Source organism: Brevundimonas sp. RM1 (genome assembly GCF_052907225.1).
This window is the reverse complement of record NZ_JBRERY010000005.1, coordinates 1-56,676: the sequence shown is the minus strand read 5'-3', so window position 1 is coordinate 56,676 and position 56,676 is coordinate 1. Positions and strand designations below refer to the sequence as shown.

At 68.3% G+C, this 56,676-nt stretch carries 52 protein-coding genes and 1 riboswitch (1 of these 53 only partly in view); of the genes, 31 read left to right on the top strand and 21 right to left on the bottom strand.

The window, feature by feature from the left end; genetic code table 11:
• From ACU5AP_RS06950 to ACU5AP_RS06915, 8 genes are all read right to left on the bottom strand, one after another.
• Positions 1–777 carry the 5' portion of a dihydrodipicolinate synthase family protein gene (locus ACU5AP_RS06950; protein ID WP_128719900.1) on the bottom strand. 153 nt of this gene lie to the left of the window's left edge, so 777 of the gene's 930 nt are visible here — the first part of the coding sequence; the start codon lies at positions 775–777; the stop codon falls past the left edge of the window.
• 73 nt (positions 778–850) lie between these two features.
• The gene (locus ACU5AP_RS06945) at positions 851–2,290 is read right to left on the bottom strand and encodes an aldehyde dehydrogenase family protein (RefSeq protein WP_128719899.1); all 1,440 of its coding nucleotides are present in this window, start codon (positions 2,288–2,290) and stop codon (positions 851–853) included.
• A gap of 49 nt (positions 2,291–2,339) precedes the next feature.
• A complete protein-coding gene (locus tag ACU5AP_RS06940) occupies positions 2,340–3,368 on the bottom strand; it encodes an Ldh family oxidoreductase (RefSeq protein WP_446680994.1) in 1,029 nt (342 codons plus the stop codon).
• Positions 3,369–3,628: 260 nt separating this feature from the next.
• Complete coding sequence (locus ACU5AP_RS06935; RefSeq protein ID WP_128719897.1) at positions 3,629–4,345, bottom strand: DUF6683 family protein; 717 nt, start codon at positions 4,343–4,345, stop codon at positions 3,629–3,631.
• 169 nt (positions 4,346–4,514) lie between these two features.
• The gene (locus tag ACU5AP_RS06930) at positions 4,515–5,249 is read right to left on the bottom strand and encodes a DUF6683 family protein (protein ID WP_128719896.1); all 735 of its coding nucleotides are present in this window, start codon (positions 5,247–5,249) and stop codon (positions 4,515–4,517) included.
• A gap of 94 nt (positions 5,250–5,343) precedes the next feature.
• Entirely contained in the window at positions 5,344–6,015 is a 672-nt protein-coding gene (locus tag ACU5AP_RS06925; RefSeq protein ID WP_003164562.1) for a hypothetical protein, read from the bottom strand.
• Positions 6,016–6,103: 88 nt separating this feature from the next.
• Positions 6,104–6,502 (bottom strand): flagellar biosynthetic protein FliO, encoded by a 399-nt coding sequence (locus ACU5AP_RS06920; RefSeq protein ID WP_052748058.1) that lies wholly within the window; start codon positions 6,500–6,502, stop codon positions 6,104–6,106.
• Positions 6,499–7,707 carry an EscU/YscU/HrcU family type III secretion system export apparatus switch protein gene (locus ACU5AP_RS06915; RefSeq protein WP_446680993.1) on the bottom strand — a complete coding sequence of 403 codons (1,209 nt, stop codon included), beginning with the start codon at positions 7,705–7,707 and terminating at the stop codon, positions 6,499–6,501. The genes ACU5AP_RS06920 and ACU5AP_RS06915 overlap by 4 nt, the downstream gene beginning before the upstream one ends.
• Positions 7,708–8,198: 491 nt before the next feature.
• Between ACU5AP_RS06915 and ACU5AP_RS06910 the strand changes: the two genes are divergently transcribed.
• The 12 genes from ACU5AP_RS06910 to ACU5AP_RS06855 are packed head-to-tail and all read left to right on the top strand — an operon-like array spanning position 8,199 to position 18,956.
• The gene (locus tag ACU5AP_RS06910; RefSeq protein WP_164918016.1) at positions 8,199–8,693 is read left to right on the top strand and encodes a lytic transglycosylase domain-containing protein; all 495 of its coding nucleotides are present in this window, start codon (positions 8,199–8,201) and stop codon (positions 8,691–8,693) included.
• Positions 8,694–8,745: 52 nt separating this feature from the next.
• Positions 8,746–10,770 carry a flagellar biosynthesis protein FlhA gene (locus ACU5AP_RS06905; RefSeq protein ID WP_128719893.1) on the top strand — a complete coding sequence of 675 codons (2,025 nt, stop codon included), beginning with the start codon at positions 8,746–8,748 and terminating at the stop codon, positions 10,768–10,770.
• A 15-nt stretch (positions 10,771–10,785) separates the two neighbouring features.
• Complete coding sequence (gene sctC / locus ACU5AP_RS06900; protein WP_446680992.1) at positions 10,786–12,705, top strand: type III secretion system outer membrane ring subunit SctC; 1,920 nt, start codon at positions 10,786–10,788, stop codon at positions 12,703–12,705.
• A 6-nt stretch (positions 12,706–12,711) separates the two neighbouring features.
• A complete protein-coding gene (locus tag ACU5AP_RS06895) occupies positions 12,712–13,869 on the top strand; it encodes a SctD/MshK family protein (RefSeq protein WP_446680991.1) in 1,158 nt (385 codons plus the stop codon).
• A 24-nt stretch (positions 13,870–13,893) separates the two neighbouring features.
• The gene (locus ACU5AP_RS06890; RefSeq protein WP_112999251.1) at positions 13,894–14,202 is read left to right on the top strand and encodes a hypothetical protein; all 309 of its coding nucleotides are present in this window, start codon (positions 13,894–13,896) and stop codon (positions 14,200–14,202) included.
• A 26-nt stretch (positions 14,203–14,228) separates the two neighbouring features.
• Entirely contained in the window at positions 14,229–14,627 is a 399-nt protein-coding gene (locus ACU5AP_RS06885) for a hypothetical protein (protein WP_088411497.1), read from the top strand.
• Between the two features lie 11 nt (positions 14,628–14,638).
• Positions 14,639–15,361 carry a type III secretion system inner membrane ring lipoprotein SctJ gene (gene sctJ, locus ACU5AP_RS06880; protein WP_003164555.1) on the top strand — a complete coding sequence of 241 codons (723 nt, stop codon included), beginning with the start codon at positions 14,639–14,641 and terminating at the stop codon, positions 15,359–15,361.
• Entirely contained in the window at positions 15,358–15,894 is a 537-nt protein-coding gene (locus ACU5AP_RS06875) for a hypothetical protein (RefSeq protein WP_446680990.1), read from the top strand. Before sctJ ends, ACU5AP_RS06875 begins: the two co-directional genes overlap by 4 nt.
• A complete protein-coding gene (locus tag ACU5AP_RS06870; RefSeq protein WP_446680989.1) occupies positions 15,891–16,502 on the top strand; it encodes a FliH/SctL family protein in 612 nt (203 codons plus the stop codon). Before ACU5AP_RS06875 ends, ACU5AP_RS06870 begins: the two co-directional genes overlap by 4 nt.
• Positions 16,499–17,818, top strand: a complete 1,320-nt coding sequence (locus ACU5AP_RS06865) for a FliI/YscN family ATPase (protein WP_446680988.1) — start codon at positions 16,499–16,501, stop codon at positions 17,816–17,818. Before ACU5AP_RS06870 ends, ACU5AP_RS06865 begins: the two co-directional genes overlap by 4 nt.
• Positions 17,815–18,312, top strand: coding sequence for a hypothetical protein (locus tag ACU5AP_RS06860; RefSeq protein WP_278449123.1), 498 nt, complete (start codon positions 17,815–17,817; stop codon positions 18,310–18,312). Before ACU5AP_RS06865 ends, ACU5AP_RS06860 begins: the two co-directional genes overlap by 4 nt.
• A complete protein-coding gene (locus ACU5AP_RS06855; RefSeq protein WP_446680987.1) occupies positions 18,312–18,956 on the top strand; it encodes a hypothetical protein in 645 nt (214 codons plus the stop codon). The genes ACU5AP_RS06860 and ACU5AP_RS06855 overlap by 1 nt, the downstream gene beginning before the upstream one ends.
• 9 nt (positions 18,957–18,965) lie before the next feature.
• On the opposite strand, the gene ACU5AP_RS06850 is transcribed toward ACU5AP_RS06855, so the two are convergent.
• The gene (locus ACU5AP_RS06850; RefSeq protein WP_446680986.1) at positions 18,966–19,628 is read right to left on the bottom strand and encodes a hypothetical protein; all 663 of its coding nucleotides are present in this window, start codon (positions 19,626–19,628) and stop codon (positions 18,966–18,968) included.
• A gap of 18 nt (positions 19,629–19,646) precedes the next feature.
• Positions 19,647–19,889, bottom strand: coding sequence for a hypothetical protein (locus ACU5AP_RS06845; RefSeq protein ID WP_125901643.1), 243 nt, complete (start codon positions 19,887–19,889; stop codon positions 19,647–19,649).
• A 110-nt stretch (positions 19,890–19,999) separates the two neighbouring features.
• On the opposite strand from ACU5AP_RS06845, the gene ACU5AP_RS06840 reads away from it, so the two are divergent.
• From ACU5AP_RS06840 to ACU5AP_RS06810, 7 genes are all read left to right on the top strand, one after another.
• Positions 20,000–21,100 (top strand): sensor histidine kinase, encoded by a 1,101-nt coding sequence (locus tag ACU5AP_RS06840; protein WP_164918015.1) that lies wholly within the window; start codon positions 20,000–20,002, stop codon positions 21,098–21,100.
• On the top strand, positions 21,097–21,756 hold the full coding sequence (locus tag ACU5AP_RS06835; RefSeq protein ID WP_128719884.1) for a response regulator transcription factor: 660 nt from the start codon (positions 21,097–21,099) through the stop codon (positions 21,754–21,756). Before ACU5AP_RS06840 ends, ACU5AP_RS06835 begins: the two co-directional genes overlap by 4 nt.
• Positions 21,753–22,730 carry a FliM/FliN family flagellar motor switch protein gene (locus ACU5AP_RS06830; RefSeq protein ID WP_433942644.1) on the top strand — a complete coding sequence of 326 codons (978 nt, stop codon included), beginning with the start codon at positions 21,753–21,755 and terminating at the stop codon, positions 22,728–22,730. Before ACU5AP_RS06835 ends, ACU5AP_RS06830 begins: the two co-directional genes overlap by 4 nt.
• A 1-nt stretch (position 22,731) precedes the next feature.
• The gene (gene sctR / locus ACU5AP_RS06825; RefSeq protein ID WP_128719882.1) at positions 22,732–23,391 is read left to right on the top strand and encodes a type III secretion system export apparatus subunit SctR; all 660 of its coding nucleotides are present in this window, start codon (positions 22,732–22,734) and stop codon (positions 23,389–23,391) included.
• 11 nt (positions 23,392–23,402) lie between these two features.
• Positions 23,403–23,675 carry a type III secretion system export apparatus subunit SctS gene (sctS, locus tag ACU5AP_RS06820; RefSeq protein WP_003164547.1) on the top strand — a complete coding sequence of 91 codons (273 nt, stop codon included), beginning with the start codon at positions 23,403–23,405 and terminating at the stop codon, positions 23,673–23,675.
• Positions 23,676–24,473, top strand: coding sequence for a type III secretion system export apparatus subunit SctT (sctT, locus tag ACU5AP_RS06815; RefSeq protein WP_046653644.1), 798 nt, complete (start codon positions 23,676–23,678; stop codon positions 24,471–24,473).
• Between the two features lie 98 nt (positions 24,474–24,571).
• Positions 24,572–25,390, top strand: coding sequence for a DUF1521 domain-containing protein (locus tag ACU5AP_RS06810; protein WP_046653646.1), 819 nt, complete (start codon positions 24,572–24,574; stop codon positions 25,388–25,390).
• Positions 25,391–25,468: 78 nt separating this feature from the next.
• Here the strand turns inward: ACU5AP_RS06810 and ACU5AP_RS06805 are convergent, their stop codons facing one another.
• Positions 25,469–25,987: a hypothetical protein gene (locus tag ACU5AP_RS06805; RefSeq protein ID WP_128719881.1), complete on the bottom strand. Its 519-nt coding sequence runs from the start codon at positions 25,985–25,987 to the stop codon at positions 25,469–25,471.
• 4 nt (positions 25,988–25,991) lie between these two features.
• Complete coding sequence (locus ACU5AP_RS06800; RefSeq protein WP_164918014.1) at positions 25,992–27,101, bottom strand: LysM peptidoglycan-binding domain-containing protein; 1,110 nt, start codon at positions 27,099–27,101, stop codon at positions 25,992–25,994.
• Positions 27,102–27,307: 206 nt separating this feature from the next.
• Here ACU5AP_RS06800 and ACU5AP_RS06795 point away from each other — a divergent pair, with 206 nt between their 5' ends.
• The 7 genes from ACU5AP_RS06795 (at position 27,308) to ACU5AP_RS06765 (ending at position 38,929) form a co-directional block, all read left to right on the top strand.
• Complete coding sequence (locus ACU5AP_RS06795; RefSeq protein WP_128719879.1) at positions 27,308–28,759, top strand: hypothetical protein; 1,452 nt, start codon at positions 27,308–27,310, stop codon at positions 28,757–28,759.
• A 41-nt stretch (positions 28,760–28,800) separates the two neighbouring features.
• The gene (locus ACU5AP_RS06790) at positions 28,801–29,379 is read left to right on the top strand and encodes a hypothetical protein (RefSeq protein ID WP_128719878.1); all 579 of its coding nucleotides are present in this window, start codon (positions 28,801–28,803) and stop codon (positions 29,377–29,379) included.
• Between the two features lie 79 nt (positions 29,380–29,458).
• Positions 29,459–30,364, top strand: coding sequence for a DUF2974 domain-containing protein (locus ACU5AP_RS06785; protein WP_052748067.1), 906 nt, complete (start codon positions 29,459–29,461; stop codon positions 30,362–30,364).
• A gap of 87 nt (positions 30,365–30,451) precedes the next feature.
• The gene (locus ACU5AP_RS06780; RefSeq protein WP_446680985.1) at positions 30,452–31,276 is read left to right on the top strand and encodes an ankyrin repeat domain-containing protein; all 825 of its coding nucleotides are present in this window, start codon (positions 30,452–30,454) and stop codon (positions 31,274–31,276) included.
• 326 nt (positions 31,277–31,602) lie between these two features.
• On the top strand, positions 31,603–33,036 hold the full coding sequence (locus ACU5AP_RS06775; protein WP_446680984.1) for an NAD(P)-dependent oxidoreductase: 1,434 nt from the start codon (positions 31,603–31,605) through the stop codon (positions 33,034–33,036).
• Positions 33,033–37,559 carry a glutamate synthase large subunit gene (gene gltB, locus ACU5AP_RS06770; protein WP_446680983.1) on the top strand — a complete coding sequence of 1,509 codons (4,527 nt, stop codon included), beginning with the start codon at positions 33,033–33,035 and terminating at the stop codon, positions 37,557–37,559. The genes ACU5AP_RS06775 and gltB overlap by 4 nt, the downstream gene beginning before the upstream one ends.
• A gap of 38 nt (positions 37,560–37,597) precedes the next feature.
• Positions 37,598–38,929: an ammonium transporter gene (locus tag ACU5AP_RS06765; protein WP_446680982.1), complete on the top strand. Its 1,332-nt coding sequence runs from the start codon at positions 37,598–37,600 to the stop codon at positions 38,927–38,929.
• Positions 38,930–39,006: 77 nt separating this feature from the next.
• Here ACU5AP_RS06765 and ACU5AP_RS06760 read toward each other — a convergent pair whose 3' ends face one another.
• Together ACU5AP_RS06760 and ACU5AP_RS06755 are read right to left on the bottom strand one after the other, a co-directional pair.
• Complete coding sequence (locus ACU5AP_RS06760; RefSeq protein WP_003164536.1) at positions 39,007–40,251, bottom strand: metal-dependent hydrolase family protein; 1,245 nt, start codon at positions 40,249–40,251, stop codon at positions 39,007–39,009.
• A gap of 190 nt (positions 40,252–40,441) precedes the next feature.
• Positions 40,442–43,378 (bottom strand): TonB-dependent receptor domain-containing protein, encoded by a 2,937-nt coding sequence (locus ACU5AP_RS06755; RefSeq protein ID WP_191001959.1) that lies wholly within the window; start codon positions 43,376–43,378, stop codon positions 40,442–40,444.
• Positions 43,379–43,960: 582 nt separating this feature from the next.
• Here ACU5AP_RS06755 and ACU5AP_RS06750 point away from each other — a divergent pair.
• Together ACU5AP_RS06750 and ACU5AP_RS06745 are read left to right on the top strand one after the other, a co-directional pair.
• Positions 43,961–46,015, top strand: coding sequence for a TonB-dependent receptor domain-containing protein (locus ACU5AP_RS06750; protein WP_446680981.1), 2,055 nt, complete (start codon positions 43,961–43,963; stop codon positions 46,013–46,015).
• An 82-nt stretch (positions 46,016–46,097) separates the two neighbouring features.
• On the top strand, positions 46,098–46,475 hold the full coding sequence (locus ACU5AP_RS06745) for a MerC domain-containing protein (RefSeq protein ID WP_128719871.1): 378 nt from the start codon (positions 46,098–46,100) through the stop codon (positions 46,473–46,475).
• A gap of 73 nt (positions 46,476–46,548) precedes the next feature.
• On the opposite strand, the gene ACU5AP_RS06740 is transcribed toward ACU5AP_RS06745, so the two are convergent.
• The 6 genes from ACU5AP_RS06740 to ACU5AP_RS06715 form a co-directional block, all read right to left on the bottom strand.
• A complete protein-coding gene (locus ACU5AP_RS06740) occupies positions 46,549–47,577 on the bottom strand; it encodes a methionine synthase (protein ID WP_446680980.1) in 1,029 nt (342 codons plus the stop codon).
• Positions 47,578–47,605: 28 nt separating this feature from the next.
• Positions 47,606–48,592: a DUF1852 domain-containing protein gene (locus tag ACU5AP_RS06735; protein WP_313428832.1), complete on the bottom strand. Its 987-nt coding sequence runs from the start codon at positions 48,590–48,592 to the stop codon at positions 47,606–47,608.
• Between the two features lie 110 nt (positions 48,593–48,702).
• A riboswitch (cobalamin riboswitch) is annotated at positions 48,703–48,918 on the bottom strand.
• Between the two features lie 113 nt (positions 48,919–49,031).
• Positions 49,032–50,255 (bottom strand): class I SAM-dependent methyltransferase, encoded by a 1,224-nt coding sequence (locus tag ACU5AP_RS06730; protein ID WP_446680979.1) that lies wholly within the window; start codon positions 50,253–50,255, stop codon positions 49,032–49,034.
• Positions 50,256–50,283: 28 nt separating this feature from the next.
• Entirely contained in the window at positions 50,284–51,747 is a 1,464-nt protein-coding gene (locus ACU5AP_RS06725; protein ID WP_128719867.1) for a cryptochrome/photolyase family protein, read from the bottom strand.
• Positions 51,737–52,540: a DUF1365 domain-containing protein gene (locus tag ACU5AP_RS06720; protein WP_313428837.1), complete on the bottom strand. Its 804-nt coding sequence runs from the start codon at positions 52,538–52,540 to the stop codon at positions 51,737–51,739. The genes ACU5AP_RS06725 and ACU5AP_RS06720 overlap by 11 nt, the downstream gene beginning before the upstream one ends.
• Positions 52,537–53,871, bottom strand: coding sequence for an NAD(P)/FAD-dependent oxidoreductase (locus ACU5AP_RS06715; RefSeq protein WP_128719865.1), 1,335 nt, complete (start codon positions 53,869–53,871; stop codon positions 52,537–52,539). Before ACU5AP_RS06715 ends, ACU5AP_RS06720 begins: the two co-directional genes overlap by 4 nt.
• A gap of 164 nt (positions 53,872–54,035) precedes the next feature.
• Here ACU5AP_RS06715 and ACU5AP_RS06710 point away from each other — a divergent pair, with 164 nt between their 5' ends.
• From ACU5AP_RS06710 to ACU5AP_RS06700, 3 genes are read left to right on the top strand one after another with little or no spacing between them, the layout of a single operon-like run.
• Entirely contained in the window at positions 54,036–54,608 is a 573-nt protein-coding gene (locus ACU5AP_RS06710; RefSeq protein ID WP_252970108.1) for a sigma-70 family RNA polymerase sigma factor, read from the top strand.
• The gene (gene chrR / locus ACU5AP_RS06705) at positions 54,605–55,246 is read left to right on the top strand and encodes a cadmium/peroxide/UV radiation responsive anti-sigma factor ChrR (protein WP_003163825.1); all 642 of its coding nucleotides are present in this window, start codon (positions 54,605–54,607) and stop codon (positions 55,244–55,246) included. The genes ACU5AP_RS06710 and chrR overlap by 4 nt, the downstream gene beginning before the upstream one ends.
• Positions 55,243–56,049: a DUF1295 domain-containing protein gene (locus ACU5AP_RS06700; RefSeq protein WP_446680978.1), complete on the top strand. Its 807-nt coding sequence runs from the start codon at positions 55,243–55,245 to the stop codon at positions 56,047–56,049. Before chrR ends, ACU5AP_RS06700 begins: the two co-directional genes overlap by 4 nt.
• Here the strand turns inward: ACU5AP_RS06700 and ACU5AP_RS06695 are convergent.
• On the bottom strand, positions 56,046–56,552 hold the full coding sequence (locus ACU5AP_RS06695) for a DUF2177 family protein (RefSeq protein WP_433942409.1): 507 nt from the start codon (positions 56,550–56,552) through the stop codon (positions 56,046–56,048). The genes ACU5AP_RS06700 and ACU5AP_RS06695 overlap by 4 nt on opposite strands.
• Between the last annotated feature and the right edge of the window lie 124 nt (positions 56,553–56,676).

Here is a 56,676-nt window from a genome sequence, read left to right as displayed (position 1 = left end):
CTTGATCGACTGGACCAGATCTGAAACCGAATCCAGGTGGAGCAGCGGCATGAACCAGCGATAGATCTCCAGCGCGCGGGCGATGTCGCCGTCCTTGACCGCCCTGACCAGAGCCACGGACTCTTCGGGGAAGGCGTTGGTCAGGCCCGACACCCAGCCCTTGGCGCCCAGGATCATGCCTTCCAGCGCCACATCGTCCAGACCGACCATGACCGCGTAACGGTCGCCCAGTTCGTTGAAGATGTCGGTGATGCGTCGCGAGTCCGGGGCGCTTTCCTTCAGGGCCACGATGTTCGGCACGTCCGACAGACGACGCAGGTCGTCGTTGTTCAGCGTCTGACGATACATCAGCGGGTTGTTGTAGAGCATGTTGGGCAGGCCGCTGGCCGCCGCCACGGCGCGGAAGTGGGCCTCCAGCTCCGCCTGGGTCGGCACATAGACCATGGCGGGCAGCACCATCAGGGCGTCCACGCCGATATCCTCGGCGTCCTTGGCGTAGCGTTCGGCCCGCGCCGTGGTCAGTTCGCTGACCCCGGTGATGATCGGCACGCGGCCGTCGGCGGCCTCGACCGCCGCCTTCAGCACGGCGCGCTTTTCCTCGGGCTCCAGCGAGTTGTTCTCGCCGACCGTGCCCATGACGATGATGGCGTCGACACCGTCCTTGATCAGGCCGTCCAGCACCGTCTGGGTGGCGTCCAGATCGACCGCCAGTCCCTCATCGAATTGCGTGGTCGCCGCCGGGATCACCCCGGTCCAGTCCAACTTCGCCCCAGCCATAAGATACGCCTCCTCAAACAGATTTAGTTTCGTATACGATATCTGATCTGGAGCGAAGTCAAGCGAAGTTCGCCTATCCGGCGCTGTAACTGGTCTTGGTCAGGGTGAAGAAATCGGCCGCCGCAAAGCCCTGCTCGCGCGGGCCGTAGGACGAGGCCTTCGTGCCGCCGAACGGCACGTGATAGTCGACGCCCGCCGTGGCCAGATTGACCATGGTCATGCCGGCCTTGGCGCGGCGCTGGAAATCGCGCGCGTGCTTCAGCGACTGGGTGACGATGCCCGCCGACAGGCCGAACTCGACGCCGTTGGCGACGGCCAGCGCCTCTTCATAGTCCTTGACCCGGATGGTCGAGGCGACCGGGCCGAACACCTCTTCATTGTTGATGCGCATGGCAGGGTCCGTGTCGGCTATCAGGGTCGGTTCGACGTACCAGCCGGGCGCCTGGCGGTTCAGGCGACCGCCGCCCGCGACGACGCGCCCGCCCTCCGACGCGGCGATGTCGATATAGCGATAGGAGGTCTCGCGCTGCGCCTCGCTGACCGCCGGACCGACCTGGGTGTCGGGATCGAGGGCATTACCGACGCGCAATGCGGCGACCTTCTCGGCCAGCGCCGCCACAAAGCGGTCGTGGATTCCATCCTGCACGATCAGTCGGCTGGAGGCCGTGCAGCGCTGCCCCGTCGCAAAGAAGCTGCCGTCCAGCGCGATGTTCACCGCCCGGTCCAGATCGGCGTCGTCCAGCACGATCAGCGGGTTCTTACCGCCCATCTCCAGCTGCACCCGCGCCTGACGCGCGGCGGCCCCGGCGGCGACGCCCGCGCCGACTCCTTGCGACCCGGTGAAGCTGACGCCCGCCACATCTTTATGGTCGACGATGGCCTGCCCCACCCGGCCGCCGCCGATGACCAGATTCAGCACGCCCTTGGGCAGACCCGCCTCATGCAGGATGGCGACCAGAGCTTCCGCCGTCGCGGGCGTATGACTGGCAGGCTTGATCACCACCGTATTGCCGAAGGCCAGCGCGGGCGCCGCCTTCCACGCAGGAATGGCGATGGGAAAGTTCCACGGCGTGATCAGGCCGAACACTCCGACCGGCTGGCGATAGGTCTGCACCTCCACCCCCGGCCGGGTCGAGGCCAGGTTCTGCCCGTGCAGGCGCAGGGCCTCTCCGGCGAAATACTTCAGGATGCGAGCGGCGCGCGCCGTCTCGCCGATGCCCTCGGCCAGGGTCTTGCCTTCTTCGCGCGACAGCAGGCGGCCGACCGCCTCGCGCCGCTCCATCAGCAGCGTCCCGGCCCGGTCCAGCACGTCCGACCGCACCTCGGGCGAGGCGCCCGCCCAGCCGTCAAACGCGGCCGAGGCCGCCGCCACCGCCTCATCGACCTCGGCCGCCCCGCCTTCGGGCGCCAGGGCCACGACCTCACGCGTGTCGGACGGGTTCAGGCTCTCGACCGTTCCCGCCCCCCGGCGCTCGCCGTTGATCCAGTGGCTCAGTTCGATGGTCGCAGTCATGGCGTATCTTTCGTCCGTGCGTCGGTATCGTCAGAAGATAGGAAAGAAGTCAGAAGCCCAGGGCCTGAATCTGATCATAGAGCACCTTGGGCGTGCGCACCCCATGCTTGAGGCTGCGCGCCCGCGCTTTATAGCGACGCTGCGACGGCAACCGCGCGCCCTGATCGGCGAAGGCGGCGAACAGGGCCTCGGCCCGTGCGGCGTTCGCCTCGGCGTCGCCCCCGCCCATGATGGCCGGATCAAAGGCCAGAATCAGCTCGCCATGCATGGGCGCCGCCTTGGCGCCGTCGTCAAAGGCCATCGACTCGCGGCTGGTCAGGTCGCCGATCAGCGGCCCTGCCATCAGCTCGATCATGGTCGACAGGGCCGAGCCCTTGTGTCCGCCGAAGGTCAGCATGGCGCCGTCCAGCGCCGCGCGGGCATTCGTCGTCGGCCGCCCCTCGGCGTCCACCCCCCAGCCCTCGGGAATCGGCTTTCCGGCGATGTCGTGCAACGCCATATCCCCTCGCGCGATGGCGCTGGTGGCGAAGTCGAAGACGTAAGGATACGGCCCCGGACGCGGCCAGCCGAAGGCGATCGGATTGGTGCCCAGCAGCCCTTTCCTGCCGCCCGCCGGCGCCACCCATGAATGGCTGGGCGTCATGGCCAGCGCCGCCACGCCCATTTCCGTCAGTTGCTCGATCTCGGGCCACAGGGCGGAAAAATGGAAGCAGTTGTTGATGACCAGCGCCGCCACCCCGACGGCCTTGGCCTTCTGCGCCAACAACGGCGCCGCCCGCTCGAACGCCAACAGGGAATAGCCATGACGCGCATCGGCCCGCACCAGAGCCGGCGACGCATCCTCGACCACAGGCTCCGCATCCAGCGACAGCTTGCCCGAGCGGATCGTCATGACACATCCCGGCAGCCGATAAAGCCCGTGCGAGGCGCACTCGTCCCGCTCGCCCGCCGTGATGGCGCGGGCCACCGCCTCGGCGTGCGGAACCGACAGCCCCGCCCCCGTCAGCACCCGCCGCGACAGGGCGAACACCTCGTCAATCGACAGGGCCACCGTCTCCTGAGCCTCAAACACGCTCACATCACTCTCCCGACGCAAAATCGTATACGAAGTTGCCGGGATACGCGGAAAACATCAAGTGCGATCAGTTCACGTCGACCGACGCCTAGGAGAGTTCGCTCATGTTATTGCCGGCCTCGCCGCCGTCCCATGGCCCACAGCGCCAAAGCGATCAGACCGGCGCCCGCCAAACCTGCGACGCCGAAAACCCGCGCGCCTACAGGCGGCGTCGCTGGCGGTTCAGTTGAAGGTTTGGCCTTCGGGCTCTCGCCCTGCCCCTTTCAAGAGGCAGACACCAGGCCCGCGTCGGTCAACTGCAATCGACGCAGATCAACACCCATCTCGTTACGGAACCGCGCAACAGCCGCATCGCCCAGACGCCGCATCATCGCCTGATCGCCCCGCTGCATCGCATCCACATAAGTCGCTTGCTGCACCAGGAAGTTCAGCATCAGCACCTCGGCCATCTCCTGACGCCCCGCATCGCCCAGTCGCGCCACGGCGGGCGACCCGCCGATGACCCCGCGCACCTGATCGCGAACGGCCAGCGCCTGGGTCCGGTTGTTGTCGCCCTGATTGGCCGTGATCCAATTGAGAATCCAATAGGCCGCCATGGCGTCGGCCAGATCACCAGTACGCAGGCCATCCTCACGCACGATGCCCGCCCAACTGGCGATCGGGTCGCCGCTCTGAAAAGCTGAACGCGTCCGTTCAGCGGCTTCGCGCCCTGCCGTGCGTTCGATGAAGTCAGCAAACTGAGACTGAACGCGCGTCGATACAGCCGGCGTCGAGCGATAGGTCGTAACCGCCGCGACACGGCTGCGCTTAGGCGGTCGCGACTCAGAGGACGGCTCCGTCATATTGTCACGCATGGCGGCGTGCATCTGGTTCATTGCGTCCGTGGTCGCAAAGCCTTGAAAGGCGTAGTCCTGGGCGCGAGCCATCGGCGCGCTTGCCGCCGCGCAAGCCATGACCCCCATGACCGCCAAATACTTCATAGCAAGCATCCTAACTCTGGCGTCGCCGACGCATCACGGCCCAGACCGCCGCAACGAACAAGGCTCCTGTCGCCAATCCGGCCGCCCCATAGGCAAGAAGGCCCGAAGACGACGGATCATGCGAAACTTCAGACGCGGAATTGGCCTTCGGGCTCTCGCCCTGCCCCTTTCAAGAGGAAAAGCCCGTCTCGGTCAGTCGGATACGTCGCAAATCGACCCCCGCCTCATTTCTGAATCGCGCGACGGCAGCGCTTTGAAGTCGACCCTTCATCGCCGCGTCATTCGCCTTCATAGCGTCTTCATAGGCAACGCTCTGAATGATGAAATTGAGGATCAGAGCCTCTGCCATTTCCTGCTTTTCAGCATCGTTCAAACGGCTGAATCCAGCGTCCGCCCCCATGCCTGCAAGAACCTGACGCTTGACCGCCAGCACCTGACTGCGGCTCACATCGGTCACATCATTGGCTATCTGCCAGTTGATCATCCAGTAAGCGGTCATGGCGTCGGCGGCATCCCCGCGACGTAAGCCATATGACGATACGTGACGCCCCCAACGTGCAAAAAAGTCCTCACGCTCCATGGCCACCGCCAGTCCGGCCGCGTCCCCGCCATTGCGTCCAACGAATTCAGTAAACTGGCGTTTCACTCGCTGAGTAACTGCGGACTGAGCACGATACGTCGTCTGCACGACAGGCTCAGCGCGGCGCGGCGCGGCAGCAGCGCCAGTTGCGCCCGAACGAGCCCCGGAGGTGTTCAGCGGAAGAGGCGTTATAGCGACCGGATAGGCGACCGCTTCAAAGCTGCCCATCGGCATATAGGATTGAGCGATCACAGGATAAGTCAGCCCCAAACTCATGACACCGATCATCGGAATCAATGACTTATAGAAACGTTCAAACTTCATCCTACACAGCCTCTGCTCTAAATCGCCAACGCAGCCACTCCTGAGAGTGGCTGCGAATTTAGCCGACAATCTGTCCCAATCAGCGCGATCGGTCTTAACCGTTCTTGCTAGCCAGGGTTTTATTTCCTTCACCAATCGCCTTCTGCGTATTGTTCAGGGCGTTGGAAACCAAGCCATACTCTTGACCAATACCTTGCATTTCACCCGTCAACCCAGCCAGCTTGGATTGATTGTTCTGATCAATCTTACCGAGCCCGGCGATTTCGCGCGAGATCGCCATCATTCGATCCATCTTCTGATCAAGCACCGAACCTAGAGCGATGCCGAGGCGGACCAGGAATGACTGGCCGTTGGCGTTGCCTACACCGCCTGCCGAAGCCGCCTTTTCATTCTCATTCTTCATGCCGTCGATGATCATGTTCGACATCTTCTGGACGAAGTCTTCGCTCGCACGATGGAATTCGCCAGCCTGATACGGTGTAGCGCCAAACAGATCAGATACGCCCTGAGTCGCTTCCTGAAGATTTGAAGCAACGCCAGCTGGATTACCCGTAGCGCCCGCGAAAGCAGCCTGAGCCAGATCAATAACCGACTGCGGCAACCCCAGTTGCTGGCCGACCTGCTGCAGGATCTGGCTGCCCACCGTTTGCATAACAGTCGAAAGAGCCGCCTGAAGCGCGACAGAAGTGCCGCCCGTGGCGACCGCCAGGGCCGCCGTGCTGACCAGGCTGCCGATGTTGAAGCCGCCGCCGCCGATGCCGAACATGATCTTTCTCCGAATAAGTGTGCGTTTCCGGTTCGCCGGCCAGGCGCCTCGCCCGGAAACCCGACGACCTCACGAAACCACCCGTCCCCTATCCTCGGTAGTCAGGCCGTTCCCCAGCTAGGGACTTCCCTAGCCAGCGGCGCAGGCGCGGCGGAACGCGGGCGGCGACGGCCGCTGTCTGGGCCCGCGCAGCCTCAGCGCGAGCGGCGTCCTCGGCGATTTCTTCGGGCGTGCGGGCGCGGCGGTCCAGAACGGTGATCCCGCCCGCCGTGACGCCCAGCAGCAGCACCTCATCGCGCCAGACCACCACCGTCGCCCGCTCGCGCGTTCCAAGCGGCAGCGAGCGAATGAAGCGGATCTCATCGCCGCTGGGGGCGCCGCTCTGAACCTTCTTCAACATGCGGATCGAGAAGAAGGCCAGCCCCAGCACCAGGGCCAGGGCGACCAGAACGGTCAGGAAGTCCATCAGCAAGGCGAGCGGCGTCATCGGGTCTCCGAGGCGGAAGCCACGCCGTCGTCCGGCATGGCGGGAAAGAGGGGCGCGCGGCGGAAAGCGTCCTCGGACCCGGCGGCGTCGCCCAGTCCTTCGCCTTCGTCCGACAGGTCGACCGGGTCGAGCGTCTCGCCCCGCGCCGCTTCATCGCGCAGGCGGCGCGCGGTCAGGATCACTTCGGCGACGGCGGCGAACATGTCCTCGGGCACCACGGCCTCGACCGGCACCTGTTCGTGCAGGGCGCGGGCCAGGGGGACGTTGCGGATGATCGGCACCCCTTCGCGCTCGGCCATGCCGCGCATGGCGCGCGCGATCAGGCCGTCGCCCTTGCCCGCCACCACCGGCACCACGTGCTCGCCGGGATCATAGGCCAGGGACACGGCGATGTGGGTCGGATTGACCACCAGGGCGGCGGCCCCGCGCACGGATCCGACGGCGCTGGACTGGGCCCATTCCTGGGCCAGTTCGCGGCGCCGCGCCTTGACCGTGGGATCGCCCTCCATGTCCTTGGCTTCCTGACGGATGTCGCGGCGGCTCATCCGCAGCCGCCTCATGAAGCTGAAGCGCTGATAGGCCGAATCCAGGATGGCGACGAAGACGAAGACCACCATGGTCCAGCCCAGCAGGTGAAACCCCGCCGCGCCGAACGCGCCCAGCACCTCGCCCGGCTGGGCCGCCGGCAAGCGCAGAATGCGATCGAACTGGCCGAACAGGATCAGCCCCGCCAGCCCCAGCAGCAGAGCCGTCTTCACCAGCGATTTCGCCACCTCGAACAGGTTGTCGGTGTTGAACATCCGCTTCAGCCCCTCGCCGGGGTTCAGGTGGTCCAGCTTGGGCGTCATCTTTTCGAGCGTGAAGACCGGCCCGGTCTGCAGGAACTCCATCAGCGACGCGAACAGGGCCACCGGCAACAGCAGCAGCGCCGTCAGATAGACGAACCGCCGCGCCGCCGACCAGGCGACCTGCTCGAAGGCGTCGCCGAAGGGCTGGTCCATCACGCGGAACACGTCGTCGAACAGGGCGGCGAAATTCTCGAACACCGCCCCCGCCAGCATCAGGCCGACCAGCAGCCAGGCCAGCAGCACGGCGGTAGAGCCGACGTCCTTGCTCTTGGCGACGTCGCCCTTCTTGCGCGCGTCCTGAAGCCGTTTCGGCGTCGGCCGCTCTGTCTTGTCGCCGCCGTCGTTCTTCTCCGCCACCTGCGCTCCGCCTCATCGAACAACTAGAAAAAACACCAGAAACAAGCCTTGCCGAATACAGAAACAGCACAGCTTATGGTCAAGCTTATTCTTTATCCGCACTCTGATCGCTTCAGATAAAAAGCAAGCTAGGGTTAACCCTACTGGCAAAAATTTTCATTACCGATTTCGTTGACAACATTCATGAGCAATAATATCGCTGTCACACAAGATCGAAATTCACATAGCTTCGGGCGAAATACGAAGTGAGACAATTTTGCTCGGTAACAGGCACAGTAATACTTATAATTACTGTATGTAATCATTCCGCAATTGCGGAAGACTGCAGCGCCACCTCATCGCAGCTGGTCGCTTCAGCCGCTTCCGTCAGCCAGTTTTCCCTGGCGCTGGGAAGCGGAGCATTCGGATCAGAGCCTTGCTCGACACACGCGCCGCGGGAGGCGCAGGCGGCCCAGCAACTGCTGATCTATGACAATCAGTCGCCGACCGAGGTGATCGGTTCCTCAGAAACCGCTGTTTTTTACACGCGCCGCTCGCCGACGATCAGCGCGGGCGCGCATCGCAGCCGGACGCCGCACGGCGAGCTGATCGTCGCGGCGGCGCGCGAGCACGACATCGATCCGGCCCTGCTGCAGGCGATCATCAGCATCGAATCCGCCGACAATCCCAACGCCCGCTCACCCGTAGGCGCGCGCGGCCTGATGCAGGTGATGCCCGCCACCGGCCGCCGCTTCGGCGTCGCCGATGAGATGCGGCTGCACGAGCCGGAAACCAACATTCGCGCCGCCTCGCGCTACCTGAAGACGCTTCAGGGCCTGTTCGGCAATGACCTGCGCCTGGTGCTGGCCGCCTACAACGCGGGCGAAGGCGCCGTGCAGCGCTACGGCCGCAACATCCCCCCCTATCGCGAGACCCAGGACTACGTCCGCAAGGTCATGGCTCGCTACGACCAGCTCCTCACCGCCCGCCGTTCCTCCTTCCGATAGCTCTCAACGATCTCCGTTCGGCCTGATCCGCCGGCAGCCACAAGGCGCGTCCATGTCCTTCGCCAGCCCGCTGAAACTGCTGGGCCTGCGCCACAACGGCGGAGGCGTCGGCCGCTATTCGGACCTGTTCCTGGTGGCGGGGGTGGCGGCGATCATCGCCATGATGATCATGCCCCTGCCTTCGCTGGCGATCGACGCCCTGGTGGCCATCAACATCAGCGCGGGCGTGGTGATGCTGCTGGTGTCGATCTACATCGCCTCGATCGTCGACATCTCGGTCTTCCCCAGCCTGCTGCTGATCACGACCCTGTTCCGGCTGGCGCTGTCGATCGCGACGACGCGGATGATCCTGCTGGAAGGCCACGCCGGGGCGATCATCAACACCTTCGGCAACATGGTGGCGGGCGGCAATCTGGTCGTCGGCCTGGTGGTCTTCCTGATCATCACCGTCGTGCAGTTCATCGTCATCGCCAAGGGCGCCGAACGGGTGGCCGAGGTCGCCGCCCGCTTCAGCCTGGACGCCATGCCGGGCAAGCAGCTGTCGATCGATTCCGACCTGCGTTCGGGCCTGATCGACAAGGACGAGGCCAAGCGCCGCCGCCGCCTGCTCGAGATGGAGAGCAAGCTGAACGGCAATCTCGACGGCGCGATGAAGTTCGTGAAGGGCGACGCCATCGCCGGGATCATCATCGTGGTGATCAACCTGCTGGGCGGCCTGGCCGTGGGCATGCTGCAGAACGGCATGGATTTCGGCGCGGCGGTCCAGAAATACTCCATCCTGACCATCGGCGACGGCATGGTGATGCAGATCCCGGCCCTGCTGGCGGCCATGTCGGCGGGCCTGCTGGTGACGCGCGGCGGCGATTCCGAGACCGACGCCCACCTGGGCGCCTCGATGCACCGTCAGTTGTCGGCCCAGCCCAAGGTCTTCCTGGTCGCGGGCGGGATGTGCTGGCTGCTGGCCCTGGTGCCAGGCTTTCCGACCGTGGTCTTCCTGCTGCTGGGCGCGGCGGCCATGACCGCCTCCATCATGATCGAGCCGCGCTGGCGCAAATCCGCCGGGCGCAAGGTCAAGGCCCTGACCGGCCGCGCCGCCGCCGAAGCCGACGGCCCCATCGCCTCGACCCAGACCCGGCCGACCGAGAGCGCCGCCATGACGCCTCTGCTGCTGGAGATCGACGGCCGCGCCCTGCGCGCGACCGATCCGGAGCGCCTGACCGCCGCCCTGGAGACCCTGCTGGACGAGTTCGAGGCGTCGCTGGGCGTGGCCCTGCCGCGCGTGACGGTGCGCTACGGCCCGGCCGAGGCGTCGGACCGCTGGCGGCTGATGGCGTTCGAGGCGCCCCTGGGCGCGGGCGATCCCGGCCCGGCCGAGGACGCGCTGGATACGACGCTGGCCGGCGTGCGCGGGCTGCTGCGTCGCAACGCGGGAATGTTCATCGGCATCCAGGAGGCCTCGACCCTGCTGAACCGCGCCGGCGAGAGCTATCCCGAGGTGGTCAAGGAGGTCGCGCGCGCCCTGCCCCTGGCCCGCATCGCCGAGATCATGCGTCGCCTGGCCGAGGAAGAGGTGCCGCTGCGCAATCTGCGCGACATCCTGGAATCCCTGGCCGACGCCGGTCAGCGCGAGAAGGATCCGCTGGCCCTGACCGAGTTCGCCCGCGTGGCCCTGCGTCGCCAGATCAGCCATCGTTACGCCCCCGACGGCGTGCTGAAGGCCGCCGTGCTGGAGCCCGCGCTGGAGAAGCACCTGCGCGAATCCATCCGCGTCGGCGGCGCCGGGCAGCAGCTGGCGCTGGAGCCGGACATGGCCCGCCAGATCATCGAGGCCGTGCAGAAGACGGTGCGCGATACGGAGGCCGACGCCGTGCTGGCCGCCATCGACCTGCGCCGTCACATCCGCAAGCTGGTCGAGCCCGAGCTGTTCGACACGCCCGCCCTGTCGTTCCACGAGCTACTGCCCAGCCTGAAGCTCGAGATTGTCGGCCGGGTCGCCCTGCCCGACCTCGACGCGGCGACGCCGGCGGCTGTTTCCGCCCCCTCCAATCCCCCCGCCTCCACGGCCGCTGCGGCCTGAAACGACGGACCCTGCATGACGATCAAGACGCCGACCGCCCGCAAAGGCTTCAAGACCGCCCTCCTGGCCATGGCCTCCTTGGCCACGCTGCTCGGCCTGTCCGCGCCCGCTGCGGCGGGCGACCCGCCCATCGGCAACCAGACCCTGCAGATCGCCCCGCGCGAACAGCCGGTGGGTCAGTTCCTGCAGAGCTTCTTCGGCCAGTTGGGCGTGCCGGTCATCATCAGCCCCAACCTGCGCGGCACGGTGAACGGCGCCTTCAGCGGCCCGGCTTCGACCATCTTCAGCCAGGTGGCCGACGCCTTCGACCTGGTGGCCTATTACGACGGCGGGGCGGTCTACATCTATCAGACCTCCGAACTGACCAGCCAGTCGATCCCCGCCTCGCCGCAGATGCTGCGCCGCGTGCGCGCCACGGCGCAGGAAATGGGCCTGCTGGACAGCCGCAACACCCTGCAGCCCGCCGGGCAGATGCTGGTCGCCAACGGCACCCGCCGCTTCATCCAGCAGATCGACGAGATCGCCCGCGCCGGGCCCGGCGCTCGGGCCGAAGCCGCCCAGCCGACCTATGAGTACCGCGTCTTCACCCTGCGCTACGCATGGGCCGATGACGTGACCTTCGAGACGGCCCAGAGCGAAGTCACCATTCCAGGCGTCGCCTCCATCCTGCGCGCCATGGTCAGCAACGACCCGAACGGCGCCGTCGCTCGGCGCATCGAGACGCGCCGCTCGCCGCGCGTCGGGGGCCTGCGCGGTCAGGGCCTGGCGTCGCAGGGCGCGGCGCAGAACGGCCTGATGGACGCCAGCTATGTCGACGGCGGCTTCACCCCCACGCCGGACACGCTCGGTCTGGCGCTGGCGGACGAACAGATGGCGGGCGGCGCGCCGGTCCAGCATGCGCGCATCCAGGCCGACACGCGGCTGAACGCCGTCATCGTGCGCGACACGGCCGACCGCATGGGCGCCTATGAGGCGCTGATCGCCGCCCTGGACAAGGAGCCGCAGCTTCTCGAGATCCAGGCCACCATCATCGACATCGACACCACCCGCGCGCGTCAGCTGGGCATCAGCTGGCGCTTCGACGACGGACGCGGCGGGATCCTGTTCGGCGACGGTACGCGCAACGACGACCGCCTGCGTCGGGGCCAGGACATCACCCCGCGCAACAACGGCCTGGCCATCTCGACCATCATCGGCAACGGCGACTACTTCGTCTCGCGCATCACGGCGATGGAGGATGAAGGCGTCGCCCGCATCGTCTCGCGGCCGCAAATCGTCACCCTGTCCAACGTCCAGGCCCTGTTCGAGAACACCCGCAGCTTCTACGTCGGCCTGGAAGGCGAGCGGGACGTCGACCTCTACAACGTCACCGCCGGGACCACGCTGAAGGTTACGCCGCACGTCCTGCGCGACCAGAACCAGACCCGCATCCGGATGCAGATCCAGATCGAGGACGGCTCCCTGACCGACGCCGACGTCGACGACATCCCGGTCGTGCAGCGCGCGGCCCTGAACACCCAGGCCATGATCCTGGAAGGCCAGAGCCTGCTGCTGGGCGGCATGGTGGTGCAGCAGGACGTCAACGCCGTGACCAAGGTGCCGGTGCTGGGCGACATACCGGCGGTGGGCCTGCTGTTCCGCCGCTCGGAGCGTTCGACGGGCCGGATCGAGCGCCTGTTCCTGATCACGCCGCGCCTGGCCTCCATCGGCGAGGAAGCGCCCGCGCCGCGTCTGGACTTCGGCGCCCTTCTCGGCTCGCCCGAGACCCAGCCCCTGCCCGCCGCCCCGGCCCTGCCCAAGGGCGGATCGCGCATGGGCTTCAATCAGGGGTCGGCGCCGAACGACCCTCTGCCCGCCCCGGCCGCCACGCCCGCCGTCGCCGTGCGCGAAGCGCCGCCGCCCGGCTTCACCCCCTATGAACCGGCCAAGGACTGATCCGCCATGCCCGCCGACGCCGTCGCCGCACCCGAGACCGAAAGCCTGGTCCTTCGCGTCCTGGCCGGGCGCGTGCGCGGCGCCTCGGCGCCGTTGGAGCGGGGCCGCGTCATCGCCGTGGGACATGACCTCGACGCCGACATCGTCCTGCGCGACGCCAGCGCCGAGGGGGTACGGCTGACGCTGAAGGCGCGAGCGGACGCCGCCGACCTGGACCTGACGTCCGGTTCCGTGACCTTGCTGGGGCATGAGCTGACCGCCCCAGCCCAGGCCATCCTGCCCCTCTATCTGCCGCTGCTGATCGGCGACAACGCCGTCGCCATCGGCGAGGCCGAGAGCCCGCGCTGGAACGAGGCTGAGCGCATCCTAGCCGCCGCCCGCCCCTTGCCGGACGACCACAGCGATGAGGACGACGCCCCGGCTGGCGACGGCCGCAACTGGCAATATCTGCTTAACAACACCAACGCCCTGGTGTCGCGCTCGGCCAAGTTCGTTCCGGTTCTGCTGATCGCCGTCATCACCGTCTCGGCCCTGTTCGCCATCAGCACGGGCGTCCCGGCCTGGCCCAAGTCGCAGCCCAAGCCCGCCAAGGTCCAGGCCGTCCTGTCGGAGGAAGGCTTCGACAAGCTGGTCGTCACCAAGACCGAGGCGGGCGATCTGCGTATCGAGGGAATGCTGGCCTCGGACGCCGAGCGCGTGCGCCTGCAACGCATCCTGGCCGCCCGCGAATGGCGCCCCCGCCTGGAGCTTCAGACCCACGACGGCATCGCCCGTCAGGTCGAGGAGCTCTACCTCGCCAACGGGGTGAAGGCGGCCGCGCGCTCGGTCGGCGCGGGCATGGTGCGGCTGGACGTCACCGGCAGCGACCCGGACGAGGCCGCCCGCCTGGAGCGTCTGGCCATGGGCGAGATCAAGGGCCTGCGCCGCATCGACGTCAGCATGCTGCCCGGCGCCGACGAAGGCGGCCGCTTCGAAGACATTCAGCAGGGCGGCGGCAAGCGGGTGGTGTCGGTGATCGGCGGCGAGCGTGGCCACGTCACCACCGCCGACGGCGCCCGCTACTTCCCCGGCGCGGTCCTGCCGACCGGCCACCGCATCGTCTCCATCGAGGACACCCGCGTCCTGGTCGAGCGCAACGGCTCCCGTTCCGAACTCAACTTCTGACCCCAGCCCAAAAGGAGAATACCCATGTCATCCCAAAGTCTGAACGGCCTCGGCATGCTGGCCGTCTCGCCCGGCCTGAACAGCGAGCGCGACAAGGCCCGCCCCGGCTCCTGGTTCGAGGCCATGGCCCATTCCTGGGGCCAAACCCTGGACGCCCAGGCCGGCCGCATCGTCGAACTGTCCGAGCAGATCGGACCGGGCGGCGAGGACAAGCCCTCGACCATGGCCATGCTGACCGCCGAGTCGATGCGCATGAACTTCATGGCCAATTCCTCCTCCACCTCGACCGACTCCGTCGGCAAGGCGCTGGAGACCATGGCTCGCAAGAACTGAGCCCTTCATTTCAACAGGAGGGGCCCATGTCCTTCGAAGCCTCGGCCGCCGCAGCGGCCATGCCGCCCGAAATGCTGCAACCCCAGACACAGCAGATCGACGTCGCCTACAACGCCACCCTCAGTCAGGCGGTGCAGTTCCAGAACCTGCTGCACGTCACGCCCCTGTCGGCCCCGGCCGCTCCGACCGAGCCCAACGGCGTCATGAAGACCATGATGGGCGCGCTGGAGCAGGTGAACGGTCAGGCCTCGGACCTCGCCGCCCTGGCCCAGGCCGCCGAAGGCAAGGCCGGCGGCATGACGCCGGGCGAGATGGTCATGATGACCGTCCGCGCGCACGAGTTCATGTTCAACTGCCAGCTCACCTCCAACATGGCCAACCGCACCTCGGACGGCCTGCAGCAGCTGTTCCGGCAACAGTCCTGAGGGAGGCGGTCATGCGAATCCGATCGCTCGCCGCCCTCGCGGGCGCAGCCCTCCTGCTCGCCGCCTGCGGCCAGCAGGAGCTTTACGGCGGCCTGACGGAACGCGACGCCAATGAGATGGTCGCCGTGCTCAAGGCTCAGGGGCTGGACGCTTCCAAGACCCGCGACGGCGACAACTGGGTGCTGAAGGCGGATCGCGGCGACTTCTCCCGCGCGGTCGCCCTGCTGCACGACCGGGGCTATCCGCGCCAGAACTTCGCCAGCATGGGCGAGGTCTTCCAGAAGGAGGGCTTCGTCTCCTCGCCGATGGAGCAGCGTATGCGCATGATGTACGCGCTGCAGCAGGAGCTGGGCCAGACCATCTCCTCCATCGACGGAGTGGTGCAGGCGCGCGTCCATATAGCCGTGCCGGAAAGCGATCCCCTGGCGCAGGAGAAGCCGCCCTCCTCCGCCTCGGTCTTCATCAAGCACCGGCCCGACTACGACATCTCGGCCCAGACCGGCTCGATCAAGGCCCTGGTGGTCAACTCGATCGAGGGCCTGCCCTACGACAAGGTCACGGTCGTCGCCTTTCCGGCGTCAGAAGTGCTGACTCAACCCCAGGCGCCGGCTGTCACCCAGCTCAGCCTGCCGCTGGGCGTGCTGATCCTGGGCGCGGCGGGACTGGGCATCTACGGCCTCTATCGGCGGCCCAAGCCGCGCGCCAAGGCCGACGCCAAGCGAGGCGAGGCTTGACGCCCAGCGCCGCCAGGACCGAACGCGCCGCCCTGTGGCGCCGGGCCCGCGCCCTCGACGGCGCGGATGACGCCGCGCGCTCGCCGCGCGCCCACGTCCTGGCCCGCCGACTGTCGCCGCCGCGCGCGCCGGTGAGCTACGCCGCCATCCTGAAGGCGCCCGCCTGGTCCGCCCTGCCGCTGAACGAGCGTCGCCGTCTGGCCGCGACCTGCGGCGCCGTGCTGCTGGCCGAGCGGCTGGCGACCAGCATCGACGGACGGATGCTCGGCGTCGTCGGACACAGCATCGGCGAGGGCGCGCTGGACGCCGTCCTGGCCCTGCCGCCCGCCCAGCGACCCGAGACGCCGCCGGTCGGCGCGCTGGACGCCGAGGCGCTGGAAGGTCTGGGCGCCGCCGCCCTGCTGGCCAGTCTGTCAGGCGAGACGGCCCGGCGGCTGGCCGACGGCCTGCCCCCGCCCCTGCTGCGCCTCGACGCCGATCAGGCGCAGGCCGCGCGCCGTCTGGCCCTGACAATCTGCGGGATCGCCGCATGAGTTTTCACCTGATCGCCGCCGCGCCCGACGCGGCCCTGCTGACCGACCGCCCCGTCATTCGCCGCGAGGAACGCGCCGCCGTCGAAACGGCCGTCGACCTTCTGGCACAGGCCCAGGCGCGGCTGGCCGAGGTCGAGACCCATCGCGCCGCCGAGGGCGAGGCGGGTCGCGCCGACGGCTACGCCGCCGGCTATGAGGCCGGGCTGACCGCCGCCGCGCGCGACGTGGCCGAACGCGCCGCCCGTCTGCACCGCGAGATGGAGGCCGAACGCGAGCGTCTGCGCGAGACCGCCGGCCGTCTGGCGCTGGACGTCGTGCGCCGCATCGCCGCCGAACTGGCGCCCGAGGCCGTGCTGGCGGCCCTGGCCGAGCGGGCGGTGAAGGACGTCCTGCCCGAGGCGCCGGTCGTGGTGCACGTCGCGCCCGACGGCGTCGGCGCCGTCTCGACCCGTCTGTGGCCCATCGGCGCGGCGATCGAGGTGCGGCCTGACGACGCCCTGGCCCCCGGCGACTGCGTCATCGAAACCGCCGCCGGACGCAGCCACGCCGGACTTGAAGTCCAGCTCGCCGCCCTAGAGCGCGCCTTTGAGCGGGGGCGCGCCGCATGAGCCACGACGCCGTCGAACTGCGCCTGCACGACGCCCTGCGCCGCGCCCGCACCCTGGACCGACGCGGGCGGGTCGTTCAGGCCTTCGGCACCACGGTGCGCGCCACGGGGCTGAACGCCCGCATCGGCCAGCAGGTCGAGATCCGCGACCCCGCCGGCGGCCCCGTAGTCAAGGCCGAGGTCGTGGGCCTGAGCGACGGCGCAGCCATACTGACGCCCCTGACCAGCCTGAACGGCCTCGGCCCCGAAGCCGAGGTCATCGCCGCCGACGACCGGACCGAAGTCCCCAGCGGCCCCGGCCTGCTGGGCCGGGTCATCGACGCCTTCGGCCGCCCGCTGGACGGCCTGGGCCCCATCGCGGGACCGGTCGCCCGGCGCGACGTCTATGCCGACGCGCCCAATCCGCTGGCCCGACCGCCGATCAGCGCCCTGTTCCCGACCGGCGTGCGCGCGGTCGATACGCTGCTGAGCGTCGGCGTGGGACAGAGGGTCGGCGTCTTCGCCATGGCGGGCGGCGGCAAGTCGACGCTGATGGGAATGTTCGCCCGCCACTGCGCCGCCGACGTCAACGTCATCGCCCTGATCGGCGAGCGGGGACGCGAGGTGCGCGAGTTTCTCGACGACAGCCTGGGGCCGGAAGGCCTGGCCCGCTCGGTCGTGGTGGTCGCCACTTCCGACCGCCCGGCGATGGAGCGCGTCCGCGCCGCCCACGCCGCCACCGCCATCGCCGAAGGTTTCCGCGCCCAGGGCCTGCGCGTCATGCTGCAGATGGACTCCGTCACCCGCTTCGCCCGCGCGCTGCGCGAGATCGGCCTGTCGGTAGGCGAACCGGCTGTGCGGCGCGGCTTTCCGCCCTCCGTCTTCGCCGAACTGCCCCGACTGTTCGAGCGGGCGGGCGCGATCGAGGGCGGCTCGATCACCGCCTTCTACACCGTGCTGATCGAGGACGAGGAAGGCGGCGACCCGATCGGCGAAGAGGTCCGCTCCATCCTCGACGGCCACGTCTATCTGTCGCGCAAGCTGGCGCAGGCGAACCACTATCCGGCCATCGACCCGCTGACGAGCCTGAGCCGCGTCTTCCCGCGCGTGACCTCGCCCGAGCATCAGGCGGCGGCAGGCAAGGTCCGCGCCTGGCTGGCCAAATACGCCGAGATCGAGTTCCTGCTGCAGATCGGCGAGTACAAGCCCGGCGGCGACCCCCTGGCCGACGAAGCCGTGCAGCGGATGCCCGCCCTTCGCGCCCTGTTGCAGCAGGGCGCCCATGAAGGCGTCGCGGCCGAAGCGGCCCTGGCCCAACTGGCTGAGGCCGCGTCATGAGCGGGCGCGACCGCATCACCCTGCTGCCACGCCTGGCCCGGCTGCGGGCGCAGAGGGTCGAGGCCGCGCGCCGCCTGGTCGCCGTCGCCCAAGACGCCCTGGCGCGGGCGCAGACGGCGTTGCAGGCGCGCGAGGAATCTATCGCCGCCCTCGGCCGCCATATTGAGACCCTGGACGAATGGTTCGCCTCGGGCGCGGGCGGCGACGCGCGCCTGATCGAAGGCGCCCTGTCGCGACGCGGCCTGATCGCCGACCGCCGCGAGGCCGAGACAGAGGCCCGCGCCGAAGATCAGCGGGCGGTCGAGGCCGCCCAGGCTGAACGGGACCAGGCTCTGCGCGCCCTGATGCGCGCCACGGCCCGCCACGACGCCGTCGACGGCCAGTTGCGCCGCGCCGTGGCCCAGCGCGCCGGGCGTCGCGAGGATCAGGAACAGCTCGATTTCGAGGAACGGGGCCGCCCGCGCCTGCAACTGCTTATGGGAGGACGCGCCTGATGGCCGACGCCGTGAACAACTCCGCCCCCGCTCGGCCCGCGCCTTCCGCGCGGTCGGCCGGCGCCGCCCCCTCCGCCTGGAGCGGCGGCGCCTTCGAGGCGGCCCTGGACCAGGCCGCTGCGCGCCGCCATGCGCTCGAAGCCGGCGAGCGTCAGCCCCGCTTCGCCCGCCGCGACGAAGACGCCGAACCCGTCCGCGACCGCCCCGACGACGCGCGGCGCGAAGAGGCCAAGGCCGACGACAAGGCGGACAAGGCCGAGGGCCAGTTGAACATCGCGGGGACGACCGGCCTGAACGCCGTCCAGGGCGGCCCCGCCGCGGCGGCGGGCTTCACCGGCGACGTCGAAGCCATGGCCTCGATGATGGAGAAGGCCTGGCTGGCGGCCCAGGCCGACGCCGCCAAGGGCATGCAGGTGCAGTTCACCGACCGGACCCTCGCCCTGGCCGGGTTCGGGGTGATGCGGCTGGCCGACGGCGGCCTGACGCTGCAACTGGCCGCCCACCAGCGGCCGACGCCCGAGCTGGAGCGCGCGCTGGAGCTGATGCGCCGTCGGCTGGAGGCGCGCGGCGTGGCCGTGTCCGAGGTGCGCGTCGCCCCCGCCGATCCCGACAGCGAGCATCGCCCGCCGGACGGGGTGCGGTGAGCCATGATCTCAGCGCGGCGTGAAATCCCAGCGACCCTGGTCGCGATCGGCGCGGGCGGCGTCCAGCACGGCGCGCGCCGTCTCGGTCGGAGCACGACCCGCCGCCAGCCCCTCGGCGGTCAGCCGCACCAGGCGGCGGCTCTGGCGATTGTGCAGCCCCTCGGTCGGGCTGTCGGCGTCGGCCGCCAGCTTTCCGGCATAGAGGCGCGCCGCCTCGGGCGAGGTCTGGATCAGGGTCATGACCAGGGCGGCCGCGCGTTCGAACGCCTCGTCCTCCAGCGGCTGGCCCACCACGTCGCGGGTCAGCCAGACGCACAGGAATTCCAGCGGCCCCACGCTGCGGGCGTTGGTCATCAGCCCCCCGCCGGGGCCGGACAGGCTCGAAAAGGCCGCCGCGCCCCAGGCCGGCAGGCGCGTGGCGGGCAGGCGATCGGTCGTCAGGGCGCGGGCCAGGGCGTCCGCGGCCAGCCTGCGCGCCTCCTCGTCGCCGAAGCGCGCTACGGCGGCCAGAAGCTTGACGAAGCCAGGATAGAGCGCCTCGCCCAGACCGTCACAGACGCGCTGCACCACGGTGACGCGCGCATCGGGCGTCGACTGGCCATTCAGCCCATCGATCAGAGCCTGGGCCGCGGCGGCCCAGTCGGGTTCAGCCTTGAGAACGAGATCGGTCACGATGACCGAGGCATAGCCTCAGCCGAAGCCGTTGTCGCGGGTTTCGGTCAGATGATCGGCGATGGCGCGGGCGGCCGCGTCCATATCCAACCGATCCGACACCCGCACGCGCACATCGTCGCCGGCGAAGGCGGTGAAGTCGCCGAAAGCCTGGCCGCCGCGACCGTGAGCCCGCGCCTCGGCGCCCAGCGGCGTCGAGGCCGACAGATCGCGCGACCAGACGCCGGACAGGGGCGCATTGTCGGTGCGGATCGTGGTCATGGCGGTCTCCTCGACGTGGAAGTGTCCACGCTAGGCCGCCAATCTAGGCGCATCGACGCGCCCTCGCCATGCGGGACTTCCCTAGCCGCCTGCGGCCCGGAGGCGCGCCGATGACCGTCGCCCTTCGCCCGCTCGACGCGCCGCAATGGACCGACGCCGCCCTGTCGGCGCTGAACATCTGCGCCGCCGCCTTTGATACGCGCGGCCTGACGTGGCGCTCTCCCGCCTTCGTCGCCGCCTTCCCCGAATGGCGCGAGGGCGAGACCCTGGCGTCCGTCGAATGCCGCCTGCCCGGCCTGAACGAGGCGATCGTGGCGGCGCGGCGCGAGGGCGCCTCGGACGCCCTGATCGTCCAGCCGGGCGGCCGCCGGGTGCATGACGTCCGTCTGGCCCTGTCCGACGGCCTGGTCTTCCTGGAGCTGTCCGACGCCGCAGAGCGTCAGGAGGCCCAGCAGCGCCACCTGGCCGACCGCGAGGAGCTGCTGACCACCTCGCGCGTGCTGTCGGTGGGCGAAATGGCCACCATGATCGCCCATGAGCTGAACCAACCGATCGGCTCCATCGCCAACATCCTGCGCGGGCTGAAGGCGCGGCTGCAACGCGGCGCCCTGACGCTCGAGACCGGCGCCGAGGCCCTGGACCGCGCGACCGAGCAGGCCCTCTACGCCTCGGGCGTGATCCAGCGCGTCCGCACCTTCGTCGATCAGCGCCAGCCCCAGGTGCAGCGGCTGGATCTGGCCCGCCTGGCCCGCAACACCCTGGATCTGCTGGACTGGGAGATCACCCGCGACCGGGTGACGGCGCGCGCCGCCACGCCGCCGGACCTGCCCGCCGTCCTGGGCGATCCGGTCATGGTCCAGCAGGTGCTGGTCAACCTGGCGCGCAACGCCCTGGACGCCATGCGCGGCGTCGACCTGCCCCGGCGCGAGCTCACCATAGAGGCGCGTCACAGCCTCGACGCGCGCCAGATCGAGCTGACCCTGACCGACACCGGGCCGGGCGTGCCGGAAGAAGCGTCCGCCCGCGTCTTCTCGCCCTTCTTCAGCACCCGCAGCGGCGGCATGGGCGTCGGCCTGGGCATCTGCCGCTCGATCATCGAACTGCACCGCGGTCGCCTGTGGTTCACGCCCGGCGAGGCGGGCGGCAGCGTCTTTCACATCGCCCTGCCGCTGGCCGCGGCCGAAATCCCGACCGAGGAGGCCCGCCCATGAGCGCCGTCGCAACGCCGGCAGAAGGACCGTCCGGCCGCATCTGCCTGGTCGACGACCACGCCGAGTTCCGCCAGTCCGCCGCCTGGTGGCTGGAAAGCCTGGGCTATGAGGTCGAGTGCTGGGAAGAGCCCGCCGCCTTCCTGGAGGCCATGACTGAGCGCCCGGCCGAACCCGCCTGCTTCCTGCTGGACGTGCGCATGCCGGGGATGTCGGGGCTGGAGCTGATGGAGGCGGCGCGCGAGCGCGGGCTGGCTCAGCCGGTGATCTTCATGACCGGCCACGGCGACGTGCCCCTGGCGGTCGAGGCCATGCGGCGCGGCGCCGTCACCTTTCTTGAGAAGCCCTTTCAGGAGAAGGCGCTGGAAGAGGCCATCACCCTGGCCTTCCGCACGACGCCATTAGAAACAAAAGACGAAACAACCGCTTCTCCGCTGTCCCTCGCCTATCAGGAAAGGTTGTCTCGCCTGACCGCGCGTGAACGCGAGGTCATGGATCTGGTCGTGGCCGGTTCCTACAACAAGGTCATCGCCTATGACCTAGGCATCAGCCCCAAGACGGTCGAGCTGCACCGCGCCCGCATCATGACCAAGATGGAGGCGCCGACCCTGACCCATCTGGTCCGCATGGCGGTGTCCGGCCAGGTCGAGGAGGCGTGAGCGTGGCCCTGGACGCCATGCCCTCCTCGCTCGCGCCCGCGCGCCCGCCCCGGCTGGACGAGCCGACCGTGCGCGCCCGCGCCGCCGCCGTCGCCGCGCTGGACGGTCTGATGCTGGACGAACTGCGCGTCAGCGTTCTGATCCCCGATCGCGACGAGGCCTTCGTCGGTGAGCAAGTCGCCTTCGCCACGCCGCACGGCCCCGTCCGTGTCGCGCCCCTGACGATCGACGGCGCGGCCTTCGAGAATGGCGACCACGCCGCCCTGCTGGCCGCCGTCTCGACGCTGGAGCCGCTGCTGGCGGCGCTAGAAGACGTAGGAGCCGAGGCGCTGACGCCTGTCGGCGTGCGTTCCGACACGTTCGATGCGGCGCACGTCGAGGTCCGCCTCAGCGACGGCGAGCGCACGCTGCACGAGGCGCGCCTGTCCCTGCCGCCCGCGTTGGCCCTGCGCCTGCGCCGTGTCGGCGATCAGGCGCCGGGGCTGAACCTGCCCCTGCCGATCCGCCTGCTCATCGAGGGGCCGCGCCTGTCGCCCGACGATCTGTCGAGCCTGCGCGCGGGCGACCTGCTGCTGATCCCCGCTCTGGCCGGGGCCTGGACCGCGCGCCTGTCGATTCCCGGCGGGGCGGCCGTCGGCCTGTTCGACCCCGCGTCCCGAAACTTCACCCATCAACGCAAGGAAAGCCGCATGACCGAGGCCGCCGCCCCGCCTGCCGAAGACGAGCACGGACTGACGCCGGGGGCCGACACGCCGATCGCCGTGACGGTCGATCTGGGCGAGACCGCCGTACCGCTGAAGACCCTGACCGAGCTGCGCCCCGGCGCCATCCTGCCCCTGACCGGACTGGACGCCGAAATGCGCGTCACCCTGCGCAGCGCCGGCCAGGCCTTCGCGCGCGGCCGCCTGGTGTCCCTGGGCGAGGCCTACGCCGTGCTGATCGACGCCGTCGCCGACCCGAAGGAGGCCGTCTGACATGGACCTGTCCCAGTTCTCGCCGGGATCGGCGCTCGTCACCGTCATCCTGCTGGCGCTCGCGCCCTTCGTGGCGGTGATGGTGACGTCCTTCACCAAGATCGTGGTGGTGCTGTCCCTGCTGCGCAACGCCCTGGGCCTGCAGCAGGTGCCGCCGAACATCGTGCTGAACGGCATGGCGCTGATCCTGACGCTCTACGTCATGTTCCCGGTCGGCCAGCGCATGGCCGAGGCCACCAACCACATGCCGCCCACCGCCGCCCTCAGCGACACCCAGCAATTGTTCGCCTATGCCGACAACGCCAAGGAGCCGCTGCGCGACTTCCTGATCAAGCACTCGTCGGAACGCGAGCGCGCCTTCTTCCTGCGCACCGCCCAGCGCATCTCCACCCCTGAAAAACGCGCCGAGATCACCGCGCGGGACTTCCTGGTCGTCGTGCCCGCCTTCACCGTGTCGGAGCTGGCGACGGCGTTTCAGATCGGCTTCCTGATCTTCCTGCCCTTCCTGATCATAGACTTGGTGGTGTCCAACATATTGCTGGCGATGGGGATGATGATGCTGTCGCCGACCACCGTCTCCCTGCCGTTCAAGCTGCTGTTGTTCGTGCTGATCGACGGGTGGGTGAAGCTGTCCCACGGCCTTGTGCTCAGTTACGTCTAGGAGAGCGCCCCATGATGAACGCCCAGGCCATCGAGCTCGTCAATCAGGCGCTCTGGCTCGTCCTGTTCCTGTCGGCCCCGCCGATCATCGCCGCCTCCATCGTCGGCCTGATCGTGGCGGTGATCCAGTCGGCGACGCAGCTTCAGGAACAGACCCTGCAGTACACGGCCAAATTCTTCGCCATCGTGCTGACCCTGTTCGCCACGGCGGCGCTGATCGGCGGCTCGCTGTATCAGTTCAGCGACCGCATCTTCACCGAGTTTCCGGCCCTGGTGCGCCGCTAGGTGTTCGAAGGTCTGGACAGTCTGTTCGACAACGCCATCCTGGTGGCGGTGTCGACCACGCGGGTGGCGACGACCTTCCTGCTGATGCCGCTGCTGTCGCCGCAGACCGTGCCGGCGATGGTCCGCAACTCCATCTTCCTGGTCTTCGGCCTGGCGGTGCTGACCATGCAGCCGCAGGTAGCCCAGATGACCCTGCCGACGGTCCAGTGGATCCTGCTGTTCGGCAAGGAGGCTCTGGTCGGAGTGGTCATCGGCTTCTTCTTCGCCACCATGCTGTGGGCGTTCGAGGCCGCCGGCCAGATCATCGACACCAAGGTCGGCGCCACCATGGCCCAGGTGGTGGACCCGCTCAGCGGGCACCAGACCTCGCTGAACGGCGAGTTCCTGGGACGACTGGCCAACTTCGTCTTCATGTTCTCGGGCGGCCTGCTGCTGTTGGTCGGCACCATACTGGACAGTTTCGTCATCTGGCCCATCGGCAGCCTGACGCCGGTGCTGACCATGAGCAGCCTCAGCCTGTTCGAGGGCGAGTTCACGCGGCTGATGACCCTGGCCGTGCTGTTCGCCTCGCCGGTTCTGGTGGTGCTGTTCGTCACCGACGGCGCCCTGGGCCTGGTCAACCGCTATGCGCCGCAGCTGAACGTCTTCTCCCTGTCGCTGTCGATCAAGGCGTGGCTGGCGACCCTGATCATCCTGATCATGATGACCGGCCTGGTGCAGACCCTGCTGAACGAGATCATGGGCCGCCACGACACGGTTCTGGAGGTGCTGAAGGCGATGGGGCGGCGCTCAAGCTAAAAAGCTAGGGTCGTCCCTGATGGGGACCGTCCCGACTGTGAAGCCAAGCCCCAGCGTGGTCCGATGCCGGTCAGCAAGATCAACCTCGGGGCTGCACGATGACCAGCATCAACACCGCCTTCTCCAACGCCGTCGGGACTCTCGTGCTCGGCGCGGTCGCCGACCGCATGGCCACGGCGGCCAACTTCGCCCAGATGGGCTTCCAGCTGGGCGTGATGCTCAACGGCGCCTTCCAGCCCGCCGCCCCCGCCTTTTCGGCCTCCATGCCCCAGGACGGCAAGGCCACGGTGGACCTGGGCGACGGCTATACGCTGGAGATCAACGAGGCCAACTCCGAGTTCGTGGTGCGCGACGCCGACGGCAACGTCACCCAGATCTGGGGCGATCCGCACTTCAACTACAACGGCCAGCACGTCGGCGACTTCTGGGACACCATGACCCTGGAACTCGAGAACGGAACCAAGATCACCGTCAACACCGAGCCCTTCGGCAACAATCCCAACGCCACCGTCACCAGCCAGCTGGTCATCACGCGCGGCGACCAGGCCATGATCATCGACGGCGTCAGCCAGAACCGGCTGGGCGACCTGAACATCAGCATGAGCAACAACGGCTACGCCATCGACGCCGCCTATCGCGACGGCCTGACCATCCGCGAGGACGACGCCGCCGGATCGGGCTGGACCAGCGGCATCACCGGCGACGCCGTCAGCCAGGAAGACTTCAACCTGACCAAGATCGGCAATGCCGGCCTGCCCGAGGCGCTTCAGGCTTTCAGCGACGCCTTGCGCGGCGTCCTGGGCGCCTGGCTGCTGACCGGCGTGTTGAGCGGATTGGCCGAAGCCCTGGGCGGCGCCTCTGAAACCAGCGAGCCCGGCAGCCCGCGCGTCGCCCTCGGCCCAACGCCGACGCGCTGAACTTACCTGCGGTTCAGCGCGGAACCCCGCGGACTTCGGTCCGCGGGGTTTGCTTTGTGTCACAGCAAGGGATCGCGCTCAGCGTCGGTCCAATGAAGCGGTCGCGGCGTCCACCATGCGGGCGAACTGCTCGACGGCGCTGTCGCGGGCGGCGGCGGGGCCTTCTTCGCGCGCCAGGCCCGCCGCCAGGGCCCGCAGCATGGGCTCGACCACGGCGGGAGCGGTCAGGTGCGGCGTCGCGCGGGCGTGATCCTGAACCGCGCGCACGAAGTCGGTCAGGGCGCGGTCGATGCGTCCCGTCTCGATCGGAGAGACGGCGCTCAGCCGCGCGGCGACCGCCTGGCCGGTCTGGGCGGCCAGCACGCGCATGTCGCCGCCGACCACCGCCCCGCCCTGCTGGCCCTGCTCGGCCCAGACCTGGGAAAGCGCCACGCCTCGGTCCAGACTGTCCGCCGGATCGGGCAGGACCGCGCCGGCCAGCTCGGCCATCGCCTGAACGGCGGCGCCGACGGCCAATGCGCGGCTCTCGAAGAACGACGCCCCGGCGGAAACCGCCGAGGCGCCGTTCGCGCCGGAGATGGCGCTGGATTCAGTCATACGATCAGCGGCCGTCCAACATGTTCAGGGCGTCGCGGCGCTCGTCCTCGAACCGCTGGGCCACGCCCGCCTGGACATCGGCGCGCGAGCTGGAGAAGTAGGCCAGTTCGCCGTTGCCGTCGCGGCGGCCCCGCTCGTCATAGACTGCGTTGATCAGCGCGCGATCATAGTCGGCGCTGGAGGCGTCGATCCCCTGGCGCTCGACCGCCGCCATGGCGCGGGTGACGACCGCCGTGTTCGGGCCGTGATGGACCGAGGTCGACCACACCACGTCCTGAAGCGCGTGCGAGCGGTTGGAGATGTCCAGGCCCGCATTCTCGATCCGGGCGGACTGCACGTCATAGTGGGTGCGTTCGATGAAGGCGTGCTGCGCGGCCTGGAAGGCTTCCGGCTCGCGCGCGGCGATGGCGCGCCAGGTGTCGGAGAAGGCGCGCGTGCCCGCCGCCGCCCCACCGAACTCATCGGCCCAGCGCGCCCCGTCGGCGGCCAGGAACTCCTGCGGCCGGTTGCGATTCACCGCCAGCTGATAGGAGCCGTAGGACACGCCGCCCGGATCGCCCGAACCGGACGACACCGTGCCGGGACCGCGCCCGCCCGTTTCATAGCGCGCCGACAGGGCGCCCAGGTCCGGATTGACGCCTTCCTGCGCCGTCGCGGGCGTCGCTTCAGCGGCGGGTTCGGAAACGGGCGTCGACTGGACCGGCGTCGCCGTCTCGGGCGCCGCGCCGTTCAGACGGATCTGCTGGCCGACCTGAATCAGCGATGGATTGGCGATGCCGTTGTCGGCCGCCAGCTCGCGCCAGCTCATCCCGTATTGCTGGGCGATGCCCGACAGGGTGTCGCCGCCGCGCACCGTATGAAAGACCGTCGCCTCGGCCGGCGTCGCGTCTCGCCCCTCCCCCGCGCCGACCGGCAGCGTTACGGTCTGGCCGGGATGGATCACGTTCGGATTGGTGATCTGGCGGTTCGCCGCCAACAGGTCGCCCACGCTGACGCCATAGCGTTCGGCGATCCCGGACAGGGTCTCGCCCGCCCGGACCGTGTGGGCGGGCGCGGCGTCGCGCGCCCCGGCGGCGGCGGATAGGCTGGTGGCGGAGGAAGCGGCGAGAGACATTGGTCGGCTCCAAAAGACGCGGTGATCCGTCCGGCCAGTTTGGCGTCTCTTCGCGCGTCTGAAATCTGGGGCTTTCCCTAGCGGCGTCGTTCGCAGGCGGCCCGGCATAGGGGATGTCCCTAGCTAAGGACGCCCCCAGCTTATGCCGCCGCTGTCCCGATCATAGGCTGGCTCCAGTATTCGTCCGTATCGTGCAGGAGCCGGTCATGACCGTCACGCCTCTTTCGCCGTCTGTCGACACCCGCGTCCTGGCCTCGCCCGTCAGCGGCCCCGTCCCCGGGTCGCCTTCGACCAGCCGGGTCGATCAGGCGCTGGACACGATCCGCGACCGCCTGGACGAAGGCTTCTTCAACGACGTCTCCCAGAGCGACCTACGAGACATCAACGCTGCGCTGAACGGCCTGACGGCGGAAGAGCGCAACGCCGTCGTCTCCGAACTGTCCGACGACGAACTGAACAAGTGGACGGACGAGCTCGACAACTCCGGCTTCCTCGGCATGGGCGGCGGGCTGAACGTGGACGAGCGCCGCGACCTGCACGCGACGCTGGGCGGCTCGCTGGACGCGACCCAGCTGGAGCGCGTCTACAACGCCTATGACAACCGCGAGCAGAAGATCGAGCTGGCGCAGGGCGTCGCCGCCCACGCGACGTCCGACGTAAAGACCGGCTTCATCGCCGCCCTGGCGCCCCAGGCGACCGAGGCCGACGGCATGGGCGGTGTGATGATCTCCGACATGGGCGACGCCGAGGGCCTGGCCGTGGCCCATGTGCTGGGCAGCCTGGGCGGCAACGCCTCGGCGCTCAGCACCGCCTATGCATCGTTGAACGACACCCAGCTGTCGGCCGTTTTCGAGGCCGGAACCCAGCAGACCATGTACGCGAACATGCAAGGCGGCGCACCGACCTACAGCTATGACGCCGGACCGCTGGCCGCAGCCGTCGACGCCGCCGCCACCAGTCCCGACGCCGAGCTAAAGGCGCGGGTGTTCGAACTGGCGGGGCGCCAGATGGCCAACGTCTCGGGTGCCAACGGCGTGCTGACGCCGTCCATCGGAACCGGCGACGCCGCCGACGAAATCCGCGCCGGCATGGAGGGCCTGCTGAAATCCGACGTCAACGGCGTCGTCGAGGCGCTGGAGCAGGACTATCAGGCCGGCAAGGGCATGACCGCCTTCCTGCAGGAGACCCTGGGTCAGGACGGCGGCGCCGACACCATCCGCGGGCTGGTCGACCAGCTGGCGCGCGGCAATGATCTGAAGGGCGACATGCTGCAACGCTTCACCGCCCCGACGCAACAGGACGGCGGCGTCTTCTATCCGGCCGCCGAGCGCATGGGTTACTTCTCCGGCGCCCTGCACCAGGCCTTCGAAGGCGTGAACAAGGGCGCGGCCGAGAACGTCGAGACGCTGAAGACCATCTTCGGCTTCGCCACCGGCAAACTGCCCGGACCGGGCGTCGGCGATGCGACCGGCTGGCTGAGCGACCAGGTCTTCGACACGGCCCTGAGCCAGTATCAGAGCGGCCAGGCGGACCTGTTCGAGAGCATCGTGGCCCTGACCACCCCGACGGGCGCGGACGGCCGCCGCCCCTATGACGGCCCGGCCGAAGTCAGCTACAACGAGGGCTGGGAGTCCGTGACTCGGATCCCGCTGAACTGATCCTCAGAGTCTGGCCGCGCCCGGACGGAAAGGACGCGGCCTTGCCTGCCCCCCGTTGGCTCCCGATCCTGGCGACCCTGACCATGCTGACCGCCTGCGACTCCTCCCCCGAGACGCCAAAAACCACGCCCTCGGCCGCCGTCACGAGCGAAAGCTTCATCGCGGCATCCGCCCGGATCGATGCAGATTCCCTGTCCGCCCTGGCCGCCGCCGTGGACGCCGACCCTGCAGGCGTGGCGAACCAGCTTCAGAGCGGTCTGGGCGGCCGCCGCGCCTTGCAGGCCTACGCCGCCGCCATGCTGGAGAACGGCGAGGCGGCGCGCCTGGGACGGCAATGGGCGACGCTGACGGCCGATGTCCCTGCCCTGTCCGCCTCCGAACAGAAGGACGGCGGCGTCTGGCGCCCTCGCGCCGAGGAGGCCGGGTTCTTCACTGGCGGGGTCGCCGCCGCGCTGTCGCAAAACCCCAAGGCCCTGCCCGACTTCGCTCAAGGCGCAGGCGTCGCCCCGCCCGCTCCCGGCCAGGACGTCGCCGAATGGCTGTCACAACGCGTCCGCGCCCTGCCTCGCCCCGCCCGCGACGCCTTCGACCAGGCTCTGCGCGCAGGCGCGGTGCGCTAGGCCTCCAGTCTAGGGAAGACCCTAGCAGCGCGGTTCGGCGAGCAGCGATAGGGTGACTGCATAGGATCGGGAGGCGACCATGCAGATCGACCGGATCGGCGCGACATCGTTCCAACCTCAGACGACGCCCGCGACGGCGCGCTTCGACGACGATCCGCGCGTCGCCCTGGACTGGGCGCCGCCGCCCGCCGCGCCGGTTCCGGCTCAGGCTGCGGCCGCCCCCGCCCGTTCGGACAATGTCGTCGATCTGGACGCCGCGCGCACGCATCTGGCGCTGTCGGCCGATGTCTACAACGACACCCCCTCGCCGCCGGACGGCTGGCGCGTGGCCGGACCGGACGACCTGGACCGGCTGCGCCTGACTCCCGACCTGCTGGAGCGCGCCGATTCCGAGTTCCGCGCCCGCGTCTATGTCAGCGACGAGGACGGCCAGACCCGCTACGTCGTCGCCTTCCGCGGCTCCCAGGCGGGCGAGGACTGGCTCAACAACGGCCAGCAGGCGCTGGGCCTGTCCTCCGAACACTATGACAAGGCCCTGCGCATCGGCCAGCGGCTGGCCGCCGTCGAGGCGGACGTCACCCTGACCGGCCATTCGCTGGGCGGCGGCATGGCCTCGGCCGCGTCCCTGGCGTCGGGCCACGACGCGGACACCTTCAACGCCTCCGGCCTGCACGCCTCGACGATCGAGGCCGCCCAGGCGGGCGGGCGCCCGACGCCCGACATCGACGCCTTCTACCTCAAGGGCGACCCGCTCAGCCTGCTGCAGGACGGCGGCGACCGCATCATCCTCGGCGGCCTGGGAGCGGTTCTGCTCGGCCCGCTCGGCGGCGTGGCCGCCGGATGGGCGGGCGACGCGCCCGGAGCTGTCGGCGACCGCATCCCCGTGTCCCCCACCCCGCCCGAGGACCAGTCCTGGTGGAATTGGACGCCCGGCGCCCTGCACGGCGTCGAATGGTTCCAGTCCAGCCTGGACGCCATGCGATAAGGAGGCGGAACGGCCTCGACCCGCCGACCGTTCAGCGCCAAGATGCCCGGACGCCTCTTCACGCCAATCCTTCTCGCCGGAGTTCTGATGAGCGGTTGCGACGCCCGCGCCGACGGTTTTGTCGTCGGCACCGTCCTGCCCTCCCCGGCCAGCGTGGCCGCGCTGGGCCGGGACGGCCATTCCACCCGCGACATGGTCGAGGCGGTCCGCGACGGCGACCTGGCGAAGGCCCGCCGCCTGCTGGACGCCGATCCCGCCCTGGTCCGCATCGGCGACGGCGAGAATCTTGACCTGCTGACCCTGGCCGTCGCGCGCGACGACCGGGCCATGGTCAGCCTGCTGCTGGAAAAGGGCGCACCGCCCGACGGCCCGAACGGCGAGACTTCGCTCAGCTTGGCCCTGCGCGCCCGCGAGCCCTGGCACGCCCAGGCCCTGCTTCAGGCAGGCGCCTCGCCTGACCCGGTCGCGCCTGACGCCTTCTGGCCGCTGGACGAGGCCATCGCCTTGAACTCGCTCGGCGCCGTGCGTCTGCTGCTGGATCACGGGGCCGACGTGAACCGGGCCGACCGCACCGGGGGCACGCCGTTGGAAGCCGCCGTCGCCATGCGCAACTACCGCATCGCCGAACTTCTGCTGGAACGCGGCGCCGATGCCTGGGCGGTCGGCGTCAACGGCGACACCATCGCCGCCGCCCTGGACGCCCCCGTCCGCCCTGCCGAGCCCGCCGAGACTCAGGCGGAAACGCGCGTCAAAGCCCGCATGACCGCCGCCGGCTGGCGCTTCCCCCCGCCCTCGGCCCAGGTCGTGCGCGCCGAAGTCCTGGCCGGCCGCTGGCCTCCCGCCGACGCCCAGGGCGGCCGCCCGCCCTCGCCCGAACTGGTGCGGCGGATGCGAGAGTTGTGGCCGCAGTAGTACGCCGCCCTCGCGGTCCGCTCAGCCCGAAAATCAATACCCCCAGGTCAATTGTACTGAGCCGAATCCGCCTCCAGCTTCTGGCGCATTCGCCCGATGACGACGCGCACTGATCAGGCGGCGCTCACAATCACGCCCCTTCGCCCGCCGCCCACGCCGCCCGACGCGACACGCGCCTGACGAAGGTTGCAGCGCACACTAAAAAACAGGTAATTTGTGCGCTATAATGCAAAATATTCGACAATAATATTTCAAATTCATGTTTTTTGAGAGCTAGTAAGAAAAATTATTTTGCACCGCGAGCCGGTAGCCCGCTTAATACGCAAATGCAAAAAGGCGGACGATCCAACCCTGGCGGTTTTCTGATCGAGCAGCGTCGGCTGGAGAAACAGCCCGCTGATCTGCGCGTGCGCGCCTTCACGGAGATCACGCTCAAACCGACCGCCGCTGGCGGGACGGCCCAGGCGTCGCGCTGCACCGACTGCGGCGTGCCCTTCTGCCAGAACGCCTGCCCGCTGCAGAACAACATCCCCGACTGGCTGGCCCTGTCGGCGGACGGCGACCTGCGCGAGGCCTGGCGCGTCGCCTCGTCCACCTCGACCATGCCGGAAATCTGCGGCCGCATCTGTCCGCAGGACCGCCTGTGCGAAGGCGCCTGCACCCTGCAGCAGTCCGGCTGGGACGGCGTCACCATCGGCTCGGTCGAGGCCTGGATCGCCGACACCGCCTTCGACAACGGCTGGGTCGAGCCCATCCGCCCCCTGGCCGAGCGCGGCCAGAGCGTCGCCATCGTCGGCTCCGGCCCCGCCGGTCTGGCCGCCGCCGACCGCCTGCGCAGCGAAGGCTACGCTGTCGTCGTCTATGACCGCCACGACCGCGCCGGCGGCCTGCTGACCTACGGCATCCCCGGCTTCAAGCTGGAGAAGCGCATCGTCCAGCGCCGCATCGACCGCCTGATCGAGGGCGGGGTGCAGTTCGTGCTGAACACCAATGTCGGCGTTGATGTGACGATGGATGAGCTGCGGTCGCGCCATGACGCCGTCCTGCTGGCCATGGGCGTCTATCAGGCCCGCACCCTGAGCGTTCCCGGTCGCGGGCCGAACGACACCGTCGCCGCGCTCGACTTCCTGATCGCCCAGAACCGCGTCGACTGCGGCGACGCCGCTGATGCGTCCGCGCCTCACGCCGCCGGTCGCGCCGTCGTCGTCGTCGGCGGCGGCGACACGGCCATGGACTGCGTCCGCACCGCCGTCCGTCAGGGCGCCGCCAGCGTCGTCTGCCTGTATCGCCGCGACCGCGACAACATGCCGGGCTCGGCCCGCGAGGTGCAGAACGCCGAGGAGGAAGGCGTCCGCTTCGAATGGCTGGGCGCGCCCAAGGCCCTGATGTCCAAGGGCGAGGCTATCGTCGCCGTCCGCGCCCACCGCATGACCCTGACCGAGGCCTCGGCCGGCGGGCGGCGCGACATCGCCCCCGTGTCCGGCTCGGACTTCGACCTGCCCGCCGACCTGGTGATCGAGGCTCTGGGCTTCGAGCCCGAGGCCTTTGGCGAACAGCTCGACGCCAACCTGGGCCTGACCAGATGGAACACCCTGCAGGTGTCGCGTAGCGGTTTCGCCACCACCCTGCCCGGCGTGTTCGCCGCCGGAGACGCCGTGCGCGGCGCCTCCCTCGTCGTCTGGGCCGTGCGCGACGGCCAGGACGCCGCGGCTGAAATCGACCGCTACCTGCGCGCGCGTACCGAGGAAGCCGCAGCATGACCAACGCATCGCAACAGAACTGGCTGGCCCAGTACGAAGAGAACCGCGCCCGCCTGATCGAGGGCGGCGCCTATGACCCGTCGTCGGAGCGTGACGCCTGCGGCGTGGGCCTGGTCTGCGCCATCGACGGCAAGCCGCGCCGTGAAATCGTCGAGATGGCCATCAAGTCGCTGAAGGCCGTGGCCCACCGCGGCGCGGTCGACGCCGATGGTCTGTCCGGCGACGGCGCCGGCGTCATGATCGAACTGCCCCAGGCCTTCTTCGCGGCCCAGGTCCGCGCCGTCGGCCAGACCCTGCGCCCCAGCCCCATCGCCGTCGGTCAGGTCTTCCTGCCGCGCACCGATCTGGGCGCCCAGGACCACGCCCGCGCCATCGTCGAGGCCGAGGCCATCCGCTCGGGCTTCTACATCTACGGCTGGCGGCAGACGCCGATGGACCTGTCGGTCGTCGGCGTGCGCGCCGACGCCACCCGGCCCGAGATTGAGCAGATCATGCTGGCCGCGCCGGAAGGCATGGAGATCGAGGCGCTGGAGCGCGAACTCTTCCTGTGTCGCCGCCGCATCGAAAAGGCGGTGCAGGCGTCGGGCCTGAACGGCTTCTACCTCTGCTCCCTGTCGGCCCGCTCCATCGTCTACAAGGGCATGGTCCGCGCCGAGCTGCTGGGTCAGCTGTATCACGACCTGAACGACCCCACGGTCGAGGCCGGCTACGCCGTCTTCCACCAGCGCTACTCGACCAACACCTTCCCCGAGTGGAAGCTGGCCCAACCCTTCCGCATGCTGGCCCACAACGGCGAGATCAACACGCTTCAGGGCAACCTGAACTGGATGCGCGCCCACGAGATCCGCATGGCCGCCTCGGCCTTCGGCGACCGCGACCAGGAGGTCAAGCCGGTGGTCCAGCCGGGCGGTTCAGACTCGGCGGCCCTGGACAATGTCTTCGAGGTTCTGGTCCGCGCCGGGCGTCCCGCCCCCCTGGCCAAGGCCCTGCTGGTCCCAGAAGCCTGGTCCTCGGACGACGTGGTGATGAAGCCCGAGCACCGCGCCCTCTACGCCTATTGCAATGCGGTGATGGAGCCGTGGGACGGCCCCGCCGCCCTGTGCGCCGTCGATGGCCGCTGGGTCGTGGCCGGCAAGGACCGCAACGGCCTGCGCCCTCTGCGCGCGGTCGAGACCGTGGACGGCCTGCTGCTGGCCGGCTCCGAAGCCGGTCTGGTCCCCCTGCCCGAGGGCCGCATCAAGCGCCGCCTGCACATCGGCCCCGGCAAGCTGATCGCCGTCGATCTGAAGCACGGCCGCATCTATGACGAGCATGAGGCCGTCGACGCCCTGGCCGCCGCCCAGCCCTACGAACAGTGGCTGGAGAACATGGTCGATCTGGAGCCCATCATCGGCCCCGGACCAGAACCGCGCGCCGCTGTCGGCGAGGCCCTGATCCGTCGCCAGATCGCCGCCGGCTTCAGCCGCGAAGATCTGGACCTGCTGCTGGACGCCCTGGTTCGCGACGGCAAGGAGGCCGTGGGCTCCATGGGCGACGACGCCCCGCCCGCCGTCCTGTCCAGCCTGCCGCGCCCCCTGGCTCACTACTTCCGCCAGAACTTCTCCCAGGTCACCAACCCGCCCATCGATCCCCTGCGTGAAGCCGGGGCCATGAGCCTGAAGACCCGCTTCAAGAACCTGGGAAACATCCTGGCCCAGGACGAGGCCCAGACCGAAGTCTTCGTGCTGGACAGCCCGGTCCTGACCACCGGCATGTACCAGCGCCTGCTGGGCGTCGTCGCCGACGGCTCGACCACGGTAATCGACTGCACCTATCCGGTCCCGGCTGAAGGCGACCGTTCCGGCGCGGGCCTGCGTCAGGCGCTGGACCGCATCCGCGACGAGGCCGAGGCCGCCGCGCGCGAGGGCGCCACCCTGATCGTCCTGACCGACGAGCACGCCTCGGCCGAGCGTCTGGCCGCGCCCATGATCCTGGCCACCGCCGGAACGCACGGCCGCCTGATCGCGGCGGGTCTGCGCACCTATTGCTCGCTGGTCGTGCGCTCCGCCGAGACCCTGGACCCCCACGCCTTCGCCGTTCTGGTCGGGGTGGGGGCCACCGCCGTCAACCCGTGGCTGGCGCAGGAGTTGTTCCAGGAGCGTCTGGACCGCGGCGCCTATCCGGGCCTGACGCTCCACGACGCCTGCCTCAACTATAAGCACGGCATAGAGGCCGGCCTGCTCAAGGTGCTGGCGCGCAAGGGCATCAGCATCATCTCCGCCTATCGCGGCGGCTGTGAGTTCGAGGTTCTGGGACTGTCGCGGGCTCTGGCCGCCGAGTTCTTCCCCGGCGCCCCGTCGCGCATCTCCGGCATCGGTCTGGCCGGTCTGGAGCAGGCGGCGCTCAAGCGTCATGCCGTGGCCTTCGGCGCGGCGATCCCCTCTCCGTCGATGGGCGGCTTCTTCCGCATCCGTGCGGGCGGCGAGGCCCACGCCCATGACGCGAAGACCATCCACCTGTTGCAGGACGCGGTGAACCGCGGCGACTACAAGCGCTTCAAGCAATACTCCGCCGCCGTTCGCGAGCAGCCGGATCTGGCCCTGCGCGACCTGCTGGACTTCAAGGACGGCCTGACCCCGGTCCAGCTGCACGAGGTCGAGAGCGTCTCGGACATCCGCCGCCGCTTCCTGTCTCAGGCCATGTCCCTGGGCGCCCTGTCGCCCGAGGCGCACGAGACCCTGAACATCGCCATGAACCGGATGGGGGCGCGCGCCGTCTCCGGCGAGGGCGGCGAGGATCCGGCGCGCTACGTCCCGCGCCCCAACGGCGACAACGCCAACTCGGCGGTCAAGCAGGTGGCCTCGGGCCGCTTCGGCGTCACCGCTGAATATCTGAACCAGTGCCGCGAGATCGAGATCAAGGTCGCCCAGGGCGCCAAGCCCGGCGAGGGCGGCCAGCTGCCCGGCTTCAAGGTCACTGAATTTATCGGCCGTATGCGTCACGCCGTGCCGGGCACGACCCTGATCAGCCCGCCGCCGCACCACGACATCTATTCGATCGAGGATCTGGCCCAGCTGATCTACGACCTGAAGGCGATCAACCCCGACGCCAAGGTCACGGTCAAGCTGGTCTCGGCCACCGGCATCGGCGCCATTGCGTCCGGCGTGGCCAAGGCCAAGGCCGACGCCATCCTGATCGCCGGCCACAACGGCGGCACGGGCGCCTCGCCCCAGACCTCGGTCAAGCATGCGGGCATGCCGTGGGAGATCGGTCTGGCCGAAGCGCATCAGGTGCTAAGCCTGAACCATCTGCGCTCCTCCGTCAGCCTGCGCGCCGACGGCGGCATCCGCACCGGTCGCGACGTGGTCCTGGCCGCCCTGCTGGGCGCCGAGGAATACGGCATCGGCACCTCGGGCCTGATCGCCATGGGCTGCCTAATGGTACGCCAGTGCCACTCCAACACCTGCCCGGTCGGCGTCTGCTCGCAGGACGAGCGCCTGCGCGCCAAGTTCACCGGCACGCCGGAGAAGGTGGTCAACCTCTTCACCTTCATCGCCGAGGAGGTCCGCGAGATCCTGGCCTCCATCGGCGCGCGCACGATCGACGAGATCGTCGGCCGCACCGATCTGTTGCGTCAGACGCGGCGCGGCGGATCGCATCTGGACGATCTGGACCTCAACCCCCTGCTGATGAAGGTCGACGTCGACCGGCCCGGCCGCTGGGCCGACAAGGCGCGCCAGCCCGTCCCCGAAAGCCTGGACGCCCAGGTGCTGAAGGACGCCCAGGCCTTCCTCGAGCGCGGCCAGACGCTGGAGCTGTCCTATCCGCTGAACAACACCCAGCGCACCGCCGGCGCCGGGGTGTCCTCGGCCATCGTCCGCAAGTTCGGCCCGCAGGGCCCGCAAGGCCGTCTGAAGCTGAAGCTGGAAGGCATCGCCGGTCAGAGCTTTGGCGCCTTTGGCGCGCGCGGCCTGATCCTCGACGTCACCGGCGAGGTCAACGACTACGTCGGCAAGGGTCTGTCGGGCGCCGACATCCACGTCCGTCCCCATGAGTGGCGCGCCGACCAGCAGATCTGCGGCAACACCACCCTCTATGGCGCCACCTCCGGCCGTCTGTTCGTGGCGGGCGCGGCGGGCGAACGCTTCGCCGTCCGCAACTCGGGCGCCGAGGCCGTGGTCGAGGGGCTGGGCGCGCACGGCTGCGAATACATGACCGGCGGTCGTGTGGTCGTGCTGGGCTCGGTCGGCTGGAACCTGGCGGCGGGCATGAGCGGCGGCGAGCTGTTCGTCCTCGACGCCGACGGTCGCGCGGTTCAGGCCCTCAACGGCGACATGGCCGGGGTCGGTCGCATCAACGCCGAAGCGGAAACCCGACTGAAGGCCCTGATCGAGGCCCACGCCGCCGCCACCGCCTCGCCTCTGGCCCGACGCATCCTCAGCGACTGGTCGGCGTTCGCGCCGCGCTTCGTCCGCATCGCGCCCAAGACCGTCCTCGCCGCCGAGGCCGCAAACACCGACGTCAGGCTGGCCCAACCCGCCTGACGTCATCCCTTCCGCAGCGTCTTCTCCCCGAGACCCTCATGACATCACCGACGATTTCCAAGGCCGCAGCATTCTGTTGCGGCCTTTTCGCCGTTGCGCTTGCCGCGCCCGCCCTAGCCGCAGCGCCCACACCTGCCCTTCTGGCGCATCAGGTTCCGCTGGCGCTGGACGGTCCCGGCACGGCCTGGATCCTGACCTCGACGGCCCTGGTGCTGATGATGACCCTGCCGGGTCTGGCGTTGTTCTATGGCGGCATGGTCAGGAAGAAGAACCTGATCGCCACCATCGCCCATTCCACGGCGGCCATGGCCATCGTCACCGTCCTGTGGTTCGTCGCCGGCTACACCCTGTCTTTCGGGACCAGCGACGGCCCGGCCAACGGCTTCATCGGCAGTCTTCAGGCCCTGTTCCTGAACGGCGTCGGAGTGAAGACGGCCCACGCCCTGACCCCCGGCCTGCCCGAGTTCCTGTGGATCAGCTATCAGCTGACCTTCGCCATCATCACCCCGGCCCTGATCGCGGGGGCGTTCGCCGAGCGGATCAAGTTCTCGGCCAGCGTCCTCTTCTTCACCCTGTGGCACCTGATCGTCTATGCGCCGATCTGCCATCAGGTCTGGGGCGGCGGCTGGATGGGCGAGCTGGGCGTGCTCGACTTCGCCGGCGGGGCCGTGGTCCACGTCAATGCGGGCGTGGCCGGTCTGGTCTGCGCCATCGTTCTAGGCCCGCGTCACGGCTGGGGTCGCGACAACATGGCCCCGCACAACCTGGCCTTCACCGCCATTGGGACGGGCCTGCTGTTCGTCGGCTGGATGGGCTTCAACGGCGGCTCGGCCGCGGGCGCCAATGAGATCGCCGCCGTCGCCGTCTTCAACACCCTGCTGGCCCCCGCCGCCGCCGCCGTCGGCTGGATCGCGGTGGAGTGGACGCTGAAGAAGAAGCCGACCCTGCTGGGCCTGCTGACCGGCGTGGTCGCGGGCCTGGTCGCCATCACCCCGGCCGCCGGTTTCGTGGATCCCACGGGCGCCTTCCTGATCGGCCTCATCTCGGGCCCGATCGCCTATGTCGGCGCGGTCTGGCTGAAACACAGACTCAAGTACGACGACAGCCTCGACGCCTTCGGCGTGCACGGCGTCGCCGGCATCGCGGGCGCCCTGCTGACCGGGGTCTTCGCCAACGCCGCCGTCAATCCTCTGGCCGAAGGCGCCACGCTGTGGAAACAGGCTGTCGGCCTGGGCGGCGCCATGGTCTGGAGCGCCGTCGGCACCTTCGTCGTGCTGATGATCTGCAAATACACGGTCGGCCTGCGCGTACAGACCGAGGCCGAGATCGAAGGCCTCGACTTCAGTCAGCACGGCGAGGCCCTGCATTAGGCGGCGCCCTGAAGACACGCCAAAAAAAGGGGGCGGCTCTCGCCGCCCCCCCCCTCGATTGACGTCGTCCGCCGACCTCAGTCGTTCCGATAGGTCACGCCGCCCTTCATGACGTATTTGACGTGCTCCAGCGTCGTCACGTCGGTCAGCGGATCGCCCGAGACGGCGATCACGTCGGCGGCGTAGCCGGGCGCCAGGCGACCGATCTCGTTTTGCAGGCGGAAGTGGGTCGCAGCGCCGACGGTCGCCGCGCGGACGGCTTCCAGCGGCGTCAGGCCTGCCTGGACCAGCAGGGCGAACTCCTTGGCGTTTTCACCATGCGGCGACACGCCGGTGTCGGTGCCGAAGGCGATCTGGATGCCGGCGCGGTGCGCACGGCGCGCCATGTCCAGCATCTGCGGACCGGCTTCCAGCGACTTCTTGCGCTGGTTCGGCGTGAAGAAGGTTTCGGGACGGGCGGCCTCGCGAGCGACGAAATCGCCAGCCAGCAAGGTCGGCACCAGCCAGCCGTTGTTGGCCTTGAAGATGCGGATGGATTCGTCGTCCAGGAAGGTGCCGTGCTCGATCGAGTCGCCGCCGGCGCGCAGGAAGCTATTGATGCCGTCCGTGCCGTGGGCGTGGGCGGTCACCGTGCGGCCCATGAAGTGCGCGGTCTCGACGATGGCCTGCAGCTCCTCATTGGAGAACTGCTGGTTCAGGCCCGCGCCGGTGTCGGACAGCACGCCGCCCGTGGCCGTGATCTTGATGATGTCGGCGCCCGCGCGCACGCGTTCGCGCACCGAGCGGCGGCAGTCGTCGGCGCCCGAGCAGACGCCGTTCTGACGCAACACAGGCACCAGGGCGCTGTTCACGCCGTTGGCGTCGCCGTGGCCGCCGTGCGGCGTCACCGTACCGGCCGAGACCAGCAGGCGCGGGCCGGGAATCTTGCCCGCCGCGATCCCGTTGCGCAGGGCCACGACGGCGTCGCTGGCGCCGCCCAGGTCGGCGACGGTGGTGAAGCCGGCGCGCAGCGTCACCAGGGCGTAGGCCGCGCCCTGAACGGCGGAATCGGCGGCGGTATTGGTGAAGCGGGCGACGCGGTTGCCCTCGCCCTGCTGGTTGGTGATGTGGACGTGGCTGTCGATCAGGCCCGGCAGCACGAACTTGTCCGACAGATCGACCACGTCGCCCTGGCCGACGAAGCCGTTGACGATCTCGCGCACGCGACCGTTCTCGATCACCAGGGTCTGGTTCTGGGTCACGCGGCCAGTGGCCGGATCAGCCAGCAGGCGCCCGGCGTGAATGTAAGAGACGGTCGGAGCGGCGGCGGCCTGTTGCGCCACGGCCGGGGTTGAAGCGAGAAGAGCGGCCGCAAGGCCGACGACCCATGATTTCTTAGATGACAACTGCACTGTCCTCCTCCACGCGGCGATAAGTCGCCGCCCCATTTGAAATACTACCGGCGCGAGGCCGGGATCAGGTGCGGCGGGACAGTCGCCCCGCCGCTATGACTTCAGATCTCCTTGCGGAGCTCTAGAAGGTCTTGGTGACCGCGACCGTGTAATAGCGGCCGATGGTGTCGTAGTTCTGCGGATCGTAGGTGCCGCGAACGTCCCCCACCTGCGGCGGCGCTTCATTGAACAGGTTGGTCACGGTGAAGCGCAAGGACGTGTCGTAAGGCAGCGTCACCCGGGCGTTCAGGTCGAACACGTCATAGGCGTCCACGCCGCGCGCCGTGCTGGTCGGCGAGGTCACGCGGGCGCTGTTGATCATCTCCGACATGTGGCGCCAGCGCAGGCCGACGTTCCAGCTATCACGCGAATAGGTGACGCTGGTCGACGCCTTCCACTCGGGGTGCGCCTGACCGGCGTTGGCCTCGATCGCCGTCCCCCAGGTGCCGGCGTAGTCGTACGTCGGCGCGCCCGGCAGGGCCTGGATCTCGAAGCTGTTCAGATAGCTGATCGCCGAACTGACGCTGAGCTGCCCCTCGTCCGGCAGGCCGACATCGCCCAGGTGCAGTCGCCAGTCCAGCTGCAGGTCGATGCCGGTGACGTTGAACTGGCCCAGGTTCAGCAGAGGCTGACGCGGGTTGATCATATAGCCGTCGTTGGTCCCGCGGTCCTGCAGGGTGCAGTAGTAGTTGTTGGGATCGAACGTCGGGTTGTTGCCCCCGTCGTTGAAGCAGTAGCGGATGCCGTTGCCGACGCCCAGGACGCCGACCGCATCGGCCACCTTGATCTGATACCAGTCGATCGAGGCGCTGATGTTGCTCAGCCAGGGCGACTGGAAGGTCGGCTGCAGCACCGTGCCGAACGAATAGGTGTCGGCCGTTTCCTCCTGCAGGTCGGGGTTGCCGCCGGTCAGGGCGAACACCTGGGCGGCGCCGAACTGGAAGTCGTTGATCAGGGCCGAAGGCACGCCCAGGGACACGCACAGCGCCTTGACCTTTTCGGCGTCGGGGCCGTTGCGGAACGAGCTGCGGTAGTCGCAGGGATCGCCGTTGGTGTTGCTGGCGGAGGGGGTGCCGATGTCGACCGTCGCCGAAGAGACGGGGGAATACAGCTCGCCCACGCTGGGAGCGCGCACGGCGCGGTTGTAGCCGCCGCGCAGGCGCACCACGTCGTTCACCTGCCAGTTCAGGTCCGCCTTATAGGCGTGGACGCCGCCGACCGAGCTGTAGTCGGAAAAGCGGTAGCCCAGATCCATCTCCAGCGACTTGACGAACGGCAGGTCGCGCAGCAGCGGCACCAGGAACTCGGCGAAGACCTCGGTCGTATCCACATCGCCGGAAGAGGCCCGCAACTCGCTGTAGCCCAGGATGTCGCTGGTGCCGTCCGGCTGGTCCAGGGCTCCGTCGGGACGGAAGTCGAAGTGGTTGTAGCGATAGCCCAAGCCGGCGGCGAAGCGCACCTCGCCTGCGGGCAGATTGAACAGGCCGCCCTGCATCGAGGCCTCGGCCATGCGCTGGGTCAGCTCATTGGTGTTGGTGGTGTTGCGGCGCACATAGTCCACGCACTCGGCCGACGGATCATGGTTGCCGAAGGGGTTGAAGCCCCCGGCGCAGAATTCCGACCCGCCGGTGGGGCTGTAGAGCAGGCGCGTGATGGCAGAACGGCTGACGCCGCCGGTCTGCACATTCTCGAAATCAGCCTTGGACGCGCTGGCGTAGGCTTCCCAGGTCCAGTCCTTGTAGCCCACCTGGCCCGACAGCCCGCCGATGAACTGATAGACGTTGTAGGCGTAGGATTGCAGGCGCTCGCCCGCGAAATCCAGATCCTTCCATAGGGCGAAATCCGCCGTGGGGTTCGGCCGCGAGGCCAGGATGTGGGCGAAGTCGGCCCCGATGTAGGGGTTGGTCACCGGCGCCGACAGGGCATAGGCCAAGCCCGCCAGCGTCGGGTTGAAGGTGCCCTCAGATTCATAACTGGTCAGCGAACCTTGCAGGAAGAAGTCGATCTCGGGCGTGATCTGATAATCGACGCGGCTGAACAGCGAATAGCGTTCGTTCTCGTTCTGGATGCGCCCGCGGTTCCAGCCCCACAGCATGTTGGTGCCGGCGGCGTTCAGGAAGTGGTTGTCGGTCTCGGGATCCTTCAGGTTCATCACGGGCGAGGCGCCGCCCAGGTTGAACAGGGTCTGGTCGCCGGTGTTGAAGCCGATCTGGCCGTTATAGAAGTTGCCCGCGCCCAGCACGGGATTGACGCCGTACTGCCCCACGAAGACGTCGTTCACGGCGCTCAACGTCGGACGGTTGCTGCCGAACCAGGCCGCCCCCTGGGAGATAATGGCCGTGTTGGACTGGCGGTTGCGCACGAAATAGTAGTCGCGCTTGGACTGATAGGCCACGTCGCGCATGGAGTAGTCGAGCGAGATCACCGCCCGGCCGCGCCCCTCGGCGAAGGCGTCGCCGGCCGTGATCGACGTGCGGAAGGTCTCGCCGTCGCCGTAGTCGCTAACGCCGTACTGGGACGCGACCGTCACCCCGCTGAAGTTGCGCTTCAGGATGAAGTTGACCACGCCCGCAGTGGCGTCCGAACCATAGGCGGTCGAAGCGCCGCCGGTGATGACCTCGACATTGCCGATCAGGGCTTCGGGGATGATGTTCAGGTCGACCGAGCCGTCCGGGTTGGACGGCTGCAGACGTTTGCCGTCCAGCAGCAGCAGGGTGCGCTTGGACCCCAGGCCGCGCAGGCTGGCGTAGGCCTGGCCGCCGTTCAGAGAGGTGGAGGACGACCCGGCCGTGCTCTGCCCCATGGCGCCCGAGAACTGGGGCATCTGGGTCAGGGCCTTTTCAACCGTGACCTGTCCGGTGTTCTCGATGGCCTCGGTGGTGACGGAAACCAGCGGGCTGTTGGAAGCGTAGTCGCGGCGGGCGATGCGCGACCCCGTGACGACGATTTCACTGACTTCGACGGCTGCGCCCGGATCTTCGGATGCTTCCTGAGCGACGGCGGCGTTCGCCGCGCTCATCAGGGCGACTGACGCGCACCCTCCGGCCAACAGGACGCGATACATCGCGGGGCCACGGCCCCGAGAACCACTAGAAAACATGAAATCCCCTCTATTTGCTGACGTTCTCACCAGCGCCCCTCAGCGCGGGCTGATCCCCCAAAGGCCCCCTTTTCGCCACTTTATTTTAAGCGAAAAATTTCTCCACACGGCCCGCATTGATATTTGAAATTCGAAATCATTTTCGAATTTAGGGGCTGATTGCAAAATCTCTGCCCATTTCAAGGCGGATGTGATGACGCTTTGAGGGAGAACTCAATTCCAGGGGGCGATTGAGACGCCAGGATCGGCGCGGCTCATCACGTTTCGTCCCAGTCGTCGATTCCTTGTCGACGGCGCCCAAGCGAACGCCAGCCCAAGAGACAGGGTCATGATCGCCCGGCACGGCCGAAGGGCGCGCGCTTCGCCGAGCGTGCATCCCGACGCAGACGGCCGCCCGCCTCTGCGAGGGGGCCGCCGCCCTCGTTTCGATCTCCGCCCGCACTCACTTGTGTAGTGTTATGATATAACATAATAGCAACCTTCTTCATGAACGGGGATGTCATGCACACACGATCGATCCTGCTCGCGGCCGCGAGTTTTTCAGCCGTATCGACGGCGGCCTGGGCGAACGCCCTGCCGCAATCGGGCCCGGCCTCGACGCGCGTCGAGGATGTGGTGGTGACGGCCGACGCCCTGGGTCGATCCGGCAGGGACGTGGTGTCCAATGTGGCGGTGCTGCGCGGCGACGAACTGATCCAGCGCCGACAATCGACCCTGGGCGAGACGCTGACCGGCCTGCCGGGCGTCAACTCCGACACCTTCGGCGGCGGGGCCAGCCGTCCGGTGATCCGCGGCCAGACCGCGCCCCGCGTCAAGGTTCTCAGCGACGGCTCGGCCCTGATGGACGCCTCCGAGGTCTCGCCCGACCACGCGGTCGGCGGCGAGCCTCTGCTGCTGGAGGGCGTCGAGATCCTGCGCGGCCCGTCCGCCCTGCTCTACGGCGGCGGCGCCATCGGCGGCGCGGTCAATCTGATCGACAGGAAGATCCCCACGCGCGTTCCCGAAAACGGCGGCGAAGGCGTCGCCGAGTTCCGCCTGGGCACGGCGGATAATGAGGAGGCCGGCGTGATCGGCCTGACCGCCGGGGCCGGCTCCTTCGCCATCCGCGTCGAGGCCGCCGGTCGCCGCACCGACGACTACGAGGTTCCGAACTTCGACGAGGCCACGCTGGACGGATCGTTTAACCGCAGTTCGACCGCGACTCTGGGCCTGTCATGGATCGGTTCGCGCGGCCATCTGGGCGCCGCCTATACGGAGCAGCGCAGCGAATACGGCCTGCCCGGCCACAGCCACGAGTACGAGTCCTGCCACCCGCACGGCTCCAAGCTGCATTGCGGCGGCCACGACCACGGCGACGGCGACCATGGCCACGATCATGACCATGACCCCGATCACGACCATGTCCCGATCGTCGACCTGATCAGCAAGCGCGTGGACGTGCGCGGCGAGATCCAGAATCCGTTCGCCGGGATCGAGCGCATCCGCTTCCGCGGCGGCTTCACCGACTATCGCCATGACGAGATCGACGACGGCGAGATCGCCACCACCTTCACCAACGAAGGCCATGACGCCCGCATCGAGGTGCAGCATGCCGCCATCGGCGGAGTGCGCGGCGTCATCGGCGCCCAGACCTCGCGCAGCGACTTCGCCGCCGTCGGCGCCGAGTCCTTCATCCCCGAAAGCCGGACCGAGAACCACGCCCTGTTCCTGGTCGAGGAATACGTCGCCGGCGACTGGCGCTTCGAAGGCGCCCTGCGCCAGGAATGGCAGGACGCCCGTGCGCGCGGACGACCCGACGCCGAGCACAAGCCCTTCTCCATCTCCGGCGCGGCCAGTTGGACCTTCACGCCCGGCTACATCGCCAGCGTGGCCCTGGCCCGTTCGCAGCGCGCGCCGACGGCGCAGGAGCTGTATGCGCGCGGCGTCCACCTGGCCACCAACACCTATGAGATCGGCGATCCCGATCTGGACGTCGAAACGGCCGTCTCGATCGAACTGGGCCTGAAGAAGATCGAGGGGGCCACGACCTTCGCCGCGAGCCTGTATCGCTATGATTACGACGGCTACGTCTATGCGCGGACGCTGGATCAGTTCGAGGACTTCCGCCTGATCCGCTACACCCAGGCCGACGCCCGCTTCGCCGGGATCGAGGGCCAGATCACCCACGACTTCCGGCCCGGCCTGTCAGCCACGGTGTTCGGCGACTACGTCCGCGCCGAGTTGAAGGGCGACGGGGGCGACCTGCCGCGCATTCCCGCTGGCCGACTGGGCGCGCGCGGCGACTTCTATCAGGGCGCCTGGTCGGGCAATCTGGAATACGTCCACGTCTTCACGCAGGACCGCATCGCCGCCTTCGAGCGCAAGACGCCCGGCTACGACATGGTCAACGCCACCTTGGCCTATGACGTCCCGACGATCGCCGACATCAACGGCCAGGTCTTCCTGCGCGGGACCAATCTGCTGGACGAGAAGGCGCTGAACCACGCCTCCTTCATCAGCCATCTGGCCCCGTTGCGCGGCCGCAATCTCGTCCTGGGATTCCGCGCCCGCTTCTGACCGCCCTTCCCTCTCCTCCTCCCCCGCCTGGCCGCGGCGTCATCGCGACGCCGCGGCCGCCCCTCCCCCGAAAGGACCGCCCATGACTACCCGCGCCCAAGCCTGGGGAGACGCCGCCGCCATCGGCCTGTCCGGCCTCTGCATGATCCATTGCCTGGCCCTGCCTCTGGTCGCGGGCCTGTTGCCGGTTCTGGGGTTATTCGCCGAGGCTCCCTGGGCGCACTGGGCCTTCGCCCTGACCGCCGCGCCCATCGCCGCCTGGACGCTGACTCGCCCTGCGCCGGACGGCCGTCGCGCCTGGCCCCTGATCGGCCTTGGCGCCGTCGGCGTCGCCCTGCTGTTCCTGGCCGCCGCCGAATGGCCGACGCACGAGGCCGAGACGCCGATCACCGTCGCCGGCGGCCTGCTGCTGAGCGCCGCCCACCTGATGAACTGGCGACGCAGGCCCCACGCCCACTGATACCCGGCAAGACCATTGACCGCCGTCGCGCGACCGAAGAGCTGACGCACCTCGGCCGCTTCGCTGATGTCGTTCAGGCCGAAAGCTCTTTCCGGATGATCTCGGCGCCGGCGCCCAGGGCTTTCAGCTTGCCGTTGGCGACCCGGCGAGACAGAGGGGCCATGCCGCAGTTGGTGGCGGGATAAAGCTTGTCGGCGTCCACGAACTGAAGCGCCTTGCGCAGGGTGTCTGCGACCTCATCCGGCGTCTCAATCGTGTCGGTCGCCACGTCGATGGCGCCGACCATCACCTTCTTGCCCCGGATCAGCTCGATCAGGTCCATCGGCACGCGCGAATTCTGGGCCTCCAGTGAAATGATGTCGATGCTGGATGTCTGCAGCTTGGGGAAGGCCTCCTCATACTGCCGCCATTCCGACCCCAGGGTCTTCTTCCATTCGGTGTTGGCCTTGATGCCGTAGCCGTAACAGATGTGGACGGCCGTCTCGCACTTCAGCCCTTCGACCGCCTTCTCCAGCATCGCCACGCCCCAGTCGTTCACCTTATCGAAGAAGACGTTGAAGGCGGGCTCGTCGAACTGGATGATGTCAACGCCTGCGGCTTCCAGCTCCCGCGCCTCTTCATTGAGGATTTTCGCGAATTCCCAGGCCAGTTTCTCGCGGCTGCCGTAGTGGTCGTCATAAAGGGTGTCGATCATCGTCATCGGCCCCGGCAGGGCCCATTTGATCGGCTGATCTGTCTGCTGGCGCAGGTATTCGGCGTCTTCGACGAAGACCGGCTTCTGACGGCTGACGGCGCCCACGATCACCGGCACGCTGGCGTCATAGCGGTTGCGGATGCGCATGGTCTTGCGCGTCTCGAAGTCCACGCCGTCCAGATGTTCGATGAAGGTGGTGACGAAATGCTGGCGGGTCTGTTCGCCGTCGCTGACGATGTCGATGCCGGCCCGGCGCTGATCGTCCAGCGACAGACGCAGGGCGTCCCGCTTGGCCTCGACCAGTTCCTCGCCCTCCAGCTTCCAGGGCGACCATAGGGTCTCGGGCTGAGCCAGCCAGACGGGTTTGGGCAGGCTGCCGGCGGTCGAGGTGGGCAACAGGGTTTTCATGACGGATGACTTTGTATGGAGAGGCTGATCAGGCGACGAAGCTGGCGGACCACTGGTCGAGGACGTCGCGGTACGGCTTGATGAAACGCTCTTCGACGAACCTGCCCTGCTCGACGGCCAGGCGGCTGCGCTCCTCGCGATCGTAGACGATGCGGGTCAGCGAATAGTCCTGACACTTCAGGCTGGGCTGGTACTGCTCGGTCGCCGGCGAATTGGCGTTGTAGATCTCGGGACGATAGATCTTCTGGAAGGTCTCCATGGTGCTGATCGTGCTGACCAGCTCCAGGTCGGTGTAGTCCGCCGTCAGATCGCCCACGTGGTAGAAGGCGAAGGGCGCCACGCTGCCCTTGGGCATGAAGTAGCGCACCTTCATCCCCATTTTCGCGAAATACTGATCGGTCGGCGAGAACGCGTCATTCTCGTACTCAAGACCCAGCACGGCGTGCTCATCGCCGGCCCGATGGTAGGTCTTGTTGCTCGACACGCTCAGACAGATGACAGGCGGCTTGCCGAAATTATCCCGATAGGCGCCCGAATTCAGGAAATGCTTGAACAGCTTTCCATGCAGGTCGCCGAACCCGTCCGGCGCGCCGGCGCCGGGGTGGTTCTTCATGTGCTCCGGCAGAACCACGCTGAAGTCGTAGTCGCGGACGTAGGAGGAAAAGTTGTTGCCGATGATCCCGTCGATCCGCTCACCGGTGTTTCTGTCGATGACCATCGTCTGAAGGATTTCAATCAGCGGGAAGGCGTCGGCGCCCTCGCTTGGCGAGACGCTCATTTCGACGGAGATGATCGTGAGTTCGACGGCGTAGCGATCCCCCTTGGGGTTGCCCCAGTGCGCCAGGGAGTTGAACCGGTTGTCGATCATCCTCAGGGTGTTGCGCAGGTTCTCCTGGCGGCTCTCGCCCCTGGCCAGGTTGGCGAAGTTGGTCGTGATCCGCGTGTTTTCAGCGGGAACATAATTCTCGTCGAGCGCGGTGCGCTTGATGCTGAAGGTGAATTCGCTGCTCGCCATGGTCTCTGCCGTTGATGCTGTGGCGAGACAGCGGACAGGGACGCGCGACCGCCTGCGCTCGGAATCGTCCCGTCGCGGCGCTCATGCGGCCTGACCGGACACCCCGCCGGAGGACGTTATCTGTCGGGGCAGGTCTCCTGGCTCACGGGTCATCGCCTCCGGTCCGGCCTTCCCGAGAGCGAACCCTCAGTGACACGAAATGGACTATCGGCTCGCCGCTCACAGTTGCGGGGGCAGCGCCGGCCTCGACCAAGGTCTCACCGGCTTCCCTCTTAGCTCCGCCTCGCCCGCAGGCGACGCGCAGAACCACGACGCGGTGAAGATGACACGCCCTAGTCCAGAGTCAATATCAATATAAAGATATGTTTATATCATTATGAAACTAAACAAGCAGGAAAGGTCGTTCGAGGTTCTCGTAAGCTCCATGACTCATGGCGGATCAGAAAGTCCGATCCAGGGCGATCTGGATCACGTCGGTGCGCCCCGAACGAAAACCCGCCTCGCAATAGGCCAGGTAGAAGCGCCAGAGACGGCGAAACCGGTCATCGAACGCCTGGCCGTCCTGGCGGATCTCCGTCCATGCGGCGTCGAACCGGCGCATCCATTCGGCCAGGGTGTCGGCGTAGTCCCCGCCGAAGCGTTCCACGGCCGTCCGGTTCAGTCCGGCGCTCTCGACCACGGGCGCCATCCTGGCCTCCGAGGGCAGCGAACCGCCGGGGAACACGTACTTCTGGATGAAGTCGGTGCGGGCGTCATACTCGTCGAACAGATCGTCCTGAATGGTGATGATCTGCAGTCCGGCGCGTCCGCCGGGCTTCAGGACGTCATGAACTTTCTGGAAGTAGGTCGGCCAGTATTCACGCCCCACGGCCTCGAACATCTCGATGGAGGCGACGCGATCGAAGCGTCCCTGAACGTCGCGATAGTCGATCAGGCGAATGTCCGCGCGCTCGGCCAGCCCCGCCTCGAACATCCGACGGCGGGCGTAGTCGTGCTGCTCGCGCGAGATGGTCACGCCGGTGACGACGGCGCCGACCTCGCGCGCCGCGAACTCGGCGAAACCGCCCCAGCCGCAGCCGATCTCCAGCACGCTGTGACCCGGCTGCAGATCCATGAGGCGCGCCAGGGCGGCGTATTTCGCCCGCTGGGCCTCCTGCAGCGACTGCCCCGGCCGCTCAAACCGCGCCGCGGAATAGGTCATGGAAGGGTCCAGCCACGCCGAATAGAAGGCGTTGCCCAGATCATAGTGGGCGTGGATGTTGCGGCGCGATCCGCGACGACTGTTGCGGTTCAGCCTATGGCCCAGCCAGTTGACCGCGTTCATCAGGGGATTGCCGTCGAACAGGCGCCTGATGTGGTCATAGTTGTTGACCAGGGTCTCCAGCAGAACCGCCAGGTCCGGCGTATCCCACTCCCCCGCCATATAGCCCTCGGCGAAACCGATGTCGCCGCTCTTCAGCACCCGGGCGGCGAAGCGCGGATCGCGGGTGACCAGAACGGCCGAATGCCCCGGCGATCGGCCGGTCAGCTGTCGGCTCGAGCCGTCGGGCAGCACCAGGGTCAGCCGCCCCCAGGTCCAGTTCGAGGACAACAGCCGCAGCAGCAGGTCGAGCACAGGGGCCGATGTCTTTTCCCGCCGGTCGCCGTAGAAGGTCGTGGTCATGGCGTCACAAGCCTCTTGCGTAACGGCGTCATAGCGCCTCGTCATCCACGCGTCGTCCCGAGACCGCCTTCAGCGCCTCCAGGGCCCGCGCCCGCGCGTCGCCATGATCCACGATCGGACGTGGATAGTCGCGCCCCAGACTGATGCTCGCCTCGGCCAGAACAGCGCCCGGCGCCGTCCATGGCGCGTGCAGCCAGCGGTCCGGCAAGGCGCGAAGTTCAGGAACCCAGCGACGGACATAACGGCCGACAGGATCGAACTTCTCGCCCTGGGCCACAGGGTTGAAGATGCGGAAATAGGGAGCGGCGTCGGCGCCGGAACCGGCGACCCACTGCCAATTCTGCACATTGCTGGCCAGATCCGCGTCCACCAGCGTGTCCCAGAACCAGGCCTCGCCCTCGCGCCAGTCGATCAGCAGATGCTTGATCAGGAAGGAGGCGACCACCATCCGCACGCGGTTGTGCATCCAGCCGGTCGCCCACAGCTCCCGCATCCCCGCATCGACCAGGGGATAGCCGGTCCGCCCTCTCTTCCACGCCTGCAGCCGCTCGGGATCGGTGCGCCAGGGCATGGCGTCGAACTCGGGCCGGAAGGCCCGCTCGGTCACGTAGGGGAAGTGATGCAGCAAATGGGCCGAGAACTCTCGCCAGCCTATCTCGGCGACGAACTTGTCAGCCTGGACGGAGGCGACACGCCCTTCGACGGCGGCGGCGCGAACGGCCCGAACCACGCCGCGCGGACTGATCTCGCCCCAGTGCAGGTGCGGCGACAGGCGCGACGTTCCGTGACGCCCCGGCACGTCCCGCCCCGCGGCATAGTCCGCCAGGCCGCCGTCGATAAAGGCGGACAGGGCTGCCGCGGCCCCCGCCTCGCCCGGCGTCCAGTCGAAGCCGCCTGACCAGTCGGGCGCCGAGGGATGCAGTCCCCATGCGTCGAGATCGTCGCCGGCCGGTCCCTCGGGCGTGGTCAAACTCTCGGGCGCGGGCGTCGCCGGCTTTTCAGGCACGACTTGCAACAGCGCCTTCAGGAAGGGGGTGAAGACCCGATAGGGCTTCCCTTCACCCGTCAGCACGGCGCCGGGACGCACCAGCAGACCGCCGTTGAAGCCGTGGCTGTCGACGCCTTCGGCCTTCAGGGCATGGGCGATGTCGGCGTCCCGGGCGAAGGCGTCCGGTTCGAAGCGCCGGTTCATGAAGACCCCGTCCGCGCCCGTCTCGTCGATCAGACGGCGCAGTTCGGCCTCGCTGTCGCCGCGCCGCAGGATGAGCCGCCCCCCGCGTCCGCTCAGCGCCGCATCGAGCGCCCGCAGCGACTTGTCCAACCACCACAGGGAGGCGGCGCCGAGACGACGCCCCTCTCCGCTCTCGTCCAGGATGTAGACCGGCAAAATCGGCCGTCCGGTCGCGATCGCGGCCGTCAGCGCCGGATTGTCCGTCAGCCGGAGATCGCGCCGAAACCACAGGATGACGGGACGCGAGAACTCACCGGCCAAGACGGCTCTCCCGCGCTTGTTTTTGAATCGTCACAGGCTCCCAGGCGGGCGACGGCTGACGGGTCAGAGGAACCCGCTTCAGCCAGAGTTTCAGCGCCTCCCAATGAATCGCAGCCACGACCTTGAGCGTCAGGAACGGCAGGGCGACCGCCGCTGACAGCAGATCGGCGTCGGTCAGGTCATGGCGCTCGCCCGACATGGCGGCCGTGATCAGCACGCCGCCCGAGTCGACGCCATCGATGGTCAGGTCCAGACGCTCGCCCGGCGCATGGCCGCGAAATTCATAGTCCATCTCCATCCCCATGAAGGGCGAGACATACAGGGCCTTGGCCGCGCCCTGCCGGATCAGGCCCGCCGCCTGGTCCTCGACCGGGACGGGGATGACATAGGCGTGGCGCACGCCGAAGGTGCTGGTCACTTCATAGACCACCGCCGCCAGACGGCCGTCGGCCCGATGGCAATAAAAGAGGCTGATGGGATTGAAGACATAGCCCAGCACGCGCGGCATGGTCAGCAGGCGTATCGGCCCGCCCTCCAGCGCGACCCCGGCCCGCTCCAGCCAGGCCTCGATCTGAGGCCGCAGGGCCGCGCCCGAACCGTCGCCGTGGTCCCGATCGTGAAAGGACAGCAGGTTGAAGCGATTGCGCGAGAACAGGCGCAGCCGCCGATCCAGGCCGTCGATCTCAGCCAGGTCCAGCAGCAGCCAGAAGACGCGATAGTTCAGGCGGTGATCGCGCGGCCGCAGCCGCCTGTGCGTGACGCCGCCGCGATACAGGGCCGAGGCCTGGGTCACGCCGCCGCCTCCAATAGGTTGGGCACGGGCGGCAGATGGATGCGCCCGCTCTCGTTCCGGACCGTCCAGGGCCGCCGCACCCCGCCCAGCTGTTCGGCCACGGCGAGGCCGGACTGCAGGCCGTCCTCATGAAAGCCCGCGCCGAAATGGGCGCCGCAGAACCAGACGCCGCCCTGCCCCTGCAGGCTCCACAACTGCTTCTGGGCCTGAATGGCGGCGGGGTTGAAGATGGGGTGCTCGTACAGTTCGCTGCGCAGCAGGGTGTCCGGACGCGGCGGACGCGGCGGATTCAGGGTGACGAACAGGTTTTGCCCCCCAAGCCCCTGGAGCCGGTTCATCCAGTAGGTGACGCACAGGCCGTCGTCGGCCCCGATGTAGTTCCAACTGGCCCAGGCGCGACGACGACGCGGCATCAGGCTCTGGTCCGTATGCAGCACGGTCAAGTTGCGGCTGTAGCGGAAAACCCCCAGCACCTCTCGTTCGCGCGGCGTCGGCTCGGCCAGCATGGCCAGGGCCTGGTCCGCATGGGCGCCGATGACCACATGGTCGAACCGTTCGACGCCGCCCTGGCTGTCATGGACGACGACGCCCTCGCCGGAGCGCCGCACCGCCGTCACGCCGCGATCCAGACGAATGTCGGGAATCGCCCGCGCCAGCCTCTCGACATAGACCCGGCTGCCGCCCTCCACCGTACGCCAAAGGGGGCGACCGACCAGCTTCAGCAGACCGTGGTTGCCGCAGAAGCGGATGAAGGCCTCGGCCGGATAGTCCATCAAGGCGTGCGCGGGCGAGGACCAGATGGCCGCCGCCATCGGCAGCAGATGATCGTCGCGGAAGGCTTCGCTGAACCCCTGTCGCTTCAGATAGTCGCCCAGCGTCAGTTGGGGATCGGTCAGCTCGGACAGATCCTCCGGCGCCTGCCGATAGAACCGCAGGATCTCGCTTAGCATGGACCAGAAGCGCGGCCGCAGCAGATTGCGCCGTTGAGCGAACAGGCCCGGCGCGGCGTATTCGAACCGCCCCTGATCCAAGGACACGGCGAAGGACATGTCGGTCGCCCGTGTCGCAATCCCGAGATGCTCGAACAGGGCGATCAGATTGGGATAGGTAGCGTCGTTGAAGCAGATGAAGCCCGTATCGACAGGAACCTCGCCCTGCGGCGTTCCGGCCGTCACCGTATTGGAATGGCCGCCCAGCCGTTCGGCCTTTTCATAGAGCGTGACCCTGTGCCTCTGGGACAGCAGCCAGGCCGAGGACAGGGCGGCCACGCCCGACCCCACGACGGCGACCTTCAGGGGCGCTTTGGACGGGGCGGCGAAGGATGACGACATGGGAGCTCCGGCGAAACCCGCGATCGAAGGCGATGCAGGTCCGGCTGATACGACCGGAGCGGTCGAACGGATGACGATTGATCCAGACTTTTGCGCGAAGCGTATTAGGCTCCATGCATGTCGAGGCTCCGTCTTTCGCATCCCCTGAACAGCGCGTCGGCGTAATGAGCGACGAGGCTGAAGACGCGCTTGAGCATGATCGGCTGATCGAGGCGGTGGCCCTTCGCCGCGATCGCGAAGCCTTCGCCCGCTTGTTCGAACATTTCGCCCCGCGCCTGAAGGCCTGGCTGATGAAGTCGGGCGCGACGGCCGCCGCAGCCGAAGACTTCGCCCAGGACGCCATGCTGACCGTCTGGCGCAAGGCGGACCTGTTCGACGCCCGCAAGGCGCGGGCTGCGACCTGGATATTCACCATCGCTCGCAACCGCCGCCTGGACATGCTGCGACGCGACGCCCGCGCCCTGCCCACGCCCGAGATCGAACCGACTGAGGACGAGGCGATGCGGCCCGACGCCATCCTGGCCATGGCGGACGACGCCCGGCGGGTGCGCGAAGCCCTGTCCCGGCTGAAGCCCGATCAGGTCGAAGTCCTGCGCCTGGCCTTCTTCATGGACAGCCCCCATTCCGAAATCGCCCAGCGGCTCGACCTGCCGCTGGGCACGGTCAAATCCCGTATCCGCAACGCCATGATCAAGCTGCGCACGATCCTTGAACCGTCAGAGGAGGCGTCGCGATGACCGTCGCCGCCCGCAATCCTTCCGAAGAACGCCTGCTCGCCTACGCCGCAGGGACGCTGAGCCCGCCCGAGGCCGTGGTCGTCGCCGCCCACCTGGCGCTGCGGCCCGCCAACGACGCCTGGGTCCGTCGGTTGCAGTCCGTCGGCGGCGAGTTTCTGGAGACCACCCGTCCCGCGGACCTGTCAGACGGCGCTCTGGCCCGAGCCATGGCGCGGATCGAGACCGACGCCGGCGAGGCGCGCGTTCCGCCGCCGCTGAACGACATGGCGGAACTGCCCGAACCCTTGCGCCGCTACGCCCTCGGCCCCTGGCGCTGGATCGGGCCGGGGATGCGGGTGCGCGACGTGCACGCCCCGCGCGACGGCGACTGCCGGGTCATCCTGTTGAAGATCGAACCCGGCCGGGAGACCCCTCGCCACACCCACGGCGGCGTGGAACTGACCTGCGTCCTGTCCGGCGCCTACGCCACCGAGACCGAACGGTTCGGGGTCGGCGATCTGGAAGAGGCCGACGAGGATGTGCTGCACCGACCGCGCGTCGTCTCCGACGAGCCGTGCCTGTGCGTCGTCGCCCTGGACGGCCAGATTCAGCTCGACGGCTGGCTGGGCCGTCTGATGCAGCCTTTCGTGCGGCTGTGATCGGCCCTGTCCTGGCGCTGTGGGCCGGGGCGGCGCTGTTCCTCGTCCTCGTCATGACCGCCGCCTGGCTGGTGCAGCGTCGCACGGGACAGGGCGGCTGGGCGGACGCCTTCTGGTCGCTGGGCCTGGGCGCCGCGGGCGTCTTCGTCGCCCTCTTTCCGCTCGACGACGGCGCGCCGTCGGCTCGCCAGACGCTGGCGGCCTGCCTGATCGGCGCCTGGGGGCTGCGCCTTGGGCTGCACATCGCCGCGCGCGCCCGCTCATCAGAAGAGGATCCGCGCTACGCCCGCCTGCGACAGGAGTGGGGGCCGCGTTTCCAGTCGCGGATGTTCGGCTTTCTGATGCTGCAGGCGGGCGCCGCCGCCTTCCTGGCGCTCAGCATCCTCGTCGCCGCCCGCAATCCCGCGCCGGGCCTGACGTTTCAGGACGCCCTTGCGACTCTGGTGTTCGGGGTCGCCTTGATCGGCGAAGGACTGGCCGACCATCAGCGGAAACGCTTCAAGACCGACCCCGCCAACCGGGGCAAGGTCTGCGACGCGGGCCTCTGGGCCTGGTCGCGCCATCCCAACTACTTCTTCGAATGGCTGGGCTGGTGCGCCTGGCCGATCTTCGCCGTCGACCTGAGCGGCGGCTGGCCCTGGGGCTGGCTGGCGCTGAGCGGGCCCGCCTACATCTACTGGCTGCTCACCCGCGTATCGGGCGTGCCCCTGCTGGAGGCCCATATGCGTCGCTCACGGCCCCATGCCTTCGCCGCCTACGCCGCCCGCACCAGCGTCTTCTTCCCTCGTCCGCCGCGCGACTAGAGAAGACGCAACGCCTTGGCGGCTAGGGCGCAGGCGATCGCGGACGAACCGCCGCTGACGATCACGCCCCACGTCATGTCGATGAGCGAGAGCTTCAGGCTCCAGGTCTTCAGCGTGGCCAGATTGGTCAGGTCGTAGGTTCCGTAGGCGAACAGGCCGAACAAACCGCCCCACAACAAGGCCTTTTTCCACCCGCCCTCGGCCAGCCCCGGCAAGACGGCGAAGATCGTCAGCCCGGCCGCGTACAGGGTGTAGAAGGCGATTGCGGGCGCGAGCCTGAAATTATCAGCCAGCATAGAGCCGATGAAAGGTCGATAGAGCCGATCCCCCATGCTCCCCAACCAGGCCGTGTCGATCACCGCGAAGGTGGCGAGGGTGAGAATATAGGCGATGGCGATATTCATCTGGCTCTCCCGAAGCGTCGATGTCCATACGCTCGCCGACATGGCGTGGATCAGTTTCTGAAAAGAGACCTTTCTGGAGACCCTCAGAAAAGACGCCACCCAAAAAGAGACCCCCCGAAAACTTCGAAGGGTCTCGCTACATCACTTTATGTCGGCAATCTATCGACGCCGCTGGAAGCAGCGCCAAGAGACTTTCAAAGAGCCTGAATCATTCCCACTCGAT

Coding starts and splice junctions, on each gene's coding strand:
- sctR (WP_128719882.1), top strand. CDS start 22,732: ATGGACCTGTCCCAGTTCTCGCCGGGATCGGCGCTCGTCACCGTCATC.
- ACU5AP_RS06925 (WP_003164562.1), bottom strand. CDS start 6,015: ATGTTCGGCATCGGCGGCGGCGGCTTCAACATCGGCAGCCTGGTCAGC.
- ACU5AP_RS06730 (WP_446680979.1), bottom strand. CDS start 50,255: ATGACCACGACCTTCTACGGCGACCGGCGGGAAAAGACATCGGCCCCT.
- ACU5AP_RS06785 (WP_052748067.1), top strand. CDS start 29,459: ATGCAGATCGACCGGATCGGCGCGACATCGTTCCAACCTCAGACGACG.
- ACU5AP_RS06895 (WP_446680991.1), top strand. CDS start 12,712: ATGCCCGCCGACGCCGTCGCCGCACCCGAGACCGAAAGCCTGGTCCTT.
- ACU5AP_RS06845 (WP_125901643.1), bottom strand. CDS start 19,889: ATGACCACGATCCGCACCGACAATGCGCCCCTGTCCGGCGTCTGGTCG.
- ACU5AP_RS06765 (WP_446680982.1), top strand. CDS start 37,598: ATGACATCACCGACGATTTCCAAGGCCGCAGCATTCTGTTGCGGCCTT.
- ACU5AP_RS06945 (WP_128719899.1), bottom strand. CDS start 2,290: ATGACTGCGACCATCGAACTGAGCCACTGGATCAACGGCGAGCGCCGG.
- ACU5AP_RS06935 (WP_128719897.1), bottom strand. CDS start 4,345: ATGAAGTATTTGGCGGTCATGGGGGTCATGGCTTGCGCGGCGGCAAGC.
- ACU5AP_RS06750 (WP_446680981.1), top strand. CDS start 43,961: ATGCACACACGATCGATCCTGCTCGCGGCCGCGAGTTTTTCAGCCGTA.
- ACU5AP_RS06920 (WP_052748058.1), bottom strand. CDS start 6,502: ATGACGCCGCTCGCCTTGCTGATGGACTTCCTGACCGTTCTGGTCGCC.
- ACU5AP_RS06930 (WP_128719896.1), bottom strand. CDS start 5,249: ATGAAGTTTGAACGTTTCTATAAGTCATTGATTCCGATGATCGGTGTC.
- ACU5AP_RS06745 (WP_128719871.1), top strand. CDS start 46,098: ATGACTACCCGCGCCCAAGCCTGGGGAGACGCCGCCGCCATCGGCCTG.
- ACU5AP_RS06855 (WP_446680987.1), top strand. CDS start 18,312: ATGGCCGACGCCGTGAACAACTCCGCCCCCGCTCGGCCCGCGCCTTCC.
- ACU5AP_RS06710 (WP_252970108.1), top strand. CDS start 54,036: ATGAGCGACGAGGCTGAAGACGCGCTTGAGCATGATCGGCTGATCGAG.
- gltB (WP_446680983.1), top strand. CDS start 33,033: ATGACCAACGCATCGCAACAGAACTGGCTGGCCCAGTACGAAGAGAAC.
- sctC (WP_446680992.1), top strand. CDS start 10,786: ATGACGATCAAGACGCCGACCGCCCGCAAAGGCTTCAAGACCGCCCTC.
- ACU5AP_RS06890 (WP_112999251.1), top strand. CDS start 13,894: ATGTCATCCCAAAGTCTGAACGGCCTCGGCATGCTGGCCGTCTCGCCC.
- chrR (WP_003163825.1), top strand. CDS start 54,605: ATGACCGTCGCCGCCCGCAATCCTTCCGAAGAACGCCTGCTCGCCTAC.
- ACU5AP_RS06810 (WP_046653646.1), top strand. CDS start 24,572: ATGACCAGCATCAACACCGCCTTCTCCAACGCCGTCGGGACTCTCGTG.
- ACU5AP_RS06740 (WP_446680980.1), bottom strand. CDS start 47,577: ATGAAAACCCTGTTGCCCACCTCGACCGCCGGCAGCCTGCCCAAACCC.
- ACU5AP_RS06800 (WP_164918014.1), bottom strand. CDS start 27,101: ATGTCTCTCGCCGCTTCCTCCGCCACCAGCCTATCCGCCGCCGCCGGG.
- ACU5AP_RS06735 (WP_313428832.1), bottom strand. CDS start 48,592: ATGGCGAGCAGCGAATTCACCTTCAGCATCAAGCGCACCGCGCTCGAC.
- ACU5AP_RS06870 (WP_446680989.1), top strand. CDS start 15,891: ATGAGTTTTCACCTGATCGCCGCCGCGCCCGACGCGGCCCTGCTGACC.
- ACU5AP_RS06715 (WP_128719865.1), bottom strand. CDS start 53,871: ATGTCGTCATCCTTCGCCGCCCCGTCCAAAGCGCCCCTGAAGGTCGCC.
- ACU5AP_RS06775 (WP_446680984.1), top strand. CDS start 31,603: ATGCAAAAAGGCGGACGATCCAACCCTGGCGGTTTTCTGATCGAGCAG.
- ACU5AP_RS06780 (WP_446680985.1), top strand. CDS start 30,452: ATGAGCGGTTGCGACGCCCGCGCCGACGGTTTTGTCGTCGGCACCGTC.
- ACU5AP_RS06755 (WP_191001959.1), bottom strand. CDS start 43,378: ATGAGCGCGGCGAACGCCGCCGTCGCTCAGGAAGCATCCGAAGATCCG.
- ACU5AP_RS06795 (WP_128719879.1), top strand. CDS start 27,308: ATGACCGTCACGCCTCTTTCGCCGTCTGTCGACACCCGCGTCCTGGCC.
- ACU5AP_RS06805 (WP_128719881.1), bottom strand. CDS start 25,987: ATGACTGAATCCAGCGCCATCTCCGGCGCGAACGGCGCCTCGGCGGTT.
- sctS (WP_003164547.1), top strand. CDS start 23,403: ATGATGAACGCCCAGGCCATCGAGCTCGTCAATCAGGCGCTCTGGCTC.
- ACU5AP_RS06865 (WP_446680988.1), top strand. CDS start 16,499: ATGAGCCACGACGCCGTCGAACTGCGCCTGCACGACGCCCTGCGCCGC.
- ACU5AP_RS06835 (WP_128719884.1), top strand. CDS start 21,097: ATGAGCGCCGTCGCAACGCCGGCAGAAGGACCGTCCGGCCGCATCTGC.
- ACU5AP_RS06860 (WP_278449123.1), top strand. CDS start 17,815: ATGAGCGGGCGCGACCGCATCACCCTGCTGCCACGCCTGGCCCGGCTG.
- ACU5AP_RS06905 (WP_128719893.1), top strand. CDS start 8,746: ATGTCCTTCGCCAGCCCGCTGAAACTGCTGGGCCTGCGCCACAACGGC.
- ACU5AP_RS06840 (WP_164918015.1), top strand. CDS start 20,000: ATGACCGTCGCCCTTCGCCCGCTCGACGCGCCGCAATGGACCGACGCC.
- sctJ (WP_003164555.1), top strand. CDS start 14,639: ATGCGAATCCGATCGCTCGCCGCCCTCGCGGGCGCAGCCCTCCTGCTC.
- ACU5AP_RS06885 (WP_088411497.1), top strand. CDS start 14,229: ATGTCCTTCGAAGCCTCGGCCGCCGCAGCGGCCATGCCGCCCGAAATG.